This is a genomic window from Bartonella sp. AU55XJBT, from assembly GCF_028618525.1.
In genome coordinates this window covers 115,343-168,881 of sequence record NZ_JAQITC010000003.1, presented here as the reverse complement: position 1 = coordinate 168,881, position 53,539 = coordinate 115,343, and the positions used below count along the sequence as shown (strand labels likewise).

General features: G+C 37.6%; 24 protein-coding genes, 3 tRNA genes and 1 pseudogene (1 of these 28 only partly in view). 12 read left to right on the top strand and 16 right to left on the bottom strand.

What is annotated here, in order from left to right:
* The 5 genes and pseudogenes from PVV70_RS02770 to PVV70_RS02750 all read right to left on the bottom strand — a co-directional run.
* Positions 1-2,261, bottom strand: a pseudogene (locus PVV70_RS02770) (hypothetical protein); the annotation flags it as partial.
* 802 nt (positions 2,262-3,063) lie between these two features.
* Complete coding sequence (locus PVV70_RS02765) at positions 3,064-9,183, bottom strand: Vomp family autotransporter (protein ID WP_273757779.1); 6,120 nt, start codon at positions 9,181-9,183, stop codon at positions 3,064-3,066.
* A 617-nt stretch (positions 9,184-9,800) separates the two neighbouring features.
* Positions 9,801-13,511 carry a Vomp family autotransporter gene (locus PVV70_RS02760; protein ID WP_273757778.1) on the bottom strand — a complete coding sequence of 1,237 codons (3,711 nt, stop codon included), beginning with the start codon at positions 13,509-13,511 and terminating at the stop codon, positions 9,801-9,803.
* A gap of 1,225 nt (positions 13,512-14,736) precedes the next feature.
* On the bottom strand, positions 14,737-21,033 hold the full coding sequence (locus PVV70_RS02755) for a Vomp family autotransporter (RefSeq protein WP_273757382.1): 6,297 nt from the start codon (positions 21,031-21,033) through the stop codon (positions 14,737-14,739).
* A gap of 681 nt (positions 21,034-21,714) precedes the next feature.
* Entirely contained in the window at positions 21,715-22,239 is a 525-nt protein-coding gene (locus PVV70_RS02750; RefSeq protein ID WP_273757383.1) for a helix-turn-helix domain-containing protein, read from the bottom strand.
* Positions 22,240-23,200: 961 nt separating this feature from the next.
* Here PVV70_RS02750 and PVV70_RS02745 point away from each other — a divergent pair.
* Positions 23,201-23,470: a hypothetical protein gene (locus PVV70_RS02745; protein ID WP_273757384.1), complete on the top strand. Its 270-nt coding sequence runs from the start codon at positions 23,201-23,203 to the stop codon at positions 23,468-23,470.
* A gap of 317 nt (positions 23,471-23,787) precedes the next feature.
* Here the strand turns inward: PVV70_RS02745 and PVV70_RS02740 are convergent, their stop codons facing one another.
* Positions 23,788-24,999: an MFS transporter gene (locus PVV70_RS02740; protein WP_273757385.1), complete on the bottom strand. Its 1,212-nt coding sequence runs from the start codon at positions 24,997-24,999 to the stop codon at positions 23,788-23,790.
* A 624-nt stretch (positions 25,000-25,623) separates the two neighbouring features.
* Here PVV70_RS02740 and PVV70_RS02735 point away from each other — a divergent pair.
* From PVV70_RS02735 to PVV70_RS02725, 3 genes are all read left to right on the top strand, one after another.
* Positions 25,624-26,400 carry a trans-aconitate 2-methyltransferase gene (locus PVV70_RS02735; protein WP_273757595.1) on the top strand — a complete coding sequence of 259 codons (777 nt, stop codon included), beginning with the start codon at positions 25,624-25,626 and terminating at the stop codon, positions 26,398-26,400.
* A gap of 530 nt (positions 26,401-26,930) precedes the next feature.
* The gene (locus PVV70_RS02730) at positions 26,931-28,145 is read left to right on the top strand and encodes an MFS transporter (RefSeq protein WP_273757386.1); all 1,215 of its coding nucleotides are present in this window, start codon (positions 26,931-26,933) and stop codon (positions 28,143-28,145) included.
* Complete coding sequence (locus tag PVV70_RS02725; RefSeq protein ID WP_273757387.1) at positions 28,142-29,347, top strand: ATP-grasp domain-containing protein; 1,206 nt, start codon at positions 28,142-28,144, stop codon at positions 29,345-29,347. Before PVV70_RS02730 ends, PVV70_RS02725 begins: the two co-directional genes overlap by 4 nt.
* Before the next feature lie 153 nt (positions 29,348-29,500).
* Here the strand turns inward: PVV70_RS02725 and PVV70_RS02720 are convergent.
* From PVV70_RS02720 to rplU, 4 genes are all read right to left on the bottom strand, one after another.
* A tRNA-Ser gene (locus tag PVV70_RS02720) sits at positions 29,501-29,590 on the bottom strand.
* 549 nt (positions 29,591-30,139) lie between these two features.
* Entirely contained in the window at positions 30,140-32,674 is a 2,535-nt protein-coding gene (gene ptsP / locus PVV70_RS02715; RefSeq protein ID WP_273757388.1) for a phosphoenolpyruvate--protein phosphotransferase, read from the bottom strand.
* Between the two features lie 984 nt (positions 32,675-33,658).
* The gene (gene rpmA / locus PVV70_RS02710) at positions 33,659-33,928 is read right to left on the bottom strand and encodes a 50S ribosomal protein L27 (protein ID WP_273757389.1); all 270 of its coding nucleotides are present in this window, start codon (positions 33,926-33,928) and stop codon (positions 33,659-33,661) included.
* Between the two features lie 12 nt (positions 33,929-33,940).
* The gene (rplU, locus tag PVV70_RS02705) at positions 33,941-34,417 is read right to left on the bottom strand and encodes a 50S ribosomal protein L21 (RefSeq protein WP_273757390.1); all 477 of its coding nucleotides are present in this window, start codon (positions 34,415-34,417) and stop codon (positions 33,941-33,943) included.
* A 294-nt stretch (positions 34,418-34,711) separates the two neighbouring features.
* On the opposite strand from rplU, the gene PVV70_RS02700 reads away from it, so the two are divergent.
* Positions 34,712-34,801, top strand: a tRNA-Ser gene (locus tag PVV70_RS02700).
* Positions 34,802-35,261: 460 nt separating this feature from the next.
* Here PVV70_RS02700 and PVV70_RS02695 read toward each other — a convergent pair.
* The 4 genes from PVV70_RS02695 to PVV70_RS02680 all read right to left on the bottom strand — a co-directional run bounded on the left by PVV70_RS02695 (position 35,262) and on the right by PVV70_RS02680 (position 43,462).
* Positions 35,262-36,494 carry an MFS transporter gene (locus PVV70_RS02695; protein WP_273757391.1) on the bottom strand — a complete coding sequence of 411 codons (1,233 nt, stop codon included), beginning with the start codon at positions 36,492-36,494 and terminating at the stop codon, positions 35,262-35,264.
* A gap of 838 nt (positions 36,495-37,332) precedes the next feature.
* The gene (gene pgi, locus PVV70_RS02690; protein WP_273757392.1) at positions 37,333-38,997 is read right to left on the bottom strand and encodes a glucose-6-phosphate isomerase; all 1,665 of its coding nucleotides are present in this window, start codon (positions 38,995-38,997) and stop codon (positions 37,333-37,335) included.
* A 188-nt stretch (positions 38,998-39,185) separates the two neighbouring features.
* The gene (locus tag PVV70_RS02685; RefSeq protein WP_273757393.1) at positions 39,186-42,323 is read right to left on the bottom strand and encodes an efflux RND transporter permease subunit; all 3,138 of its coding nucleotides are present in this window, start codon (positions 42,321-42,323) and stop codon (positions 39,186-39,188) included.
* Positions 42,320-43,462 (bottom strand): efflux RND transporter periplasmic adaptor subunit, encoded by a 1,143-nt coding sequence (locus tag PVV70_RS02680; protein ID WP_273757394.1) that lies wholly within the window; start codon positions 43,460-43,462, stop codon positions 42,320-42,322. The genes PVV70_RS02685 and PVV70_RS02680 overlap by 4 nt, the downstream gene beginning before the upstream one ends.
* Positions 43,463-43,827: 365 nt before the next feature.
* On the opposite strand from PVV70_RS02680, the gene PVV70_RS02675 reads away from it, so the two are divergent.
* From PVV70_RS02675 to PVV70_RS02660, 4 genes are all read left to right on the top strand, one after another.
* Positions 43,828-43,904, top strand: a tRNA-Arg gene (locus tag PVV70_RS02675).
* A 716-nt stretch (positions 43,905-44,620) separates the two neighbouring features.
* Positions 44,621-46,294, top strand: a complete 1,674-nt coding sequence (locus PVV70_RS02670) for a formate--tetrahydrofolate ligase (RefSeq protein WP_273757395.1) — start codon at positions 44,621-44,623, stop codon at positions 46,292-46,294.
* 186 nt (positions 46,295-46,480) lie between these two features.
* The gene (rpsU, locus tag PVV70_RS02665) at positions 46,481-46,714 is read left to right on the top strand and encodes a 30S ribosomal protein S21 (protein WP_273757396.1); all 234 of its coding nucleotides are present in this window, start codon (positions 46,481-46,483) and stop codon (positions 46,712-46,714) included.
* Between the two features lie 1,457 nt (positions 46,715-48,171).
* Entirely contained in the window at positions 48,172-48,732 is a 561-nt protein-coding gene (locus tag PVV70_RS02660; protein ID WP_273757397.1) for an SH3 domain-containing protein, read from the top strand.
* Positions 48,733-48,778: 46 nt separating this feature from the next.
* On the opposite strand, the gene irrA is transcribed toward PVV70_RS02660, so the two are convergent.
* Positions 48,779-49,291 (bottom strand): iron response transcriptional regulator IrrA, encoded by a 513-nt coding sequence (gene irrA / locus PVV70_RS02655; RefSeq protein ID WP_273757596.1) that lies wholly within the window; start codon positions 49,289-49,291, stop codon positions 48,779-48,781.
* 232 nt (positions 49,292-49,523) lie between these two features.
* Between irrA and fabA the strand changes: the two genes are divergently transcribed.
* From fabA to fabI, 3 genes are read left to right on the top strand one after another with little or no spacing between them, the layout of a single operon-like run.
* On the top strand, positions 49,524-50,033 hold the full coding sequence (gene fabA, locus PVV70_RS02650) for a 3-hydroxyacyl-[acyl-carrier-protein] dehydratase FabA (protein WP_005774470.1): 510 nt from the start codon (positions 49,524-49,526) through the stop codon (positions 50,031-50,033).
* A 56-nt stretch (positions 50,034-50,089) separates the two neighbouring features.
* Positions 50,090-51,310 (top strand): beta-ketoacyl-ACP synthase I, encoded by a 1,221-nt coding sequence (fabB, locus tag PVV70_RS02645; protein WP_273757398.1) that lies wholly within the window; start codon positions 50,090-50,092, stop codon positions 51,308-51,310.
* Positions 51,311-51,358: 48 nt separating this feature from the next.
* Complete coding sequence (fabI, locus tag PVV70_RS02640; protein WP_273757400.1) at positions 51,359-52,177, top strand: enoyl-ACP reductase FabI; 819 nt, start codon at positions 51,359-51,361, stop codon at positions 52,175-52,177.
* A 494-nt stretch (positions 52,178-52,671) separates the two neighbouring features.
* Here the strand turns inward: fabI and gpsA are convergent, their stop codons facing one another.
* On the bottom strand, positions 52,672-53,539 hold the 3' portion of the coding sequence (gpsA, locus tag PVV70_RS02635; protein WP_273757401.1) for an NAD(P)H-dependent glycerol-3-phosphate dehydrogenase. Its footprint extends 137 nt past the window's final position; the window shows 868 of its 1,005 coding nt (coding positions 138-1,005); its start codon lies beyond the right edge, outside the window; its stop codon occupies positions 52,672-52,674.

The following is a 53,539-nucleotide window of genomic DNA, read 5'->3' as shown; positions in this document are numbered from 1 at the left end:
CCTTTGGTAATTTGGAAGTTCTTACTTCCAGTGGAAAAATCTACATCGCTGTCCATAAGAACAGTCTTGCCATTTTCACCCCCAACTGACAGTTTCCAGCCGTTTTCTTTGACGAATGTTTTTAAATCTTTTAACTGCCCTACATTTACTGCATCAGTACCTTTGCTACCAGCAGCCACACCTGTGATTTGTCGTGTTATATTCTTATCAAGATTACCAACACTCACAGCGCCTGATGTACTTTGCCACTGAGGTGTAGCATTTGTTGCAACCTCATCCCTTACCGAAGGAGCATAACCAAACTCATTAGCAGCTCTATTGGACACAGAGTTGTTTCCGATAGCAACACCATTATCAACCAACGCTTTAGATTGGTAACCTAAAGCAATACTACGCAGACCTGCTACTTCTACGCCATAACCCAAACCAATACCCTGCCAACCTGATACCTTTCCTTTACTACCTATAATAATAGCATAAGGAGATAATGCCTCTGCTTCAGAACCTATAGCAATAGTGTTATCTTCCTTTGCATCTGTCTGAAAGCCTAGAGCAAGAGAGGCTACTCCTGATGCATTTGCGTGATCACCAAGGGCAATTGAATTTTCAGCTATTGCCGTAGGATCTTTAAAATCCTTAGCAGAAGTATTGATTTTTAAACCTTTTAGAGCCGATATTCCTTGTACTGCTTTTAGCTGTGAAAAATTCACCGCATCTGTCTCTTCAGTACCCTTTGCTATTCCTGTTATCTTTTTGCCGCCAGCATCAATACCACCTGTTGTCATTTTCGGGCCGCCAGAAATTACTAACCCTGTTGCATCTAAGGTATTTGTACCTGCTTTTAAGCTTGTTAACGTAACATCTTTAGCTAAATCAAATTTTACCTTATTGTCCTTATCACCTTTGGTAATTTGGAAGTTCTTACTTCCAGTGGAAAAATCTACATCGCTGTCCATAAGAACAGTCTTGCCATTTTCACCCCCAACTGACAGTTTCCAGCCGTTTTCTTTGACGAATGTTTTTAAATCTTTTAACTGCCCTACATTTACTGCATCAGTACCTTTGCTACCAGCAGCCACACCTGTGATTTGTCGTGTTATACCCCCACCAGGATTACCAACACTGACGGCGCCTGATGTACTTTGCCACTGAGGTGTAGAATTTGTTGCAACCTCACTCTTTAATGAAGGAGCATAACCAAACTCACCAGCTGCAACAGCAGCCATAGAATCGCCCCCTAAAGCAACAGCTCCTTCCACCCCTGCAGCGGCTCCCATACCTATTGCAACACTCTTTTGCGGCATGGCAGCCGCCAGCCTACCAACTGCAATAGAACCCTTCTCACCCGCCATTGCTTGACCACCAATAGAAATCCCATAGTCCCTTAGAGCTTGAGATATATAACCCAAAGCTATCGATTGCTCCCCCGACGCTAAAGTAGAATGAACAGCGCCTTTGGAAAATTCTCCACTGCCTATTGCAAGACCAGCTGTTCTTTCAGCACTAGAGAATTTACCTACAGCAACAGCCCCATCAGCTTGCACCGCAGCCCACGGACCTATAGCAACAACATTACTGCCTTTTTTCTGCACTTGATAACCCACAGTATAAGAGTGGTCTCCATCGTAGTTTGCTCTCGTAGCAACTGGAAATACATTTGCTACAGCTATTGGTCCCATCTCCTTGGTATTTTTTTCTAAACTACGAACGCTAAACCGCCCTCCACCAGTTTCCTCACTATCATCAATAGAAAGCTTCCAATCTTTCTTTACAAATGGTTTCAACTCTTTTTTCTCAGAACGATTATTTATACTGTTTTCAGTAATCTTAGCAGCTACTTTTGTAAGCTGCTGTCCTTTAACTATATTTAGCACATTATTCCATGCAAAATCGCCGTCTTCTTTCATAACACTTATAGAGCTCTCATCACTTGGGCTCAGAAGGGTTCTGGTTAAAAAATTTGCATAATCACTAGAAGCTTTAACCTTTTCTTCTCCTGCATTATTAAGCACTGTTAAATAATTGTCTTTTGAGACGGAAGAAGCACTCAAACCAGCAACAGAGATAAGGCTTTGTGGATAAGATACACCAGCACTGTTAACACCTTCAAGAAATGCGTTTCTAAAATCAGAATTTGCTGAGAAAGCAAGTGTGATATTCGACAAAAGTGCAGCGATTGAAGTCAATGATAAAACTTTAATAAAAGGAAAACGAGAACCTTTTAATTCATTCGCTGCTCCCAGTGCATGTGATTTTTTCATAACAAACTCTCCAATGAAAAAACTTAAAAGCACCTCTAAAACATAAAAAAGACACATTTTAGCATTATCAGACTATCTTAAGGTTTTGGATAAAGGACACTGCTTAGAATGTGAACGTTTTGAGTCTTTAATTTTGTTTTGTTTGTGCCTTCTGTATTGAAATCTAAATGTATGTCTTTTGGTTTATGTTTTTTTGATATAAATATGACACATTTAGAGTCTAATGGTTTTAATGTGTTGCTTTTTCCTAACTGAAAGGAATTCTAATATTACTCTTTTAGTTGGTAATGGTATAAAATGCTTTGTAAAAGGTTTTAGTGTGTATTTTCATAGTTATAGGTCTTAGTTTTATTTAAAAGCACTTTTTTCTTAATAACAAGTAAAGTGAAAAGGTGTTTTGATATTGGGAATTTTATATTTCCTTGAATAATTCTTGCTAGATAGATTATTTTTTTCAAGATATCACGTAATGATGTGGGTGTACTCTTTTGATTGTTTCTTTATTCTTACGTGTCATTTACCCTCCCCCTTTAATATTGTTATCAAAATGAGTCTTACTAATATACTTTACGAGTCATATCTACTCTATAATAAAATAGCAACAAAAAATAACAATTTTTATCAATTTGGGTATTTTTCACAAAACAGTGTGATATTTTTTCAACAATTTAAGTAAAAATTTTTAGAATTTATAAATAAATTTATTGCTACAGAAAGCTTTTTGCAGACATAAGATATTCTTAATTCTTCATAAAAGAAAAATATAAATGCAAAATGCAGCGACAAACTTTAATAATCTCTATCAATTCAGTTTTACTCTTAAACCTGCTCCTACGCCCCAATGATTACCAGAACTCGTCGCGGATATATTAGAACGAATTCTGCCATTTTCAGAAACATAACCTGCTCCAACGGCAAAGGCTGATTGATTACGCCACATCCCCATACCTATTGATAAACTTACAGAACCTGGCGTTTCTTCATAACTCAAATTCGATACCGCTAAACCTATTGCCGCCGCCTGTCGCGATTCTTTGCGAATTTCCTTAATTTCATACCTTAACGCTTCAAACTTTATATCTGTGTACGATTTTATATCATGAACAATATTATTGACCGTATTAGTGACAACATCATTAAACCGCTCATCCGTATATTTCTTCGCATCAGAAAGTACAATACGCATCTGCTGATCCGTATAATCATGCAATTGACCACCTGTAACAGCTTCTTTTGAGCCACTTTCAATGCGGCCATCCGCTACATTGTCTATTAATACTGGATCACTCTCACTTACACCAACTAATGTTACTTTATTCTTTTTCTTGCCATCATTCCCTTTATCATACTTAACAGCAATATCCGCCACACTAGCAATATCTTTTACTTGCTTATCAATCATATTGACATGGTTTTCAACCTCTTCAACTTTCTTATTCGTTTGCCAAAGTTGACTACCATTAACAGCCTCTTTTGAGCCTTCTGATATTTCACCATCCGCTACATGCTTAATCTTACTGTCTTGACCTTTATGGTGCGCATCAAAAGCTTTTTCTGTCTCACTCCAATTTAAACCACCCGAGAAAACACTCTGTTCAAAATCATGAATACGATTGTTGATATTTGTCATGCTTTCGTTAACACCTTCAAATGCAGATGCAACATTGGTATAGTCCTCCTTTTTACTGACCACACCATCAGCAGTAAATTGTGCAACCTTAAAGTTTGGCGCAAGCCATTGTCCATCCTTGTATCCCGCATCTCCACTAAAATATCTAGAAAGCGCATTGATTACCGAATAAAGTTGGAAACCATTGACCGCTTCCGTGGATTCTGCTGTAAGAAGCCCTGCTTTTACACCAGAAAGGCTACGCACACCGCTCGCACTGTTTGCAATACTGATTTCACGACCATCTTTCTCTCCACCAATCGTGATAAGTTTTGTCTTTTCATCCTGCTTAACAAGATTCTCACTTTCTATTTTGCTAATCTCATGGGTCATTTTATTCTGGATATTCGTGAAAGAATTTCCAACCTCACTCAATGCATCAGAAATATTGCTATAGCTCTTTTCTTCAGAGACTCCATCTTCACCAAACTGCTTGATTTTAAAATTTGGAGCTTGCCAATTTCCTTGCTTATCATAACCAGCGCCACCACCAAAATAAGTCGCTAATTGCTCGTTTAAAGAATAAAGTTGAGAACCATTTACTGCATCACTTGAGTTTGCTGTAATATCACCATCCTTGAGATAGGTAATCTTACTGTTTTCCCTTGTTTCTCCCTCCCCATGAAGAGCAACATAAGCTTCCTTATTCTTATCCCATAATAAAGAATCATTGCTAATGCCTTCTGAGACTTCCTTAATACGCTGGTTTACATTCTTTATATTTGTATCAAGACCTTCAAAAGCTGAAACAATATTATCATGCTCTTTTTGTCCTACCGCCCCATTTTCAGAAATACTGAGTAATTTATAAATTGGTCCCGTAAAAACACCCTCTTTAAAGGCTGCACTGCCACCAAAATATTTCACTATCTGCTGGAATATTTTTGTAATTTGACCACCATTAATTGCATCGTGTGATTCTTGCGTAAGGGCACCATCAGCAACATTATGCAAAGCAACAGGTTCTTTATTTTTACCACCAAAGGTTACACTCTTATAAGTAACAGTACCATCCGACTGTTTATCATAAAAAACTACAAAAGAATTCGTAGACTCAATTTTCTTATCCAACTTATCAAGCTGTGCTTTGTTAACCGCCTCATTATCTTGTGTTGCCGCCTTTACACCAGAAAGTGTTCTATCCTCTTTATTCTTGTTGGCAATATTGATTATAGTACCCTCTTTCTCTCCACCAACCGTGATAAGCTTTGTTTTGTCATCTTGCTTAATAAGACTCTCACCTTTTACATGAGCAATTTCATTGTTCATCTCATTATGAATATTCGTGAGAGAATTGCTTAAACCTGACAAGGCATCCGAAACAGTTTTATAATCTTCTTGCGTTGCATTGCCTTTAATATCAAATTTGTACACTGTAAAAGTTGGAGTAGTCCAGCTTCCCCCTTCATAGCTCGCTCCACCACCTAAAGAAGCAGAAATCCCGCTCCCCACTGAATAAAGCTGACTACCTGTGATTGCATCTGTAGAATCAGAAGAAATGGCGCCATCTAAAAGGTGGGTGATCTTGCTCTTTGTTTTTGCACTCCCCTCTCCATGATCAGCAATAAACGCTTTTTCCTCCTTGTCCCACAGCAAAGCGTCACCTTTAACTTGTTGCGTAATATTCGTTATGTTTTTAGTAAAGTCGTTAAACTTATTCGTTAATTCGTTATTTGCATCTTTGATACTTGTATCAAGCTGACCTTTGTTAACCGCTTCATTATCTTTTGTTGCTGCTTTCACGCCAGAAAGCGTCCGATCTTCATCATCCTTGTTGGCGATATTGATTTCAATACCGTCTGTTGCTTTACCAATGGTGATCAGATCTGTTGCTTTTTCTTGCTTTACAAGACTATCTCTTACTACTTGGCTAATCTGATTAGTGATTTTATCATGCATATTCATGACAGAATTATTTACACCTTCAAAAGCAGACGCAACATCATGATATGTCTTTTCCTCAGGCTTGCCATTCTCACCAAATTGTTGAATTTTGAAATCTGGAGCCTTCCATTCTTTATCTTTATCATATTCAGAACCACCACCTAAATACGTCGCTAACGTCTGATGCAGTTCATAAAGCTGTTTGCCAATGACCGCATCCGTTGAAACAGCAGTAATATCTCCAGCTAAAATATGCGTAATCTTGCTCTCTTTTCTCGTATCTCCTACCCCATGAGAAGCTACAAAAGCACCATCCTGTTTACTCCACAACAAAGAATCCTGTGCAATTCCCTGTGATACTTCTTTAATCAAATCATTCACATTCTTGATATTGCTATCAAGACCTGTAAAAGCTTTACCAACATCACTAAAGGACTTATCTGTAACTTGACCTTCTTTAGAAATTTCAGATAATGTATAGATTGGTTCTGTAAAAGCTCCATTGTTGAAGGCTGTATCTCCACCCAAGAATTTAGCTATATCTCCACCAATTTTATAAATCTGTCCGCCAGTAATTGCATCATGCGACTTATCAGAAATAATACCATCAGCAACATTGTGGAGAGCTGTAGGAATGTTATTTTTACCCAAGGTGATATTCGTATAGTCTGCCTCATTCCCATTATCGTTGGATTTTTTATCGTAGTGAACAGCAAAAGAATTCTCAAACTGAAGATCTTCTGTTAGCCCTTTCATACCTTTATCAAATTGTCCTTTGTTAATAGCCTCATCAACCTCCATTGCCTCCTTTACACCAGAAAGTGTACGAACTTCACCATTCTTGTTGGCGATATTGATGACGCCGCCTTCCGTTTCTTTGCCAATGTTGATATTATTTGTTGCTTTATCTCTCTTAATAAGACTTTCACCTTGTATAGTGGTAATTGCACTATTAATCTGGTTGGTAATTTCCTTGGTCATTTCATTCTGAATGTTCGTAAAAGAAGTACCAACTCCACTCAAAGCTTCCGCTACATTGGTATAGTTGTTATCTTCTTCCTTGCCTTCACCGTTAACAGTTTTGACCTTAAAGCTGGGTGCTTGCCAGTTTCCTTCCGCATCATAACCGGCATCTTTATCCAAATAGGTTGCAAACGTATTGCTCGTAGAATAAAGCTGCTTACCAGTAATAGCATCTGTTGAATCTTTAGAAACAATACCATCTAAAAGAAATGTAATTTTGCTGTTTTCTTGCGCTCTCGTTGCTTTGTCTTGTTCTTCTGCTTTCTTTTTATGACGAGCAACAAATGCCTGCACTTCATCGTTCCATAATAAAGCATCACCTGTAACTTGTTGCGTAATATTTGTTATGTTTTGATTAAGTTCGCTGAACTTATTCGTTATATCATTGGTAACTTTATTCTGAACATTCGTGATAGACGCACCAACCCCTGCAAAAGCTTCCGCTACATTGGTATAGCTCGTCTCTTCAGAGTTACCATCAGCTTTAACTAACTTTACTGTAAATTTTGGATCAGTCCATTTGTCATCTTCATATTTGGCATTTCCTCCAAAATATTTAGCTATATTTGTGGCAGCCGTTTGGAGATTAGTGGAGATAGTATCCACTTTCTGATTTGTCTCAAAAAGCTGTGAGCCGGTAACTGCTTCTTTAGACTCCGCTGAGAGTGCGCCGTCCTTTATACCCGTAAGAGTCCGCTTTTCATTATTCTTGTTAGCAATATCGATTTTATCACCCTCTGTATCCTTACCAATGGTGATATGTTTCGTTTCAGCTTCTTGTTTCACAAAGCTGCTGGCAACTACTTGCTGTTCAACCTCTTTTTCAATTTTCTGCAATTGTCCAAAATTCACAGCATCGGTATCTTTAATGCCCGCTTCTATTCCTGTTATTTTTTTATTGCCAGCATCAATGCCAGTCGTCATTATTTTTGGACCATCCTTGATGATTAAGCCTGTGGCATCAAAGGTATTTGCACCTACTTTTACACTCTCCAGCGTCAATGCCTTCGCCATATCAAATTTTACCTTATTGTCGCCCTCGCCTTTGGTAATTTCAAGATTTTTACTTTCAGTAGAAAAATCTACCGTGCCATCTATACCAATAACTTTACCGTTCGCACCACCAACAGACAGTTTCCATCCCTTATCTACATAGGCTTGTAATGATTTTAGCTGTGCAACGTTAACGGCATCAGTCTCTACACTACCTGCTGCTACTTTTGTAATCTGTCTTGTCTTGTCTACAGAACCAACACTCACCGCACCGTGTCCACTTTTCCATGCTGCATTCGCATTAGTTGTAGCCTTCTTAAAGAGAGGATCAAAACCAAAAATACCAGAAGATACATCCGCTACGGAAGAATCGCCTAAAGAAACACTTCCCAAAGCTGTCGCTTTTGTATAAGCACCCAAAGCACTGCTTAACTCAGCACTTGCAGCTGCTTTATATCCAACAGCAACAGAATCTTTTTTCTCTGCATTTGCATATACCCCCAAAACAGTACTTTCTTCTGCATTTGCTTTCGAATAAAATCCTATAGAAACAGCATCTTTTTGCATTGCATATGCACGATGACCAATGGCCGTTGAACCATACCCCAAAGCTTTAGAAATAGCACCCAAAGCTGTTGAATAATCACCCTTGGCAGTGGTATAATCATCCTGCCCCTTTTCATGATATTCAGAACCGATTGCAGTACTGCTTTTCCCCAAAGCATGCGCCATATAGCCTATAGCAATGCTATCTTCTTTTGTCGCCTGTGCCTCTGCTCCTACAGTGATAGCAAAACTTCCTGTTGATTGTGTCTTGAAACCAATAGCAACACTTTTTTGTCCTGCTGCATTTGCCTGTGAACCTGCAGCAGTAGAATTTGACTCAGCTCTTGCGCTTGTAGATGTCCTTTCATTCACTTGTATTGGATATTTTTCCTCTGATGAACTAAGCGTATTTAAGAGAACTGGACTACTTCCATGATTATCACCAATAGAAGACTCTAATTTTTTTTGTGTAGAACTGCTATCTTTGTCCAAAACATTCACAGCAGTCTTACCTTTTTCAGAAAGCATAGTAATTAAAAAATCCGCGTAACCACTAGAAGCATTCACTCTTGACATTATTGCTGTAGTGATCATTGTTAAATAACTTGATTTTGATAAACCGGTATTGTCAAAGAAACCCGTATGAGGGCTATAACGATTATAATCAGAAAAAACGTTTCTATTGTTTCCTTGAGAATAAATCGCTGTTGCCTTCTCTAGAACTTGAAGAAGCTGTTCTATTATATCAAAATTTTTTGCATAAATGGGAGAAGTATTTGATAAAAACGCAACGATTATGGTTCCCAACAAAAGCTTTTTAAAAAAATGTCGAGAGAAATATCCGTAATCCCAATCATTCCTCTTTGATATGATAGATAATTCTTTCATCACAAGTACCCCAATGAAAAAAAATCAAATCAACCATATTTATGACATAAAAAAGACATATTTCAATTTACAATATTTTCTCTTCACTAAATTAGCTATGAAAAACTGCTGGGGGGTGTTGTTTTCGCATGAAGCCGTTTTAAAAAACAGTTTGAAGGTTTTTGGCAGTTTTATTTTTGCGGTGATATATTATTTAGATAAATTTGTATAAGTGTGTTCTCTTGTTAGGTTAATGAGTTTTTACCTATATGTAGTTAACATATTGATTTTATGCTCTTTTGAACTGCTTTTTTGTGAAAAGCAGAAACGTTTAGTATGTGGTAACCTGCATTCGTATTAAATTATAAATTAAGATTAAAACAGTGCTTTAGCATTAATGGTACATTTTATTTCATTGCTCATCTGCTTCGCATGTTTTGCTTTAAAAATCTAATTGGTTGGCTTTATTGATTTCTTCTTAAAATAAACTTTCGCCCTTGTCCTCATTTAAGTAAGACAAGGGCGAAAGTATTTTACTCAATGTATTATGTTGATTATTAGTTCAATGTCATATTGAATCCCGCACCTATACCCCAGTGTCCACCAGAATTGGTGACAGATACATTAGACAGAACAGAGCCGCTCTCAGATGTATAACCAGCACCAAAGGCAAATGCAGATTGCCTACGCCATAAGCCAGTACCAAATCCAACACTTAATTTCCCAGGTGTTTCATTATAGCGTAAGTTCGCCACTGCTATACCAATAGCCGCTGCTTGTCTTGCTTCTTTTCGCACACCCTCAATGCTGTAATTTAAAGCATCAAACTTCATATCCGTATAAGATTTTGCTTCATTAATAACATCACCCATCTGGTTATTTAAAATGCTATTGAAGCGCTCATCCGTATAAGATTTTGCTTCATCAAGGACTATCTTCATCTGCTTATCCGTATGATCATGCAATTGGCCCCCATTAACAGCTTCTTTCGAGCTACTTTCAATGCGACCATCCGCTACATTGTTTAACACTACTGGATCACTTTCACTCACACCAGCTAATGTGACTTTATTTATCTTATCACCCTTTTCATTTTTATCATATTTAACCGCATCATTCGTAACCGTATTTTCAATATTTTTTACCTGTTGATCAATATTGTCTACTTTCTCTTCAACCTTGCTAACCCTATTATTTGTCTCCCAAAGTTGGCTACCATTAACGGCTTCTTTCGAATCTTCAGACAATTTACCATTCGCTACATGCGTAATCTTACTGTCCTGCCCCTGATGATGTGCGTCATATGCTTTTTCATCCTCATTCCAATTTAAACCATTCGATGTGACATTCTTGGTAACCTCAGTAATACGATTATTGATATTTTGCATACTTCCACTAATGCCATCAAAAGCTGCCGCAACATTGTCGTAGGGCTCCTGCTCATCAACGGTACCATCACTCTTGAATTGTGCAACATGGAATTTGGGAGTCATCCATTCTCCATCTTTATATCCAGCACCACCACCAAAATATGCGGAAAGCTTATTACTCATCAAATAAAGCTGCGAACCATTAATTGCATCGGTGGAGTTTTCAGTTATGTCACCATTCGCAAGAAAAGTAATCTTGCTATTGGTTTTTCCTTCACCTTCACCATGTTGAGCGATAAATGCTCCTTTATCATTGTTCCACAATAAAGCATCACCTTTTGTTTCATTAAGCTGGTTGGTGATATCATTGGTAATTTTATTCTGAATATTCTTGAAAGATGTGCCAACTCCAGCAAATGCTTCTGCTACACTCGGATAGCTTTGCTCCTCTTCTGTTCCATCTTCCTTAACTGTCTTAAGCGTAAAGGTAGGCTCTTTCCATTCTCCATCTTTATATCCAGCATTACCATCCAAATATGCGGAAAGCTTATTACTCATCAAATAAAGCTGCGAACCATTGATTGCATCGGTTGAATCTGCTGTCACTTTACCTAGACCAACATTATGTAATCCGACAGTACCAGCTTTGGGATCACCAAAAGTTACATTACTCTTATTAACTTTACGCGCTGATCTCATAAATATATTGTCACCTTGTGGTTCTTCATCATCATAAAAAACTGCCACAGAGCGTACATCCTCAATTTTTCCAGAAAGATTATTCACATCTTGATCAAGTTGCGCTTTGTTAATGGCATCAGTATCATCAGTACCCGTTGCCACTCCTGTTATCTTCTGACCACCAGCACTAATACCTGTAGTCGTTATTTTTGGACCACCCGTAATTACTAAACCCGTTGCGTCTAAGGTATTCGTGCCTGTTTGTACGCTATCCAGCGTAATCTTCTTTGCTAAATCAAATTGTACCTTACTGTCTTTATCGCTTGCTGTAATTTTGAAATTCTCACTTCCCACTGCTAAATCTACCGAATTATCTATAGAAACAGCTTTAGCATTTTTACCATCAACAGAAAGCTTCCAGCCTTTGTTTACATAGGTTTGCAACGACTTTAACTGCGCAATATTGACGGCATCAGTATCTTCAGTACCGGCTGCTACCCCTGTAATTTGCCGAGAAATCTTATTAGTATTATCACCAACACTAACAGCACCTAACGTACTTTTCCATTCATAACTTATTTCACCTGATCCATTACCTGTCAAAGGGTTATAACCCGCAATACCACTATTAACATCCGCTACAGAATACGCTCCTATAGCAATCCCTCCGTTCACCATTGCTTGTGATCTCATCCCCAAAGCTACAGCATTAATACCAAGTGCAGATGCCTCAGAACCTATAGCAATTGAAGATTCCCCATCTGCTATAGCATCTTTAAAATTATTGCCAGTCGTGTTAATTTTTAAACCTTTTACAGCCACAGTTTCTTGCATCGCTTGTAGCTGCGCAAAATTCACAGCATCGGTATCATTCGTACCGGCTTGTACGCCTGTGATCTTTTTACTACCAGCATTAATACCATCTTTCGTTATTTGAGGACCATCTATAATGTTCATGCTCTCCAGTGTAATGTTTTTCGCGAGATCAAATTTTATGTTATTGTCTTGGTCGCCTTTTATGATTTCAAAGTTACTTCCAGCTGCAAAATCTACTGTACCGTCTATCCCCACAGCTTTAGCATTGTTACCATCAACAGACAGTTTCCAGCCCTTGTCTACGTAGGTTTGTAATGACTTTAACTGCGCAATATTCACGGCATCAGTATCTTTAGTACCTGCCGCTATGCCTCCAATTTGCCGTGTTTTCCCTTGCTTAATATCACCAACACTCACAGCACCGTAAGTACTTTTCCATGCAAAAGTCTCCTCTGTCGCCACCCCTTGCAAAAGAGGATTATAACCTAGAACACCAGAAGTAACATTCGCTATAGAATCAGCACCTAAAGCAATAGCATGATCTACGTTTGCTCTCGAATAAAATCCTATAGAAACAGCTTCTTTATCCGTTGCGTATGCACGATGCCCCACAGCAGTCGAACCATACCCCAAAGCTTTAGAAACCGCGCCTAAAGCTGTCGAATAATCACCCTGAGCAATTGTATAATCATTCTCCCCGTGTTCACTCTTATCATTATATTCACCACCCAGCGCAGTACTGCTTGTTCCCATAGCGTGAGCCATATAGCCTATAGCAACACTCGATTTTTTTTGCACTTGCGATCCCTCACCCAAAGTAACATTTGTGTCTGCACGTTGTAATCCGGCATCACGGTTTGTTATTGCAGTTGAAACATTACGTGAGGCGTCAGATACACCAATGATCACTGGACTCTCATCATGCTGTGCAAACTTTTGAGAAGACATACTATTAAGAATAGAAAATTGTGGGCTGATGATAGCTTGTTTCTTTTCTTCCTCTGTACTGACCGCTCTTTTCAATCGGTTACTGCCCCCTGCTTTAAGAGTATTTGCAAGAGAGTTATCATCTCCCACATCAGAAAGGTGGCTTGTTAAAAAATTTGCATTATCATTCAAAACATGAGCGTTTGGTGCCAACGTCGTATTCGATACTGTTATATAATTATCTTTTGATACATCAAGAGAATCATCATAAACAGAGATAACACTTTGGGGAGAAACCACAGAAACAGCCTTTATATCTGTAGATCCCCCTTCTCTTGGAGAGAGATTTTTTGAAAAAACTGGAAAAACGCTTGACAAAAGTGCAGCAATTGAAGTCACTGTCACAACTTTAATAAAAGGAAAACGAGAAAATTTTAATTCACTCCCCGCTAATTTAGTATATAATTTGTTCATAACAAATTCCCCAATGAAAAAATTTTAACGACAAACACAAAAAGACATATTTAAACGCTAGAATTTTATCTAGATTTAATTTTTTAACATCGAAATTTATGTGATGAAAAGATAGAAAAATTATGTATTTAAATGTTAGAGTGAATATACCCGCTTTTTGTGTTCTCTAAGAAAATAAGACCTATTTTTTTATATATTAGTTAATATTTGTTTAATTTTTAGGCTTTTTGGTTATTTTTTGCAAGAATAATATTATTTTTTTTGTTTTTCGTTTTTTCTTTTAATTTGAAATGAGCAAATCTAGAGTAATGAAGGGGAGTTTTTTCAAGTAAAATGAAGTCAATATGAGCGGGCGGGTGGTTTTTCTTGAAAAATTTTAAGGGGAGATGTTGTTACTCTTTCTTACACTGATGCTTTTCTTTTGAACTTTAAAAATTAGAGTACGTGTTGTCATTTTACAGTTTTCAATACCAAAAGCAAATACATGTTGGGGTACGCTGTATGCCGCTATTAAGTGCTGCTTAACTTTTTTGCTAAATAAAGCATTTATAATTTCATTCCTCTCCTTTAAGCGTGAAAGCGCTAAAAAGTGGTATTTCGTCATCAACACTATAATTTTTCATGCCTTCAGAATCTATAGACACCGTCAATTAAATATTGCTCAACTGTTATTGAATGTTGGCTTTTGCTTGTTTGCAGAGGGTAAAAGTATTTATGCTCTCTCCTTCTACAGTCATACCAAGACTTGTAAAACAATATTCGACAAAACTATAAGAACAGCTACATTTATGAAATAATACCGTATAAAAGGCAAACAATAACAAGAACGAAAGTTTAAATTATTGTTGGCTCATTTTGCATATCATTTTTATCACTGCTCTTAGTAAAACTAAAATATCTTTAAAGAACTATTTTTCCCATTAGAAAATTGGTAGTAAATTTACAGTTTTTTAGAGAGCAAAGGAGATCCCATTTTTCTACCTATAAAGTGCTGCAAAAACTTTTAGCTGTAAAATTTAAAAGTAGAAAATAATGAATGTGTAATTTATGGAAAAATTGCATTTTTTTAAAATTTACTCGCTTAAGTGAGAATATAAGTTTTTTCTGTTTTTTAAACATGTATTTATTAATTTATATATGCGCCTTTTTTAAAGATGTAAAAAACAATTCACCCCTGCCTCACGAGACAAGGGTAAAAAGAATTTTTTATGTGTTTTTTTGATTATTAGTTCAGGGTCATATTGAATCCCGCACCTACACCCCAATGTCCGCCAGAAGTCGTTGCGGATACATTAGACCGAAACTTTCCATTTTCTGAGGTATAACCAGCACCAAAGGCAAATGCAGATTGACTACGCCATAAACCAGTACCAAATCCAACGCTTAATTTTCCAGGGGTATCATTGTAGCGTAAATTAGACACTGCTAGACCAATAGCCGCTGCTTGTCTTGCCTCTTTTTTTACACTCTCAATGCTGTAGTTTAAAACGTCAAACTTCATATCGGTATACTGTTTAGACCGATCAACCGCATCGTCAATCGCATCAATCACAATATTATTAACCCGTTGATCCGTATAATGCTTGGATTCATCAAGAATAATCTTCATCTGTTCTTGAGTATAGTCATGGAGTTGACCACCATTTACAGCTTCTTTTGATCCTTTCTCAATTTTACCATCAGCGACATTATCAATCAGAACTGGTTCACTGGCATCACCCCCTGCTAATGTGATTTTGTTGGTTTTTTTACCGTTTTCATCTCTGTCATAGCGAACAGCATCCTCAGCAATATCGTTAACTTTATTATCAATATTATCAACTTTAGCATCAATATTGATAACTGTGTCACCAATATCAGCAATGGTATTGGAAATGTTATCGACTCTGTTGTTAAGATGCTTAACATCTTTTTCAACACCCGCTACACGTTCATTGGTTTCCCAAAGTTGTCCACCATTAACCGCGTCTTTTGAACCTTTTTCAATTTTGCCATCAGCTACATTGATAATTTTATTCGGCTTACCATCGCGACCAGCATCATAGGCTTTTTCTTTATCATTCCACTTTAAAGCATCTGAATCGACCTTGTTGATGACGTCATCAATACGGTTATTAATATTTGACATCCCATCATTAATATCACCAAAAGCATCAGCAACATTATGGTGCTCTGTCTCAACAGTCTTGCCGTCCTTATCGACTTTAGAAATCTTGAAAGTAGGATCTGTCCATTTGCCATTCTCATATTTAGCACCACCACCGAAATAATTCGCAAGCTGGTTACTCATGAAATAAAGCTGGTTACCCGTAATAGCATCCGTTGAACCATCCGCAATCTCACCATCCAAAAGATATTTCAATTTGCTGTTTGTCTTCTTGCCATCTTTTTCATGACGTGCAACGAATGCTTCTTCTTCATCATCCCAAAGTAAAGCATCTTTTGAGATACCTTCAATTTTCTGATTAAACTCATTGGATACATTCGTTAAACGCTTATTCACATCTTGAACATTATTATCAAGACCGTCTAAAGCTGAACCAACGTCATAAAAATTAGCCTTCCCTACCTTACCATCTACGATAGCAGATAAAGTATATTTCAGTCCTTTAAAGGCACCATCAACAAACTTTGCGCCACCACCAAAAAACTTGGCAACATCTTCTGATATTTTATTAATCTGGCTGCCATTAATTGCATCGTGGGAATCTTGGGAAATGCTACCATCTTTGACGTTATGAAGAGCAACTGGTCCGTTGTTTTTATCACCGCCCAAAGTTACGCTACCATAATTAACACTACCATCGTCATTCTTATCGTAAAGAACGGCAGCAGCAGTTACTGTCTCAATATCTTTCGTAATATCCTTTATGCTTTTATCAAGTTGGTCTTTGTTAACAGCCTCATCACCCTTCTCTGCTGCTTTAACACCAGAAATGGAACGTGCTACCTTACCATATCCTGCAATATTGATTTCAGTCCCAGCTGTATCCTTACCAATCGTGATAGGATCTGAAATTCCGTCTTGTTTAACAAGACTATTTTTTACCACATCGGAAATCTTATTATCAATATTTGTAATAGAAGTATTCACACCCGTAAATGCATCTGTAACATTATTATAGGGCTTACCCTGAATAAGGAAGGAAGGTTCGATACCGTTCAATACATCTGTACTGCCACCAAAATATTTTGATGTATTTTGAGCAACTTTTGATAAGTTATCAGTAACAGTTTTGACATTTTCATTCGTCTTAAAGAGCTGTGAACCATTTATGGCTTCCGTTGATGTTTGAGAGATCATTCCATCTTTTACACCGGACAGTGTACGCTCCATACCACTTTTGTTTGCAATATTAATTTCAGTACCACCTGTTGCCTTACCGATCGTGATAAGCCCTGACCCGTTTTCTTGCTTCACAAGACTGTTTTCTGTCACATTGTTAATCTGACTATAGATATCCGTGATAGAATTATCGACACCGTTAAAAGCCTCAGCAACATTATTATATTTTTTCTCAACAATATCACCGTTTTCATTACGTCGAGAAACTATGAAAGTAGGATCTATCCACTCTCCATCCTGATAGCTAGCGCCCCCCCCGAAATAATTCGCAATCTGATCACCCATCTTATAAAGTTGAGAACCATTGATCGCGTCTGTTGACTCTTCTGAAATATTGCCATCCGCGAGGAAGGTAATCTTACTATTTGTTTTCTGTCCATCTTCTCCATGACGTGCAACGAATGCTTGTTTATCATCATTCCATAATAAGGCATCTTGAGAGAGTTTATCAAATTTATTATCTACATATGTTAGACGACTATTAACATTTTTGACATTCGCATCAATCCCTGTCAAAGCATCACCAACATTTTCAAAGGTTTTTTGCTTTACATTACCATCTGTAGAAACTATCGATAAGTTATATTGTGGACCTGAAAAAACTCCGTTATTAAATTCTGTACCACCACCAAAGAATTTTGCAATATCTCCAGATATCTTATTAATCTGACTACCGTTTATGGCTTCTGCTGAACTGTCAGAAATTTTACCATCTTTGACACCTGCAATGGTTCGCTTTCCATCAGTACCTGTAATATCAATTTTTGTACCGCCTTTTTCTTTACCAATAGTGATAAATTTCTCATTCTCATCCCATTTAACAAGGCTATTTTCTGTTACATTGTTAATCTGATTGTAAATATCCGTAATAGAGGTATCGATCGCCTCAAATGCAGACCCAACATTTTGATGTGTTTCCTTCTGAACAGTATATGTGGGTGCTTGACCTTTAATTACGTCTGCACCACCACCAAAATAATCATTCAACCTATCAATTCGCTCAAGCGTTGTAAAGAGTTGTGAACCATTAACCGCCTCAGTAGAAACCTCAGAAATAATCCCATCAGCAACACCAGTAATATTTCGATTTTCATCTCCATTATTGGCAATATTGATTGTCTTGCCACCTTTTTCTGCTCCAATGGTAATGAGTAGTTTTTCATCATCCCATTTAACAAGACTATTATCTTCTACTTCTTTTATTTTCTCTTCTACCGTCTTCAACTGTGAAACATTAACAGCATCATTATCATGGCTACCATTTGCAATTCCTTTAATTTGTGTATTTGCAGCATTAATACCTCCAGTAGTCATTTTAGGACCATCAGTAATTACAAAACCATTATCGCTTATACTCGACTTTCCTGCTATAACACGGTCCACTCTGATAATATCGTTTAAAGCAAATTGTACTTCATTGTTTGCGCCTTTTGTAATTTTTATATTATTGGTGTTTTTGTTATTAGCCTCACTTGAAATACCTACAAACTTTACTGTACTTCCTGCTTCAACATCTGTAGCTTCCTCATCTTCAACAGCAAGTTTCCAACCCGTTTTTATTCCTGCTCTAAAGTCTTTCAACTGTTTATAATTTACAGCATCCGTATCTTCAGTCCCAGTTTCCACTTTCGTAATTTTCTTATTGCCAGCATCAATCCCATTCATCGTTATCTTTGGACCACCGTCAACAAACCCAAAGCCATTATTATCCATAATGCTGTTGCCTGTCGTGACACTTGTGAGATTAAGAGTATCATTCAAAGAAAAAGTAACTTTATTGCTGTTATCTTTTGCAATTTTGATATTTTTGCTTCCGTCCCCACTCTCCGCCGCGACAAGATCTACTGTACCCCCAGCTGTAACATCTGTAGCATTGTTTCCATCAACAGAAAGCTTCCAGCCTTTTTCTGCAAGCTGTCTTACATCTTTCAGCTGTTTATAATTTACTGCATCAGTCTCATCAGACCCATCTGCTACTTTTGTAATCTTTTTACTACCCGCATCAATACCCTTCAAAGTTATGCTTGGTCCATTATCATCAATAAACTTAAAGCCTTCACTATTTATAAGACTGTTACCTGCAGTGACGCTTGTTAACTGAAGATTACTCTTCAAAGTAAATGTAACTTTATTTCCATTACTTTTGACAATTTTAATGTTTTTAATATCGTTGTCATCAGCACCTGGAACAAGGTCTACTGTACTCCCTGCTTCAACATTTGTAGCATTGTTACCATCAACGGAAAGTTTCCAGCCTTGTTCTGCAAGTGTTTTTACCTCTTGCAACTGCTTATAATTCACTGCATCGGTATCTTCTTCCCCTGCCGTTACTCCTTTAATCGCTTTATCTCCAGCATGAATGCCATTAACAGTTATGCTCGGCCCATCAGCACTGTCAAACCGAAAGCCCGAAGCATCCATAATGCTTTCTCCTGCTGTGACAGACGTTACATTAATATCATCAGCTAAATCAAAAGAGACGTTTTTCCCATTTGTATTTGCAATTTTTATATTTTTGTGACCAGTATCTACAGCCTCAACAGCAAAAAAATGAACTTCGTTGCCTGGATTAATATCTACAGCCTCTGCATTTTCAACAGCAAGCTTCCAGCCGCCCCCGTTCTTTTTTACATATTCTTTCAACTGCCCAAAATTCACTGCCTCATGATCTTCAGTCGCCTCTAACAGATTTCTAATGTTTGTACGGCCAGCATCAATACCATTCTCAGTCATACTTGGGCCATTATCATTAACATAAAAGCCATCAACAGTCATGCGTGAACTGTTGTTACTACCATTAACAAAAAAGCCATCATCACTCATAGTGCTTTGACCTGTGGTGACTTTCGTCAATTCAAGCTGATCATTTAAAATAAATTCAATTTTATGCTTAGTGTCTTCAGTATTTTTTTCAATCTTTAAATTGTCTTTTCCTATTTTACCATTTTTCACTGAAAAATCTATTATGCTGCCTGGATTCACGTCTGTAGGATTTTTATCGTTAGCAGACAGCTTCCAAGCTCCTGATGCCACATCTCTCAAGGCTTTTAATTGCGCTACATTCACAGCATCAGTATCGTTGGTCCCTGCTGCAACATTTGTAATCTGTCGCGTTAATTTCTGCTCAGTATTACCAACACTAAAATCACCTCCAGTGCTTTTCCATGCAAGACTAGTCTTTTTCGTTGCAGCATTTGTTACAGGATCATAACCTGCAACCTTTGCTTCAATACGAGAGACAGATCCCCCCCCCACAGCAACACCATCTATAACACGTACTTGTGCGTTTATACCAATTGCAACTGAATGAGCCATCTCAGCATAAGTATGGGAACCTATGGCAATCGAATTTTTACCTTTCGCTATTACCTTTCTTTCCTGCCCGTTGTCTGCAGGCTCTCCACCACCTATTGCAATAGAACCAAGAGCTTGCGCCTCAGCCTTCGAACCTATAGCAACCGTATAATCTTTCATTGCCTTGGTTTTGAGCCCTAACGCAACACTATTATAACCAGAAGCAGTCGCAAGCCCTCCAATAGCAACCGTAGACTCCCCTGACGCCTCTGATCCCACGCCCATGGCAACACTTGCTTTACCACTTGCAAGCGCAGAAACACCAAAAGCTTGTGCTCCACCAGCCTTTGCTGTCGCGCCTGCACCAAATACCGTGGAATAATTTCCTGTTGCCGCAGAACCACAGCCCGTTGCAAAAGAATAAACACCATAAGCCTCAGGCATAGCATTTAGAAACCCTCCAGAGCCAACTGGTCCCATATAAGTAGCATTGTTGGTCAGAGTCCCATCACCCTGCCAAGTAACCTTTTCAGTGGTCGTGCCATAAGCATTACGACCGTTTCCCCCAGTGTAACCATTGATAAATCTGTCATATTGTTGTTGTACTGTTATTCGTTGATTATCAGCAATTCCTTGTTGTTGCTTACCGCCACGACCAACAACGTTGTCTGCACCGCAATAGTCATCATCACCAGACAAAACAACACTGCCATGACTACCATATGCATATGAAACGCCGGTGCCACTTGTGCTCAAATTAGCTGCTCCTGTTATCGCGAGATTGGCAGCAAAAACGGGAGAAACACTTGATAAGAGTGTGGCCATTGCCGCGCTGAGCGAGACAGCTTTAATTAAATTTGGTGTGGAATATTTTTTTTTCATAAGAATCTCCTCCAACAGAGTTCAACATCATCACAACGCGCAAAAACACTCATGGCAAAACCCTTGTTTGCGCACCTCAAAAAAACAATAAATCAATATAAAATTCCCCCTCTGACGCCGGCATTCCTTACGGCATCATCCTAAAATCTTTGCAACAACATCGAATCTAGAAAAGTCCCCAACCCTTTTAGCTAGAGGGATTCAAGCTAAAAAATAAATAAAAATACAAGACTTTGAAAATATACCGTAATCTCCATTAAAAAATACTGCGATTTATCTCTTAACAAAAACAGTTTCACTAAAAAGCAATTCTACCTTTCAAATAAAGCGCATCAGCAAAATGGCAAGAGTATAAAAAATAATTTTTTATCAATTTGTAAAAATACTTCTTATGAAATACAAAAAGTGTTGTTTTATAACAGTTGTGCTTATCTGTATGAAAATTATAACTTTTTAGACTTATTTTATAATCTAGTAGATTATGACCCTTATGAAACCTCGTTCTTTGTTATGGGATAAGCTATTCTAGAGGTTCCCTATTTTTATAAGAAATATAGAATATTGAAAAAATTAAAAAAATATTGCATAACTTATTGTTTTTATAGATATTTTTATCACTCAATGCGTTTTTCTTCAAACTGATTTTATAGCAGAAGGAATTTTATTTTAGAAGGCTGTAACTCATATACCTTGGGGCGTTTTATGTACCTTTTCAGCTTCAATTTTGCGCTTTAAATGCAATTTCAAAAGTGGCAAAGTGGCTTCGACTTCTTCCATGTCGTTGAGATTTTCAATAAGCCCTTGCAATTTTCCGTAAAGCTCTGCTGCTAATTCCGCAACATCTTCAGGAGAAAGTGTTATGTTCGCATCATGATATGTTGTATAAGCTAAATATCCAAGCTTTTTCATCAAACCAGCAGGGATTGCTTGTGCTTTTAAACCAGCCGCTTTCGCCTTTGCCATATCTGAAAACATCTCGCCATTACCCGTTACAAGCCAATCTAATGAAACACCGCAAATTTCTTGATATTTGGAGAGCGCAGAGGCTGTAGGTTCACTGATACCCGTTTCATAAGTTCCTATAGAGCCAGCAGTGATTCCAAGATGTTCAGCAAACTGCTTACGCTCTGTGAAACCAAGAGCGTGACGCACTTCACGAAAACGTTTTGCCAACTCAGTTTTAGGTTTTGCTTCCGGACGAGCCAAAAAATTACTCCAAAATCAATATAATTGTTGACTAAATAATTATATTGATTTATATCTATCGTTACTGCTCTTAGAAAAAAGCATTTATCACATACATAACCCCACAAAAACGGATGTTACAGCATCCATTTCAGCAGGAGCGAAAATTATGACAATTACACAAAAAATGCGACCGCCATAGTATTTTGCCAAGCCCTCACTCTCATCCCCATAAGCAAAACGCGTGAAAGTTTACCAAATATCGACCTTCAGTGTCAAAAACATTTGAGCATCCTCTCATGAAAAAACAATCCCTGCTCTGGCCAATTGTATGCCCGTTGAGCAAAGTTCTTATCAACTCAACGGCTCTCTCAAAAAGCGCAGTCATATGTCTCACAGCAGTAAAAAAAACATGTGGTTCTTTTCATTGCGTACCGTGCAATATACCATTGAAATCCTATTACAGAAATATGCATTTGCACTTTCCATAGTTTTTTATAGGATAAAAGGTTCATCAATGTCTAAAACTCAATATAAAAGAGGCAAAATCATTGCATTTCTACAAAAAATGAGATTATCACACATTCTTAAAAAGCTAAACGTTTACAAACCATGCTTGCTTATTGTAGATATTAATGGCACTAATTTAATTGCGATTAGCAATAGAGATTTCAAGGTATTTGGTTTATCATCAAAACACGCCTCCTCTACGAAAATTAAAAGCCTTTTTGCGATGTATTTTAAATGCTATAAGTTCTATAGTAAACACAAGTAAACACATTGCCATCTATATTTACAATTGAGCGCTTCCAAATCTTGGAGTGATAAAATTTTTAATAGGCATTGATTTAAAAGTGCATATTTTGCAGAAAATTGACAAATCCATGAGGTTCGTATATATGGCAACTCTGAGTGATGATAGTGGAGTAATCCTTAAACAGACCAAAGCTGCACAGGAAACCACAACGTGGAGGAATTCAGCATGACCTCTTTATGCGATAAGGAATTATCCGATACACTGGTTGGCCTTTATGACGACTATCAACGTGGTTTCGACATTGGAGAAGAGCTTAAACTATGTGTGGATTTAGCTTTATCTCTTGAATTAGAGCTCAGTATTCTCCGTTTAAGTGAAACAGATACGCTTTTAAAAAAAGAGATTGTACAAACCTTGCATCGTCGCAGAAATGCTCATTCAAATGAGGATGAAATTGATGCAATTTTTCGTATGGATTTTGAAAAACAAAAATAACGCACCACTCTCCCCATATGATGAGAGAGCACTTTACTTTCTGCTGTGTTTAAACCAAAAAATTTTTAAGAAACTTTAACGTGTTGCGTCTTTGCCTCCTTACAAAAGTCCGATGAATTAAAGAAACGCATTAATCCTCTTTGGTCATCATCAAAAAATAAAGAGTATTTTATAGCATAAATTAATTTATGCTTTCTTCATTAAAAGCACCAACACTTTCACATTTGCTCACCACCCCTTTAAAAGCAAAATATGAAATATACGGCGTTATAAATGTTTATAAAATAGCGTATAGTTTTACTACACTTCAATGTAATTTATCGTTTTTCATGTTGATAAAATAGCACAATAAATATTCCAACAAGCGCAACAATGCTTTGAAGAAAATATATCGATTGAGGTGATATGTTACTGCTATCGCTTGCCATAATGAGATAGACTCCGAGGATAAAGCATCCAGACAAACCATTAAAACTTGCCTGCAATCTTCCTTGATATTCGGGATCACAAGAGAGTTGCGATAAAGAAATCGAAAGAGCCCAACTTGAAAGCCCAAATCCAATCATGAAATAAACAGGAAAAACAACAAGCGTGTGTGTATTGACAGATAGAATGGCAAGACCGATAGCCATAACAGCTAATAAAAGTGCCAATGTTTTCCTTATAGATAAAACTTTACAAAAAAATGGAGAAAGAAGCGCACCAGTAAATACGCCCATGGAATAAAGCGCCTCAAATATTGCAAAAGTCCTGCTATCTGCGTTTAAAACCTCTTGTGTATAAGGCACCAAAATAACAGGAATAGTCATCAAAAGCGTCATAATAATCATCTGGCTTATATAAGGCATAAAAAGAACCGGATTCTGCTTAAAATAATGAAGGGACGCTCTATAATTTTTCCACCAGTTTTGCTTACTTTGACTTTTAGATCTATGGGCATTAGGTACTTTCATTGCAAAATTAAACAAACCAGCAATAATAAAAAATATGCCGCCTATCAGAAGTGTTCCTTTTGTTCCGGCACAGGCGAGTATAAATCCACTAAGCCCCATACCTATGATAGTGCCAAGTTCATAAACCATATCGATGGTTGCATTTGCATTGATGAGCTGTTTTTTAGGAACAATACTTTGGATTAAAGGGACAGCTGATGGCATATAAAGAGAAATAAAAATACCCAATAGAGCAGATAAGATCATTAAATCAATTTCCATGCCAAAATACCCAAGCATTACCCACCCCACAATCACCAAACCTCTGACAAGATTTGAAGTGATAATCTGCATTTTACGATTGTATTTATCCGCCAATACACCCAAAAAAGGTGCAAAAAGAATGCTAGGCGTCCAGAGAAAAAGCATCATCAACGCTACACCACGGATCGAACTTGTCTGATTGTAAGCAAGCCATGATAATGCAATATAATTTAGCCCATTTCCAAATGTAGCAAATAAGCCGCTCAAGGTAAAATAGAGGAAAGTTCTATTTTCAAATAAAGCAGCACGTTCTTTCAAATTTGCAACGAACATAAATCATTCCCTCATACATACATCATTCAGTATGCCACATAATCACATTTAAAAATATATATTGAGTTCTTATTTTAGTTCATTAAATTTAAAGGAATGAAATTCCTCGTTTTATTAGAGCGTGATACATTTTTTATGAAAAGAAAACTCTCTAAATATCATATGGGATAAGTTTAACATACTGAAGATTAATAAATATTTCTACTTTCATTGCGCGTTACATTGGCACTATAGATATAAAATAGTGACGCTGAAATGTGTTGTTTTGGCTGTACAGTTACAAAGCGAATAGGCAATCTCATTTTTACGATAGAGTGTTTGAGAATAATCGTTTCCGCAAGCAAGTTATAAATTTAATGCTCATAAAAGGCATGCAAGAGGTAATCGCACCAGAAGTAAGACAGATTTTTAGAGGAATATATGGAATTTCCAACTGATTGCTCAAAAAACAATTTACTTTCAAAATGCATCATTTGAAGCAGAAGAGAATGTAAATATCAACTCTATAGAAAGTGTCAAAGAGCAGCTCCCATTCAATTTTCTTTTAGAATTTATTACTTGACATAATGGACAAAGGAGAGCTTCTTTATGTACAGTGCAATTCGTGAAGGGGGATCACACCATATGTTAAAAACTATTCAACCGCAAAGTGAAAAATTTGATGGACTGGCTGATGATTATGATCGTTATCGTCCACGCTACCCCTTCACCTTATTTAAAACCATGCTGCTTCCTTTTAAAGACAAAAAGCATTTGTCTATCGTGGATGTAGGGGCTGGAACGGGCATTGCATTAGAGGGAATTGTCAAACTTTTAGGAAATGAACACCACTATCATGCTATTGATGTATCAGCAGATATGATTAAACAGGGACAAAGCAAATTTCCTTTTGTGCAGTGGTATCACGGCAAAGCCGAAAGCCTCTTGCCCCAAATCGGCAAGGTTGATCTTGTTGTTGCGGCACAAGCGTTTCAGTGGATGGATCGCCCTCTGTTGCTTCGCAATGTCTCAAGTCAACTTCGCGCCGGTGGTGTCATGGCTGTCATTCAAAACAATCGTGATTTTCAAAATAGTCAATTTCTAGCCACTTATGAGACATTATTAGAGAAGATGAGCCCTAATTATTCCCGTTATTATCGCAATTTTGATTTTTTACAAGAAATGCGTGACGGTCTTGGAGTAAACCCAGAAAAGGTTGCTTTACGTACACACAATTGGACAATGACAATCCCATCCGAAGCTTTTATCGGCATGAGCCGCTCTTCAACGCAAGCGCAACGCGCCATTGCCAGCCATGGAGAAGAATATTTGCAGCAATTGGTTACACTCATAAAACAATACGAAGTGCAAGGAAATTTGGAACTTTTGTATCGAAGTGAACTCTACATCTATATGAAATAATCTTACATCTATGGTTATCCCCGTTACCTTTCAACGCATTATAATCTCCCCCCAACAAATGAAGTCGTCCGCCCCAAATTGATTGTATAAAGAGCCACCTAAAGCTGTACTAGCACACCTCAATCTGAAGCCATAAATAATTTCTGCCCGATAATTAAGGTTTGTTGTCCCTTCAAAATCCAAGCTTATCCAGTCAATAATCAATAACAACCCAGCAACCTTGAATTAAACAGAGACACCCCTTAAAATACCAAATATGGCTCTTAGGCGTAGCTGCGCTCATCATCGAATAAGTACCCCTTTATCGGCAAGGTGTCCCACAAAAAACGTAGCAAAAATACCAGTTGTCCTCGCTACTTAAATTTCTGAAAATGGGATATTATTACAGTAAATATCAGCGTTCAAATTTATATCATGCCCCTATCGAAAACACTTGACTTATCCCGTAATAGATGTACTAACTGTTTATGAGCGTGTGTACCAATTATAATACTGCATATTTTTAAAGATGCAGACATGGGGGGAATGATGTGCGCAAACAGCTAATGTTTCGGTTTTATGGGCTTGTTGTTCTGCTCTATCTTTCTGATATGGTGCTTTTCTTAAGTAACCTTTGGAATGCTTATCGCATAACATCCTCATCGGTTTTTCTAGGCATAACCATGGCTTTAGGGACCCTTACACCCTATCTTTTGAAAAAGAGTGGTTTTGTGCACATTAAAGCATCGTTGCGATTGATCGATTTATACACAAGACGGATCATCATCTATAGCCTCCTTTTATTGATTGCTCTTTTTCATTATGTCGACTCCCGTTTTGGTTTTATTGTGGTCTCTATCTCTATTGGTTATCTCTCTTTGATCACCTTAAGTACGCTGGAGACTTATAATACTAAACTCGCGCTTAGTGGCTATATTAGTGCTCAAAAGGCTTCTCGCATTATGCAAACAGTGGTGCAGATTGGCGCCTTTTTGGGGGCAGCATTGAGTGGTTATCTCTTAGAAGCAACCAGCCCACGAGGGGTAGCAGCTGAAGTCGGCTATAATGGTTTGATTGCAGCGATTTGTGTGTTTGACATTATCGTAAGCCTTGTGGCCGGATATGTCATCTTTCGCGATGAATATCATGCCGACAGCACTACAAACAGCTTGCCGCCTATCACCGATAAAGAGCCAATGCTTATACCGCAAGCAGATGGGCTTTCCCTAGAGCTTAAACTTTTATGCATCTGCATAGGCCTTATTGGCTTTCACATTTGCGCTTATAATACACTGGCAACTATCCTTTTTCAGAGTGTGAAAAATTTTGGCTCTGAATATTATGGGTTGTGCAGTGCTGTTGCAGGTGTGGGCGCTTTTCTGGCTGCTTTTATCAAGATCCCGCGCTTTGAATTCATCCTTCCAGCTCTTATGTTGGGTTTAGCTGATCTTATTTTTAGCACCACGCAATCGCCTTATTTGGCTGTGATTTTTTGCTTTTTTATTGGCTTTTCAATGAATACCATGCGGATTAACGCCCGCAAACATATGATTGAAGCAACCCGAACAGAAACTCAAGCAGAGCTGGTGGGAAGCTATAGCGGCATGCTTTATACTCTCTCTCAATCGGCTGGTTATGTTATCCTTGGTCTTCTTACAAGCTCTGCCCTTATGGGACCTCAAGCAGCCATTTATCTTCTCCCCCTTATAGGATTCATAATCTTTATCTATGTTCTTTTTCTTTCATCACAGCGGGACAAAGCATGAGCAAAACCATTCTTATTGTCGATCCTTTCTCCACGGGTGCTCTCTATGCCCCTGCTTTGCAAAAATTGGGCTATACCTGTTACGGTGTTATCTCTCAACCAATTCCTTTTTCACACTTCATACTTTCTTATCAGGGTGAAGGCATGGCAGAAGCAAAACTTCATAGTATCGATGAGATAAAACAGCGCTTTCCTATCGGCGCGATAGAAGCTGTTATAGCAGGTGCCGAAGGAGGTATTTATTGTGCAGAACAATTGGCTGCTTACTATGGTTGTCCTAGAAATAACCCCTTGACCACCGATTGGCGGCGGAAAAAAGCAGCAATGCAAAAGCGCCTTTGTGAAAATGGTTTATCCTATATAAGGTCAAAGATTCTTACAAAAGATGATTGTGCTCTCAATGATTTTGAAAGCCCCAGCGGCTATGTGATAAAGCCAAACGATTCTGCTGGGAGTGATGGTGTTTTGTTTTTCTCTAGCCGTGAGGAAGTGGCAGCGTGGATTTCTGAAATTGACTGGAGGCAGAAAAATATTTTTGGTGTACCTAACGAGGCTTATTTGCTTCAAGAAAGATTGGAAGGAGAAGAATACATCGTAGATGCCGTTGTAAAGGGAGAGGCTATAAAGATATGTAGTTTATCGCGCTATAAAAAGGGTATCCATAATGGAAGTGCCTTTGTTTATGAATCGCTTGATGTGCTTGATGCTCAAGCCCCCCTTTATACCGCTCTGATCTCTTATGCAAAACAGTGCATTCACGCGGTGGGGATTGAATATGGACCTGCGCATATGGAGATCATGCAAACCGCTCACGGTCTAGTAATGATTGAAGTGGGAGCCCGCCTCCACGGAGGGATTGCACCCTCCTTGTTCGCGCATTGCTATGAAGATGATTTACTGAAAAGCTCCGTTAACCTTATTGCGGGAGTGTTTTCGCCAACACCAAGCCGTTTTAAGAAGAAAGGACGTATTATCTTTCTTATCAACAAGATCGATGGTCATATTATAAAAGATGTTAACCTGTGGAAGAAAAAGCTTCATTCTTGGGAAAATGTGGTTCATTTTATGCTCTTTTTTAAAGAAAATGAGCCTCTGCCCCTGACCATCGATTTAAATACCTGCCCAGCCATTATAGCAATTTGGGGACGGAGTGATGATGAATTATCGACTCTGGAAAGGATAATTCGTCGTAATTTTTTATAGAAAAAACATCAATTGAAAAAAGCCTAAAAACGCTGAACTTTAAGCTATGCCTTCAAACTTATAAAAATCTATTTAAGGGTACAACATAAATCAACAAAATCAAAGAAATAAAAATCCTTGAACTTTTATATAACCCTTTGATTTTACGATAAATGGCGGAGAGAGAGGGATTCGAACCCTCGATATGGTTTCCCATATACACGCGTTCCAGGCGTGCGCCTTCAACCACTCGGCCACCTCTCCAGAAGTCTCGCACTATACCCAGAAAGAAATAACGTGCAAGCCCAAATTATACATTCAAAATTCAAAAAACAAATTCATTTATTAAAATAAAAGCTTATACCTTTTGAATAACAAGCATATCCTTCCTTTTTAAGAAAAAACTTTTTCCGTGGATAGTTATGTATAATGCAAAAATGAGAATAAAAAGCTTATCCCCAACCATAAACTTTCATGCTTACTTACGCACCTTCTGCTTTATGAAAAAACACTGCTCTTAAAATTGGCATACAGTCTATGTTTTCTTCACAATGAAATAATTAAACCTCTCTCGCCTATTAACGAGGATTCTTAACCATGACAAATCTGATTTAAAATTGCTTTCTCTTAAAATGAGAGCTATCTGCTCATCACTTTTATGTTTTACTTCATAGGCAAAGTTTTAATTTATAATGATAATTTATCACTATAAATATTAATATGTTGCCTATAATCGCTTTAAAAGACTATGAGCCACCATATTAAAGATCTAAGGCCTTGCCACAATGGGCGCGTTCTTTTCTCTTCACGTTCTTACCACTGTATATCCTTGCTTAGAGAACGTACAGCTCGTGCAGTTTCACATTGTAGTGCTTTTTGTGCTAAAATTTTCATCTCTTCAAAACTATGAGTTTGCAAACACGCCTTTACTGGGGAAATATCGCAAGATATCATGGAAAGCTCATTAATTCCCAATCCAGTCAAAATCATCGCACCAAAAGGATCTCCAGCGACACCACCGCATACACTAACCCAACATTTATGTTGTGCGGCTCCCTGAATAGTCTGATAAATCATCCGCAAAACTGCTGGATCAAGACTATCCGCTTCAGACACAAGATATGGATTTTGCCGATCAACAGCCATTGTATACTGTGTTAAGTCATTGGTTCCAATTGAGAAAAAATCAACATGAGCGCCCAATACATCTGCCATAATAGCTGCTGCTGGAACCTCGATCATAATCCCAAGTTTTAATTTTGGTGCATCAATATCATTGCGGATTTCTTCTGCAATCTTTTTTATAGTAACAATCTCTGAAACAGACATTACCATCGGAAACACAATCCATAAATCTCCGCCCTCTTTTGCTGCTCGATACAAAGCACGTAATTGAGGAACCAAAAGATCACGCCGACGTAACAAAAGCCGCGTTCCTCGAACACCTAAAAAAGGATTATCTTCTTTAGATAAATGTAAATGCGTAACCTGTTTATCCCCGCCAATATCAAGCGCCCGAATAATTAATGGCTTATCTCCTACAGCTGCAACCATCGCCCGATATACATCAAATTGGATCTTTTCGTCCGGAATATGCGGATTCTCTAAAAATAAAAATTCTGTACGCATGAGTCCAATACCTTCAGCCCCCAAATCAAACGCAACTGGAACCTGATTTGCATAATTGACATTAGCCATGATACGAATTCTTTGACCATCTGTCGTTTGCACTGGTAATCGAGACGCACTTATCTCACTGACACGTTTTTGCGCAACAGTATCAATATGCCTTTGAGCATCTTCAACATCTTCATGCGTAGGATCAAGGTAAATGAACCCGTTATCGCCATCAATAATAGCCCGAATATCAGACTGAACCGCTAAAATATCATCACCTACGGCAACAATCATCGGAATACCAAGCGTACGCGCCAAAATAGCTGTATGAGAGAGTGGACCTCCCCATGCTGTTGCTAATCCTTTTACTTTTGTACAATCAAGTTGTGCGACATCAGAAGGAGAAAGATCATTTGTAACCAGAATAACACCACTTGGAATATCATTTAAAAAGAAGGATCTATAAGATGGATTTATTTCACCTAAAACACGACGACCAACATCAATTAAATTAACAGCACGTGCTGCTAACAAAGGATTATCCACCTTAGAAAACATATCTGAAAACTGCCGAACCGCTCTATCCCAAGACCAAGCGACACCATGACCTTCTGCTATAAAACGACAAGCTTGAGCTATAAGATTCTCATCTTCAAGCAAAACCATTTGTGCAGAAAAAATCGCAGCAGAATCCGCTCCCATACGTACTGTAATATCAGAAATCACAGATGCCATTTTTTGTTTTGTTTTTGTAAGAGCACTTTCAAGACACGCTGCACCAACCGCAAAATCAATTGGCTGGTCTATTATGGAAATATCATTTTGCCTTAAAACAAAAATCTTACCAAACGCTAACCCTGAACTTGCTGCAACACCAGAAATGCCTTTTTGCATGGAACGTGGATACCAACCATGAAAAGTCTTTGTTTGAGATTCTATCTCTCTTACCACGCATTTTTCACTAACACTCACCTTTTTTACAATAGAAATGGCATCATTGAGAAGTTTTGCTCCTTCTATAGCATCTGTAGAAAAAATCAGAACATCACCATTTTTTGCGCCTAATTGTAATAACCCAACCAAATTTTTCATTTCAACGGCATATTGACCATGGCGAACTCTAATAGAATTTTGAATCTTTTTTGCAAAATCAACCCAAAGAGAAGCTGGTCGCGCATGAAGACCACTTGGATAGTCTAAAGTCCATTCCTGACACACCGAAAGATCACCAATAAAAGTTTCTTCTTGCTTCATATCTTGATCAAACAGAGTTGTAACAATTTTCTGTTTGTCCGTCGTTGTCGCAAGTACTTCAAGCTGTTTTTTATCAAATAAAAGAGACGTCAATTTTTTGCAAATTTCTCTATAGCGATCTGGGCACGCTGCAATGGCAATAACCAAATGTGCTTTCTTTCCATCCTGCCATTCAACACCAGCAGGAACCTGTATAACAGCAATGGCATCCTTGATGATTAAATCACAATTTTCAACCAATCCATGAGGAATGGCTATACCATTTCCAAGCCAAGTACTCGTTATTTCTTCACGTGCAAGCATACTTGCCAGATAACACTCGTCAACTGCACCAACCTGCACAAGCAATTCAGCAGCAGCATAAATCGCATCATTTTTATGATTAAAAACAGCTGCAAGTTGTACTGATTTGATAGACAAGATTTCACTCTCGGTAAAATCTACATTCATTGCTTCTGCTTTCTCAAATCCCATCATGAATTCAAACTGCCTCACACTTAAATACAAATATCCCTGATAAATTTCATTTCAAAGCCCCATTTTCAAAAATACAATAGGTACACATCATCACGACTTTTTGTTTCACGCAATTCAATAGAGCTAAGTGAGGTGCTTAAATACCTCAATATAACCGATAAAACAATTGGATACTATAATCCCGCGGGTTGCTTAAACCATCATAAGCAAATCTGACTCTTAACTCTTACTTTACAAAGACAAAACCTCAATTTTTACAGCCCCAATCACCTGAAAAACTATGTTTTAAAAACGCTCTCTTTATCCCAAGTTATTCAACATAACTTACCATTATTCTCCCTATAAGAAAGCATCCTTCTCAATCATCTGTAACTCAGCTAACAGTTTAACTCTTCCTCCAAGCTGATTTAACTTACTGTGTCCCTCTTATCAATTTATTACACTCTTAAAAATTATTCTATGCAACTTATTATCTTTAAAATTTTACCCAACTCGCCCTACGATACTCATCCATTCATCATATAACAGTGATATATTTTAAGCGAACCCTTTGCTGCAATCAATATCGCAAACACACAATGCCCTCTGTCACACATTTGCAAAATACACAACGCCCCCAAACACCATCATCAGTCACGAGGCCCTTCTTTATGTATAGAGGAAAGTAAATTCTTCTCACTATTTATCATACACAAATTTACCAATAAATTCCATCATAACATCAATACCTTCAAAACAAACACAACACAGCACAAGTCTCTCCCCTTATTGAGAAAACTCATTTCCTCAATTTTACCTTTTTTGTTTTCCGTATATTTTCTAGATTTATCATATTACCAATAAAATAAGGGAAAGATAACATTTATCTTTCCCTTATAGCGTTTATTAATACTTAAATTTATTAATACTTAAAAACCACAACTGCAATTCAGTAAAATTACAAAATCCAATGCCCCCGTTGATTGTTAGAGAAAATACTACAGATTACTCTGCTGCCTCCAATATAGGAATGACTGAAACATAGGAACGGTTACCTGCTTTCCGTTGAAAAGAAACCTTTCCTCTTGATAAAGCAAAAAGCGTATGGTCTTTTCCCATGCCGACATTGTCACCAGCATGCCAACGTGTACCACGCTGACGGATGATAATATTTCCAGCGATAACGGTTTCACCACCAAATTTTTTAACGCCTAGACGTTTCGATTCTGAATCGCGACCATTACGCGAGGAACCACCAGCTTTTTTATGTGCCATAGACGCTCTCCTTTAATCTTTCTTACTTTTTGATGCTACAGCCGCTTTCTTCTGCGATGCAGTCTTTTTTTCAGCCGTTTTTTCAGCCTTCTTCTCAACAACAGCATCTTTTGTTTCTTTTGCTGCCGTTGCTTCCTCTTTTATGGGTTTTGCAGCTGCTTTTTTAGGCTTTGAACCACCCATTAAAATCTCTAAAACACGCAGTGTTGTAAATTCTTGACGATGACCACGCGTACGTTTAGAATTCTGACGGCGGCGTTTCTTAAACGCGATAACCTTGCGCCCACGTGTCTGTTCTAAAATCTCAGCTGTCACCAGCGCATCAGCAACAACAGGGGTTCCGATAACTGCATTACCTTCTTGCCCAACCATCAAGATATCATTGAATTCAACAACATCACCCGCATTTCCACTCACTTTTTCAACTTTTACCACTTGGTTAGCAACAATGCGGTATTGCTTACCACCGGTTTTAATGACTGCGAACATTTTTTATCCTTCCGTTCACTCCAGCTCTTATTTAATTTCTACCTTGAAATAAGGGAAAATAAGCTGCTTTTTATCAGTCGTAACCAATCTTCAAGAAGGATAAAACCTTCCTCAACACAAAAATACGCAGATTTCTCCACGCTCATATCCTGCATATATGAAGGAATTTCTATTCTCTGTCAATAAAGTCCCATAAAAAAGAAAAAAAGGTTGTACCAAAAACAATTGAAGGTTATCTACCCATCATATACTATACTTAACTTAAATAGTGTCCATTTTTGTTGTACTTCATATGGAGAGGTGGCTGAGTGGTTGAAAGCACCGCACTCGAAATGCGGCATAGGGGTGACTCTATCGAGGGTTCAAATCCCTCTCTCTCCGCCATTGACTTAAAACAAACTTGTCTATGCTCAGTATAGTATAGCTTAAAGCGCAGCTTTTGCAGGATTTTTGTGGTTTGCAATTGGCCAGTTTGCTCCCATCTATGCCTGTCACTATGCATCCCTAGAAATTGGTATTAGATTTCCACGAGTTTTATAATTTCTAGGCTCCTCCTCTTCCGATCCTTAGATTTCCTAATCTGGTATAAAATATCTCTTCAAATATTATGAAAGACTTTTGCCAATCACAACCTTTAATAGAGTTTTAGAAACCATGGTGACCATAGGGCTCCGTTTATTAACGGGCTCAAGGCGTTTTATCTGCATCAGAGGTTTTTATATTAATAAGCCCCTCAAACTTTTTTCATACAATGTGCGCATTTAGAATGAATATTATGAGTATTTATTCTAAATTTTTCTCTCTTCTTATAATCACAAAAAGGCGTGTAATAATTGAATATCTTTCATACAGTGCTTTCTTTTATTTCTAAGCTTTTTAAGTAAATAGATAGTCCTTGTAAAATAAATAAAGGTGCGCAAAACCCTATGAATATACAGAGACCGTATAATGTAGAAAATGGAAAAAAGTTTGCTGCATATAAAAGTACAATAGAAAATAAAGCTGTTATAATCCGCACGCTGGCATCACCGATCAAAATCACCTCCGCCAAATTGTCACTAGGTGTAACAGCTTGACCAATTGTTATCCCAGATACCCTAAAATAAAATTGCCCAATGCCTAATAAAAAGCCCATGATATAGAGAGAATATTGGGTGAAATTTAAATATAAAACAAAAGAAATTGCGATTATTGCAAAAGCCGGTGCCCCCCACACAAAGACACGAATTAAAGATGGAAATTTCCGTAAATAATAGGATGAGACAAAGCCATTGATTACAAAACCCAACGCTAACAAAGCGAAAATAAAATTTTGAATGGCTGTAAATTGTATATTATCTGATGTTATCGATGAAAGAATAAGTGGTAATAAAACGAGTGCTCCAGTATAGAGAAAATTATTCAAAATACGATTAATCGTCAAAAAACGCAAAGCAGAAATTCGCCAAAGGTACTTAAAACCAGCTCCATAAGCTCTTTGGGTTGCTTCTTTCGATGGCTCTTTTATCTTATTTATTTGTTGTATAGACTTTATATGAAACCATAGACCAGCATTTAAAAGATAAACAAAGACAACAAAGGCTATAGCTATTTTATGCCCAAAATGTGCAATTATAAAATATATAAGCAATGGAGACACAATAATAAAAAACTGACAGCAACTCGTATAAAATGCAAAAATACTGGCTTTTTGTTTAGGGTCTGGAATCAATTTATTCAAGGCAGTGTTATTATTTGGGTTATCAGCCCCCATCAATAGTGCGAGTAAAAAAAACACAAATAAAATAAGTACTGAGTTGTTTATGAATAATAAGAAAGACAACAAGCCCGCACAAATAATTTGACTATAAAATCCAATGATAAAACCTTGATAGCGGACTAACACATTCCCCAAACAAAAGCCTGCGATTCCGATTGCGATTAAATTAATAACATTTAAAGCAGCAGACGCTTGTCCCGTTTTATCTTGTAATTGTAATAAAGAAAGGCCTATAGATAGTACACCGCTTGCACAAAAACTTGTCAAACATCCAATCAAAATCATAAGAAAAACAGAATTACGCAATCGTTTTCTCACCTCTAGGCAAAATGTTAAGCCGTTTTATGCTTTTCTTCATCGTCGAATATAGCTCGGTACTAAATTCTGATTTTTCATAAAATTTGAATATAAATGCGTTGTAGGTATTTATTTTGCGCAAGTCATCTATCAGTATCAATTCTATATGAGACAACGTTGTGCTCATAAATTGAAATAAAGAATAGAAAACGGCTCTCCAATACATATGGAGAGACTCCCTTACCAAATAATTTTCTAAGACATATTTCAAATGACAACCATCTAAAGTATGTTGCGCAATGGTACTACGAATGATAAATACAAATAGCATCCCCTTTATACACAGGACAAGAAGAAATATTTTTATCTCTTATGATAATTATAAAAACTTTCAGCAAGTAGATCTTTTAAATTTAGACTAACCACAAAAAGATTGGATTCTCATTTTCGAGCAACACGAGACAAAGCCAACTTCACTGCTAAAGTTCCCATAACCGCTCAATCAGATTCTCTGGATAAGCTTTTTTAAATTTCCCGTCCAATCCTCTCTGATGATCCCTCATAATCCCTCTATGCTCCAAAGTGATAACTTAACCCACGATTTCGGAGAACACCTCTCTAGAGGCAAAAGATCTTCTCATAAAATATCTATCTCTTTCTGACCGCAAAGCATTTAAAGCCTTTTTTCACATGGATAGTTATTTCACAAACACTGTATGGAACCTGTAAAATCTGTTTTTTGTTCTTTTTTTGATTTATTGCAAAAATCCAATTCAAAAATAAGGGAGCACCGAATAAAATAGAGCATTGTCTCATATTTCTCTCTCACTCTACCGTCAAAACTACGATCAGATTATATTTATTTTGCGCGTCTTGCTTGAATATGGGCGAGCAATCCTAGTGTTGAACTATCGCGATTATCCGCTTTACTTTCTCCACGAAGAATGGGGAGTAACTCATTTGCTAATTCTTTACCAAGTTCAACACCCCATTGATCAAATGAATTAATATTCATTAAAGTCCCTTCAACAAAAATACGATGTTCATAAAGCGCAATGAGACGACCGAGTGCAAACGGCGTTAATGAATCTTGAACCAGCGTCATGCTGGGACGATTTCCTTTAAAACTTCTATGAAGTGCTAAATAATCTGCTTCACGTTCATCAACACCATTTTTTATTAAGATATGCCGAGCATCTTCAACACTACGTCCTTTCATCAAGGCTTTTGATTGCGCTAAACCGTTTGCTAGCAACATCTCATACATAGAATGTAAATTTTTCTCATGCCCTTTTATAAATAAAATAAATTCTACAGGAACAACATCGGTTCCTTGATGCAGAAGCTGAAAAAAAGCATGTTGGCTATTTGTTCCTGAATCACCCCAAACGATCGGACCACTTGAAAAATTTAGTAGTTTTCCATCCAGCGAGACTTGCTTCCCATTTGATTCCATATCAAGCTGTTGTAAATAAGCTGGAAAATGTATTAAGCGCTGTGCATAGGGAATGATAGAGCGTGATGAATAACCACAAATAACACGATGCCAGAACCCTAAAAGAGCAAATCGAATAGGAATATTTTTATGCAAAGGCATGGTTTTAAAATGTTGGTCCATTTGTAAAGCACCACTGAGAAATTGGCGAAAGTTTCGCCCCCCTACTGCAAACATAACAACAAGCCCAATGGCGGACCAAATTGAATAACGTCCTCCAACCCAATCCCAAAATTTAAAAACTCTTGTGGAATCTATGCCAAATTCCGCCACTTTATCAAGCGCACTCGAAACAGCAACAAAATGCGTGTGAATAGCTTTTTCCCCTAAATGTGAACAAATCCACTGACGTGCAACTTGAGCGTTTATAATTGTTTCAGCCGTTGTAAAAGTTTTAGAAGCAATGACAAAAAGTGTTGTTGCTGGATTCAAAAGAGAGAGTGTATCGGAAATATGGGCACTGTCAGCGTTAGAAACAAAATGGCAACGTGGACCATCATGATAAGGTTTTAAAGCATATGTGACCATTGCAGGACCAAGATCAGAACCCCCAATACCAATATTGACAATATCCCTTATTCTCTTTCCACTACTTCCCTTATAGCTGCCATCACGTACCTTTTCAGAAAATCTCTCCATATCTTTAAGGACGTCTTGAATATCGCCAATAAGATTATGACCATTCAGCATGAAAATTTCGTCAGCAGGTAAACGTAATGCAATATGAAGAACGGAGCGTTTTTCAGTTGTATTAATGGCTTGGCCCGAAAACATTGCATCACGCCGCCCCAACACATCTGCTGCGACAGCTAAATCATCTAGAAGTTGCAATGTTTTGAATGTTACACCACATTTTGAAAAATCGAAAAGAAGATCATCAAGTCTGAGAGAAAAATGGGAAAAACGCTGATCATCCTCCACAAAATGCTGACGAATATCATAGACTCCATCCTTTACAGCATGGTTTTTTAAAGCTCTTAATGCGGCTTCAAAAGCCTTTTCATTTCGAATCGAAAAGCTATTTGCCATAAGCTTATCCTATATGATTATTGATCATGAAATCTCTGTCCAAACAATAACAAAGTAGAAAACGTCTCCTTGATTGCTTGCTCTTTTCACTGCTCACACAAAAAATGAAGGAATATAAAAGTAAAAAATAAGATCTGAAAATGATATTTTTACAAGAATAAACTTTCAAATCTTTTCTACTGAATACATCATTTAACTTGATTGAGTTCTTTGGTTAAGCGCAAATCCTCTTCTGCTTTTGATCTTATAAAACGCCCTAAAAAAAGATAAACAACCGGTGTAACATAAAGCGTAAAAATCGTTGCTAGACCTAAACCACCAACAATAACCCAACCTAAAGCTATACGAGCTTCTGCACCAGCACCTTTGGCTAAAACCAAAGGAATCCCTCCTAAAATGGCACAAATCATTGTCATACAAACTGGACGAAGGCGAATATTTGCTGCTTCTTCTACAGCTTCACGCACGCTTCTTCCCTGATCCCGTAATTGATCTGCAAATTCAACAATCAGAATACCATTCTTTGCCATAACGCCAATTAACAAAATTAATCCAATTTGACTGTAAATATTAAGACTCACATCACTTAAGAGCATAGCAATCACAGCACAACCAATCCCTAATGGAACAGTGGCCATGATAATGAATCCTGAAATAAAGCTTTCAAACTGAGCCGCTAAAACCAATAAAATAATCAAAAAGGCAATGCCAAAAACAATCATAAAATTGGAAGATGTTTCATGAAGTGTTTCGGCTTCTCCTAAGGGGACCACATAGGTTCCTTTCGATAATAAAGGAGAAGCAATTTTCTGCACAGTTTGGTAAGCATCCCCTAAGGTGATATCTGGAGCAAGATTTGCGCTTAAAATGACAGCGCTCATACGCTTTTCCCGTTTTAATTGGGGGGCGATAGCTTTTTCATGTAAATGCGCAATAACAGATAAAGGAACATATCGATTATCTTTGGTCTTTAAAAAAATATTTTCTAAATCACTAGGACTCTTCATGGGATTTTTACGCGATATCAATTTAACATCGTAAGAATGATCATCCACGTTAATGGAACCAATCTTTTTACCATCCAACATTGCTTGTAATGTATCGCCCAAATTGGTGATATCAATTCCTAAATCGGAGGCTTTTTTTCGATTTATTTCAATAAAAAATTGCGGTTGTGTGGCATCAACAGTAAGACGTGGGCGAATAAAACGCCGATCAGCTTGTAAAGCGCGCACTAACGTATCAGCAATGGGTTGTAATGTCGCATAATCATTGCCAAGAATTGCAAATTGTAACCCTTGCCCCGTTCCTCTCACACCTAGAGAATTTCCCTGTGCAGCAAACACAAAAACTGCTGGAAATTGCCTAACCTTTGCATTAACATCTTTCACAATTTCTTGCTGATTGCGTAAACGTTTATCCCAAGACGAAAGCAATAAAACCAAAAAAGCAGTATTGGGCGAACCGCCAATACCCGCGATAGAGTAACTATTAGCTATCTCACCTGCATCACGTAATGGCTGTAAACTTTCTTCAATTTGCTCTACTTGCTCATTCAAATATTGTGTTGAAATACCTTGTGGTCCATTAATGACCAAAAAGATAAGAGCTCTATCTTCTGCTGGTGTTAATTCTTGTTGCAACTTCGTATAGCCTCCAACACAAAGCGCTGCAAAAACAAGTGAACCAAAAACAACAGCCCAAGGCTTTCCTAAACACTTATGCAAACTGTACGTATAAGCCTTATGAAACAAAGCACCCCATTTATATAAAAAAGTAAAGTGATGATGGGCTTTTCCCTCTTTCTCCTCAATATGTTCTTTGAGAAAACGTGAAGCCAGCATGGGACAAAGCGTTAAGGCAACGATTGAAGAAAGCAAAATAGAAATTGCCAAAACAAAACCAAATTCTCTAAAAAGTCCTCCAACTTGTCCAGGAAGAAAGGAAATAGGGACAAACACAGCCACTAAAGTCAATGTTGTTGCGACAACAGCAAAAAAGACTTCACGGGTTCCTAACACCGCTGCGGCCCTAGGACCTATCCCCATATTGCGCCATCGAACAATATTTTCCAGAACAACAATAGCATCATCCACAACAAGCCCTGTTGCCAAAACAAGTCCTAAAAATGTGAGAATATTCAATGAAAACCCTACAAGATAAATAGCCGCAATAGTCCCAATCAAAGCGACGGGAAGAGATACGGCAGGTATAAGCGTTACACGAATGTCTCTGAGAAAAAGAAAAATAACCAAGATAACGCTCAAAATAGCAATGACCAACGCAACCTCAACCTCATGAAGAGCGCTTTTAATAAAAATTGCATCGTCACTAATAACGTCTATATGTACAGAAGAAGGAACAACACTTTTGAGATTATCAACAACAGCTCTCACGCCTGCAGAAATATTAAGAGTGTTGGATTGTGCTTTACGCACAATACCTAATCCAATCCCTGTCTTTCCGTTGATACGAAGAATAACATTTTCTATATCGGGTGATAAAGTCACATGCGCCACATCACCAAGATATACATGAGGCTTTAAAACAACTTGTTCAAAAGATTCTGGTGTTGTTAAACGTGCAGTGGCGCGGACAACTAAAGTTTGTTTAGAATTGCGCAATGATCCTACGGGCACATCCGTTGTCATATCAGCAAGAACACGTGAAATATCTGCGACAGTTAATCCATAACTTGCAAGTTTTGCTTGATCTATATCAATCTGAAAAATCTTTGTACGAGCACTATCAATCTGAACATCACCAACGCCATCAACCGCAGAAATGGCATCAACGATCTGATCATCTACAACTGTTGTTAAATCATCAATACTCATTGTTGGTGATGTCACAACCAAATACATCATGGCTGCAGCATTCGAATCTGCTTTAATAATCAAAGGTGAATCGGCATTTTTGGGTAAAGAATAAGCAATGCGAGACAGAGCATCACGGATATCAGATGCCGCTACATTTAAATCAACACCGACATTAAAATTAATCTGTACACGGGAACGTCCAAAAGAAGATGTTGAAGAAATCGTCTTAACACCTGAAACACGAGAAACGACATCTTCTATAACTTTTGTCACTTCACGATCAATTGTTTCCGCCGACGCTCCAGAAAATATCGTCACAATCGTTGTTACTGGCGTATCAACATCTGGTAATTCTCGCACATCAACATTCAACCATGCTGCAAATCCTGCAATGATGATCATGGCATTTATAACAAAAGTAAAAACCGGTCTTCGAATAAATAAGGCAATGAGACCACCTAGCTCCGCCTGTGACATTGGCTGTTTTGTGCTCAATTCTTGGCTCATTGTATACCCATTCCATAAACTGCTGATAATTGCTGTTGATGGGACTTTGGATCATCAATAATTATTACTTTACTCCCTGGATAAAGCATTTGCACCCCTTGAATAACAACTTGATCACCATTTTCCAGAGGGGCTTTCACAAAAACTTGATCTGCTTTATGCTGAATAATCGATACAGGGATAGACTCTACTTTGCCTTCTCTCACACGCCAAACGAATGACCCTTTACTATTCCATTGAATCGCGAGAGGATTAACGACAGGGAAAGATCCACCATGGAATCGTAAGGCAACAGAAAAGGACATACCAGACATGAGTGTATCTTTTTCATTATTGATTTCAACCTGAGCGTGAAGTGTACGGCTTTCTGGGTCAACGACATTATCAATCGCGTAAATGTGACCAACAAAAGATTTATCTGGCTGCGCTGTTAATGTTGCTGTTACCTCATCTCCCTTATGGATTCGTGAAACATATCGTTCAGGGGCCCATATATCGACCAAAATACGTTCTCTATTCTCAATACGGCCTATTACAGTATTAAGGGTCACGTTATTCCCCGCATCAACGGGTAGAATACCAATAACTCCAGGAATCGGTGCACGAATTGTTCGCCGCTCCAGGTCTACCTCAGCATTACGCAAAACAAAATTTGCGTTATCCAACTCTAAGCGCGCTGTAATTTCTTGAACTTCCGTTGCTGTATTGCCAGCACGTAATTTAAGAATACGTGAAAGTGTTAAAGCATTATTATCACGTTGTACTTTTGCTTTTGCAGTTGCTATTTCCTCCTTTTTAGAATCAAGCTTTGCAATTACGTCTCCCACTTGTACTTTTGTACCAGCAGACACAAAAAGCTTATCAATAACACCTGGTAATAAAGGGGTTAAATATACCTCAGCAAGTGCTTGTCCACTCCCTAGAACGTTAAGTTGTTCATAAAAATCTTGGACTTTTACAAGATCAACGACAACATTCGTCGGGGGTCTTCCCATTTTTCCCTTTGAATCTTTATACGATATACTTGTTTTATCCACTATAGAAATGGGTTGTTCTGTGCTCTGTTTTCCAGCCCAATAAGTAGCCGTTAAAACAACAATTAAAAACACCAATGGAAAGATCTTTTTTAATAACGCCATACACCTACCCTTACTGTATCATGTTTATCTGAAATAGTGTTCAACAGTCATATCGGCGTTTTACACAAAAACCCAACAGCAGGTATATATCTTACCCCCCACCGCAAAAACATATATCATCTCTGGCTGACTATCGTTCATAGACGAAAACGTCAAGTTAACTATCGTTCATATTGCGTGGTAAGGTCACAACAGGAAAATGACCCTATCAAAAATCCAATTGCAACCATAATATATTATAATTTTTTTTAATATCTCACAAAAAAAAGAGATTTTTTTTATGACGCCCCAAGTTTCACTTGCATTTCTTTAATGAAACGATTAGGAACCCATTGTCTTAGACAATGTAGAAAATCGCAATGTGTGCACCCGTAGCTCAGCTGGATAGAGCACCAGACTACGAATCTGGGGGTCAGGAGTTCGAATCTCTTCGGGTGCGCCATCTATCAATAAATTCAATATCTTGCTCATGAATTCAAGCCTTTTGAATTTTTTTATGTGATTTATTTTTTGCTTACCTTTGGTCTTCTTATGGCTTTTTATTTCATTCTATTTTGAGTCGTTTCTTAGCTATTTTGATAGAATGGGATGTTGTGCGGCCTTCAATCCAGCCCAAAGGTGTTTTTTATTAGCAATAATCGTGGAGATTACATAAGTTGGTGTGTGCTGTTGCTTTCTTTTTTCAAGCTATGCGCTTGTTTTTGATTTCTTCTAGATTATACTTTTTCATCAACGGGTATTTCTGAGCATTTCATTTCTGTCCGCCCCATCTTAAGAGGGACTCCACAAATTGCGGTTTAGCGACCTCTAAAACTTTTTCAGTGTACTATTCGGAATAACAGATATAAGATATCAAAATCGCTGCGTAAAAAGTTCTTAAATTAATTATCCAAAGACTTTTTTCTGATATTCATCATGAGCTGATATTAAGCGTAATATTGCAGACTAGCTAAGAACTTATCGAAACTAAAAACATAGAGATTCTTTTTTCCCAAAAACAATAAAACTCCTCTTGCCGTTCTTTAGTATTATCGCTTGCGCGACACATCATTGACCTCTATGATATCTTATACTTTCTATTCTCTATGGTTTTTTTTCATTAATCCATAGAATACAGATCCCAAATGTTAATAAAAGCTTAGTTTAAAGAATTTTTCCATGCCTAAAACAGATATTGAAATTGCTCGCACTGCTAAAAAGCAGCATATTACTGAAATTGCACAAAAAATTGGTATCGCACATGAAAATCTCATTCCCTATGGCCATGATAAAGCTAAAATTTCTTCTGCATACATAAAATCGCTCAATAAAAATCCAGATGGTAAACTTATCCTCGTCACGGCTATCAATCCCACACCTGCTGGAGAAGGAAAAACTACAACAACGGTTGGACTAAATGATGCTCTTAATCTCATTGGCAAAAAAACAATAGCCACTTTGAGAGAACCGTCTTTAGGCCCCTGTTTTGGTGTAAAGGGTGGTGCTGCTGGTGGTGGTTATGCGCAAGTCATCCCAATGGATGATCTTAATTTACATTTTACCGGTGATTTTCATGCTATTACAGCAGCGCATAATCTTCTTGCCGCGATGATCGATAATCACATCTATTGGGGAAATACTCTCAACATTGATCCACGTCGTATTGTTTGGAAGCGCGTTCTTGATATGAATGACCGTGCATTGCGCGATATTGTTATTTCATTGGGGGGCATAACAAATGGTTTTCCACGCCAAACAGGTTTTGACATTACTGTTGCATCAGAAATTATGGCACTTCTTTGTCTCTCTGAAAATTTAGAAAACCTTACACAAAGACTCAAAAAAGTGATTGTTGCCTATCGTTATGATAAAACGCCCATAACAGTGGCTGATCTCAATGCAGAAGGCGCAATGGCAGTTCTTCTCAAAGATGCCATACAACCCAATCTTGTACAAACAATTGAAAATAATCCTGTTCTCGTTCATGGAGGGCCTTTTGCCAATATTGCTCATGGTTGTAACTCAGTTATAGCAACAAAAACCGCTTTAAAATTGGCTGATTATGTTGTCACGGAAGCAGGATTTGGAGCCGATCTTGGAGCAGAAAAATTCTTCAACATAAAATGTCGGCAAGCAGGCATTGTACCAAATGCAACAGTGATTGTTGCAACGATTCGTGCATTAAAAATGAATGGTGGGTTGGATAAAAATAATCTGACAGAAGAAAATATCACCGCTTTAGAAAAGGGAGCCACTAATCTTTTAAGACATATCAAAAATATGGAGCTCTACGATATCCCTTGTGTTGTAGCAATTAATCATTTTGACAGTGATAGCGATGCTGAAATAAAAACATTACAAAAAATAGTTGCAGCAACTGGACACAAAGCTATTGTCTGTAAGCATTGGGAACAAGGTGGAAAAGGTGCTATAGAACTTGCACAAGAACTTATTGCCTTAATTGAAAAACAAGATTCCGATTTTAAAGTGCTCTATCAAGATGATATTCCCCTCGTTCAAAAAATTAATTGTATTATAACAAAGTTATACGGTGGGCGTGGCGCTATCATCTCAGCGCCTATTCTTAAACAACTTGAATCTTGGGAAAAAGAAGGTTTTGGCACCTACCCTATTTGTATGGCAAAAACACCTTATTCTTTTTCTGCTGATCCCAAGCAATATGGTGCTCCTGTTGATTTTGAAATTCCTATACGAGAAGTTCGTCTCTGTGCGGGAGCCGGCTTTATTGTTGTCATTTGTGGAGATGTTATGACCATGCCCGGCTTACCGCATTATCCTGCCGCTGAAAAAATCCATCTTGATGAAAATGATAATATACAAGGGCTTTCATAAGTTTATAACCATAAACTCTATCCTTTATTATAAAAAGTATTTTATTACAAAAAGAATAGAATTTTAAAAAGTTATATAGACAAATGTCTTATTTATATGATATAAGCCTTTGTCCTTTTAGATATGTCTTTAAAAGGACGTAGGTTTTTCCTATCATTTATGACACTGAAAAAAGCAGGATAAATAGTGCAAGTACTCGTTCGTGATAATAATGTTGACCAAGCGCTTCGCGCGTTGAAAAAAAAGATGCAGCGTGAAGGTATCTTCCGTGAAATGAAAATGCGTAGTTATTATGAAAAGCCATCTGAAAAACGTGCTCGTGAAAAAGCTGAGGCTATTCGTCGTACACGTAAGCTTGCTCGTAAGCGTGCGCAAAGAGAGGGTTTTGTTAGTAACGGACGGAGTGTTGCGGTGAAGTGATACACTTTTGATGCATCATAGAATTGCATAAGCAATAGAGAATAAGTTACCGGAAAAATTTATCTTCATAAGCAAGTGTAATAAGGTGTTTGTTTGTGCAGTATTGTGTTGTGTTTTAGTTACATAAATGAATATATTAATTATCTGAAAGAGCTAAATTTTTTTGTCATAGAGATGCAGTTTTCTTCACTCTTGTGGTTTTCAAAAACAGATAACATAACGATACTTTAGATATTTAAGGGACTTGTTCCTGTATAAAATGTGGAGTGAGTGTAAGATATTTATTACCACTTTTTGCTATAATTCTCCTCCTTCTTTTTATCTCTCACATAACTATTTCTTATATGCACGTCTGATGATGATTTTCTTTTTTTCTTCTTAAATATTCTGCATCTTTCGAAGATTTTAGAGCAGATTGCAAAACCAAATGACTATCGCAATATGCAGTTGTGTGTGGAAGGGTATGAAAATATATAGTCCTCTGTCTCTTTGCTTATGTAATTAATCTCATAAGCGTATCGAATAATCCCTCTTCTTTCATCAAACTTTTTATACTGAGCTGAAATAAAAGAAAATTGAAAATAAACAAAGAAAACACTCTTATTTTAATATGGGTGCAAGTGTCTTATATACCTATTTTTGATGAAAATGGTTTTACAATTTAAATAACGAGTTTAAATTGATCCCTTACAGCATATTCTCTCAACATCCTCTCATATTGAATCAATCAAGTTTTCTTGCTTGTACATCGACAAGCGGAATTTATTATGCAAATAAAATAACAATGCTTCTTATAAACGCTCCAAATAATAGGAATAATATTACATTGAGATCTGTGAAATAGAATGACGGCACTACCTTATTAACATACGGATAAGCACTATCATTGCGTAAGATCACTACAGAGCAAATTTCATATATTAAATTATCACAAAAACTATCCTGTTAAAATTAGCTCTTTATATATCAACTTATTCTATAATGTTGCTCATATTTTTACGCTTAAATGCTTCATACATCGTATTCTTTTGTCCATTCAAAACTGTCTTCTCAAACCAAACCATAATCCTTTTACTGAACAGTTTTCGTATTCATAACATGCATAACTGTACTTTTATTTCGAGAAACACTCTTGGAAAAAAGAGACAAAATTTTAGCTCTGATTTCCTATACAAAACTGCTCCGGCCACAATATACTTGATACTTGGCTATTTTAATATTTTTCTCACGCATACAAATCGCTAAAAACCCAATATTTATCTACAACTATCCCCTCATAAACACCCTAAAGTACTCAAAAATTCAAACTTTTGTTTCTTTATTTTGCTCTTCTTCCAACAATTTTTTCATTGTTTAGATCTCATTAACGAGCGATATGGCATAATTTTTTTATCAGTCTCCAATCTTATCTTCCAGATTTTAAATGACTAATATATGACGAAATAAAGGAGTTCAGTGTGCAAAATTCTTGTTGGTTTCGCGTTTTAATGCTTGCATCATGTATCTTAATAGCAAAAGTCATTGTATTGGGTCCACCACGTTTGTTGCACGCACAAACCTTTAATCAAAATTTAGGTCCCAGTGGTTTACCCCTTCCGCGATTTGCTTCGATTAAACCCACTCGTGTTAATGTACGCGTTGGGCCAGGAAGCAACTATTCTATTATTTTTACCTACAAAAAGAAGGGGTTACCTATTGAAATCATACAAGAATATGATCAATGGCGCAAAATTCGTGATGCAGAAGGCGATGAAGGGTGGGTATATCAATCGCTTTTATCAGGAAAGCGAACGGCTATAACTATTCCATGGCAAAAAGATAAAACAAAAAGGCTGATGCTACGAAACAAACCCACTGACGACGCACAACTAGTGGCAGAAGTAGAGCCTAATGTCATTGGCAATATCCACCAATGCGATGGACAATGGTGCGAAATCACTCTTAATAACGTTCATGGATGGCTCCATCAACCTCAATTATGGGGAATCTATCCTGATGAAAAAATAAAAGGTTGGTGAATGCTCAAATGCATCAAGTTTAATTTTCATTCCTCATTGAATATGCTTATTCCCTATCACAAGATTGATTTTTTTGTTTCAAGCGAACGATCAAATCAACATGTGAAATTTCCATACCTTCTGGTGGTGTAGGCAAATTTCCAATAATGGGAAATTCTTCTAAATTGCAAGGAATATCAAGGATATGATTTTCACCTTCTATATAAAAATGGTAGTGATCAGAGGTATTTGTATCAAACCAAGTCTTCGAACCCTCTACGGCAATAATCCGTAATAATCCCGCTTCAGTAAATTGATGAAGCGTATTGTAAACCGTTGCTAAGGATACAGGAACACCTGCCCTCACCGCTTCCTCATAGAGCTCTTCAGCCGTAATATGACGATTTCCTTCAGAAAAAATCATATGTGCAAGCTCTAATCGCTGACGTGTTGGACGCAAACCATTTTCACGCAAACGTTTTTGTAACATAGAAGTGGAATAATATTGCACACCTTCTCCACATTCTCTTGTGGACTGTTGCTTTTCATTCATATCTAAATTGTCTGCATTCCCTGACATATTACGAACCAAAATATCTCCCTGCTTCAATAAGATAAAAATATAAAAAATGGGAACAGTATGGTGCAATCTTGTATTCCATTTTTAAATAATTATCTATGTAGAATACATAAAAAAGGGCTTTTGTCACTAAAAATGATATAAAATCATTTCCCTCTCTTTAAAATTTGCTCTAAAAGTAGGTCGGGGAAAAGCGCAGAAATAAAGATATATGCAAATAAATGGAGTAACCATGGCTGAACAAAAGTCTCGCTACACTTATGAAGAGCTTCTAAGCTGCGCTCGCGGCGAAATGTTTGGTAAGGGTAATGCGCAATTGCCGGCACCGCCAATGTTGATGATTGATCGAATCACTCAAATCAGTGAAACTGGTGGTAAATACGATAAAGGAATGGTTCGTGCCGAATTTGACATTACACCAGACCACTGGTTCTTTAATTGTCACTTTATAGGTGATCCCGTTATGCCAGGATGTCTTGGATTGGATGGTATGTGGCAATTAACAGGTTTTTTTCTTGGTTGGTTGGGAGAACCAGGGAAAGGAAGAGCGATATCAACAGGTGAAGTGAAATTATCAGGTATGGTAACACCACAAACCAAACTTCTTGAATATGGAATAGATTTTAAGCGTATTCGACGGGGAAATTTAGTCTTGGGAATAGCTGATGGATGGCTCAAAGCAGATGGAGAAACTATTTATAAAGCGAATGATTTGCGCGTTGCTTTATTCAAGGAAGATTGAATTTATTTTCATCAGGAAGAATTTTTTACTATTCTGTATGGAATAAGGAGGTATGAATGCGTCGTGTTGTTGTAACCGGAATGGGAATTGTTTCCGCGATTGGAAATGACCCCCAAGCCGTTTTAACCAGTTTACGTGAAGCAAAATCCGGAATTTCTTACGCACCTCAATATGCTGAGTTAGGCTTTCGTAGCAGAGTTTACGGTAAGCCTGATATTAATATAGAAGAACGCGTTGACCGACGCGCTTTACGTTTTCATGGACGTGGAACAGCATGGAATCATATTGCAATGGATCAAGCAATTGCTGATGCTGGTTTAGAGCCTCATGAAGTATCAAACGAACACACAGGGATTATTATGGGTTCCGGAGGTGCTTCAACGCAGTCAATCGTAGAAGCAGCCGATATTACACGCCAAAAGGGTCCAAAGCGTGTTGGGCCTTTTGTTGTGCCTAAAGCGATGAGTTCTACAGCTTCAGCAACACTGGCAACTTTTTTTAAGATAAAAGGGGTCAACTATTCAATCTCTTCAGCTTGTGCTACCTCCAATCATTGTATTGGAAACGCTTATGAAATGATCCAATATGGTAAACAGGACCGCGTCTTTGCCGGTGGCTGCGAGGATTTGGATTGGACACTCTCTGTTTTATTTGATGCTATGGGCGCTATGTCTAGTAGATATAATGACATCCCTCATAAAGCTTCACGGGCCTACGATGTCAATCGTGATGGATTTGTTATTGCTGGAGGTGCTGGCGTTTTAGTCCTTGAAGAACTAGAATGTGCTAAAGCCCGTGGGGCAAAAATCTATGGAGAAATCGTTGGATATGGTGCGACATCCGATGGACATGATATGGTTGCTCCATCAGGAGAGGGAGCAGAACGGTGCATGCGCATGGCCCTTGCAAAAGTCCACGATAAAATTGATTATATCAATCCCCATGCAACAGCAACACCTGTTGGAGATCCTCCTGAAATAGAAGCTATCCGCCGTATTTTTGGAGCAGGTGATCAATGCCCCCCCATTTCTGCTACCAAATCTCTAACAGGGCATTCCTTAGGAGCCGCAGGTGTTCACGAAGCAATCTATACATTGTTAATGATGAATCATAATTTTATCTGTGAAAGTGCCCATATCGAAGAACTGGATCCAGCTTTTGCTGATATGCCAATTGTTCGTGAACGACGCGATCATCAACAACTGAATACCGTATTGTCAAATACTTTTGGCTTTGGCGGTACCAATGCAACGCTTATTTTTCAACGCTATGTATAAATGAAAGTTCTTAGTAATTGAAAAAAATACGGTCTTACGGAGAATAATATGAAAGGTTTGATGGAGGGCAAACGTGGCCTTATTATGGGAATTGCGAATGACCATTCAATTGCTTGGGGCATTGCCTGTCAACTCGCACAAGCAGGAGCTGAATTAGCCTTAACTTATCAAGGAGATGCTTTCGGAAAACGTGTTCAGCCTCTAGCAGATAAGCTTGGCTGCAAATTAGTTCTAGAGTGTGATGTTGAAAAAATTGAAAATGTTGATGAGGTCTTTGAAAAACTTGAAAAAGAATGGAAAACAATTGATTTTATTGTCCATGCTATTGGTTTTTCAGATAAAAATCAGCTAAAAGGGCGTTACGTTGATGTTACAACGCGTGAAAACTTTCAACGTACAATGGTTATTTCAGCTTATTCCTTTACTGAAATTGCTCAGCGTGCAGAAAAGCTTATGCCTCATGGAGGAGCACTTTTAACCCTTACCTATGGCGCTTCACAGCAAGTTGTCCCTAATTATAATATCATGGGGGTTGCTAAAGCTGCTTTAGAAGCTATGGTCCGTTATTTAGCGGCAGACTTTGGCCCGCAAAATATCCGCGTCAATGCGATTTCAGCTGGTCCTGTTAGAACCTTAGCGGGTAATGGTATTGCAGCTGCACGTGCAATATTTTCACACCAACGACGTAATGCCCCATTACGTCGTACCGTGGATATTCATGAAATTGGAAAATCCGCGCTTTATCTCCTCTCTGACTTGTCATCAGGCGTTACAGGTGAAATTCACTATGTTGATTCAGGCTATAATATCATGTCTATGCCAATACTTGAAGAACTGAAAAAAACTGAAGACTCCCAAGAAGGATAAAAAACATCCGACTTCAAAAATAAAATCGCTCATCTGTAGAGTCCTTTGTTTGCATAGTGATGAGTGCTTTCTCTACTAGATTAAATCTCATGGGGAAAGCCTTCAAATCCAATCTATTGCATAAAAGCTATTAAACGCACAAATAATATTGGAAATCGGATAATAGAAAATTTCTAGCTTAACTTTATATAAATAAGGTGCTACTCCCCTATAAATTTTCTACTATTCTTCAAATATTATTAGCGTTTAAGAGAAAATTAAAATATCTCTTTCATTACATTAGACAAACATATGTAAGTAGAAATAATAAATTATTTTCAAAGAGATACTTAACAAGAGCCAAAACTTTTATATTTCAACTCTACTTCATAAAAAAATCGAATGATATGAATCTGTAATTTTCTGAGATATAACAGACTTATACAATCATCAACACAATCTATTTTATATTTCTATTTGTTACGATTGAAATTATTTAAGAATACAGGATACTACTATATTTCATCCTTGAGAGTGCGACTCAATAATGTATTAGCCGCTTCAGTTATGTCTTTACCACAATAGAGAATTTGATAAATTTGTTCTACAATAGGCACTTCCACCCCAATACGTTGCGCTAACATATGTACTTCCTTGGTATTTAAGTACCCTTCCACAACCTGACCAATTTTTTTTTCCGCTTCTTTTATACCTATTCCTTTACCAAGAAGTATTCCAAAACGGCGATTACGTGATTGATTATCAGTACATGTCAAAACCAGATCACCTAAGCCTGTCATTCCCATAAATGTGGAAAGCTCAGCCCCCATAGCGCCCCCTAAACGACTGATTTCAGCTAATCCTCGTGTGATGAGAGCTGTTCGTGCATTTGCCCCAAATCCCATGCCATCTGATATTCCTGCACCAATAGCAATAACATTTTTGACGGCTCCCCCTAATTGAACACCAATCATATCTGAGCTTTTATAAACTCTAAAACTTTTGTCACAATGAAAAAGTTGCTGCAATTCTTTAGCAAACTCAACATCAGAAGCAGCTATCGTCATTGCAGTAGGCCAACCAATAGCGAGTTCTTTAGCAAAAGTTGGTCCAGAAAAAACAGCTAAAGGGATTTTTTCACCTAAAATCTCACGAGCAACTTCTTGTAAAAAACGTCCTGTACCCTGTTCTAAGCCTTTCGTTGCCCAAATAACACGTGAATGTTTATCCAAATAAGGCTGAATATTATACAACACTTGATGAAATACATGGCTTGGAACAGCGATTAGTATATTGTCACTTGCTGTTATTGCAGTTGCAAGCGAATCTTCAAGTAACAAATTTTCAGGAAATTGAATATCGGGCAAATATACTTGATTACAA

Bases quoted from the DNA above. Each gene is read 5' to 3' on its own strand.
- fabB (WP_273757398.1), top strand. From the start codon at position 50,090: ATGCGTCGTGTTGTTGTAACCGGAATGGGAATTGTTTCCGCGATTGGA.
- rplU (WP_273757390.1), bottom strand. From the start codon at position 34,417: ATGTTCGCAGTCATTAAAACCGGTGGTAAGCAATACCGCATTGTTGCT.
- PVV70_RS02755 (WP_273757382.1), bottom strand. From the start codon at position 21,033: ATGAAAAAAAAATATTCCACACCAAATTTAATTAAAGCTGTCTCGCTC.
- PVV70_RS02685 (WP_273757393.1), bottom strand. From the start codon at position 42,323: ATGAGCCAAGAATTGAGCACAAAACAGCCAATGTCACAGGCGGAGCTA.
- fabA (WP_005774470.1), top strand. From the start codon at position 49,524: ATGGCTGAACAAAAGTCTCGCTACACTTATGAAGAGCTTCTAAGCTGC.
- PVV70_RS02670 (WP_273757395.1), top strand. From the start codon at position 44,621: ATGCCTAAAACAGATATTGAAATTGCTCGCACTGCTAAAAAGCAGCAT.
- rpmA (WP_273757389.1), bottom strand. From the start codon at position 33,928: ATGGCACATAAAAAAGCTGGTGGTTCCTCGCGTAATGGTCGCGATTCA.
- PVV70_RS02760 (WP_273757778.1), bottom strand. From the start codon at position 13,511: ATGAACAAATTATATACTAAATTAGCGGGGAGTGAATTAAAATTTTCT.
- PVV70_RS02745 (WP_273757384.1), top strand. From the start codon at position 23,201: ATGACCTCTTTATGCGATAAGGAATTATCCGATACACTGGTTGGCCTT.
- ptsP (WP_273757388.1), bottom strand. From the start codon at position 32,674: ATGATGGGATTTGAGAAAGCAGAAGCAATGAATGTAGATTTTACCGAG.
- PVV70_RS02725 (WP_273757387.1), top strand. From the start codon at position 28,142: ATGAGCAAAACCATTCTTATTGTCGATCCTTTCTCCACGGGTGCTCTC.
- fabI (WP_273757400.1), top strand. From the start codon at position 51,359: ATGAAAGGTTTGATGGAGGGCAAACGTGGCCTTATTATGGGAATTGCG.
- PVV70_RS02680 (WP_273757394.1), bottom strand. From the start codon at position 43,462: ATGGCGTTATTAAAAAAGATCTTTCCATTGGTGTTTTTAATTGTTGTT.
- PVV70_RS02740 (WP_273757385.1), bottom strand. From the start codon at position 24,999: ATGTTCGTTGCAAATTTGAAAGAACGTGCTGCTTTATTTGAAAATAGA.
- pgi (WP_273757392.1), bottom strand. From the start codon at position 38,997: ATGGCAAATAGCTTTTCGATTCGAAATGAAAAGGCTTTTGAAGCCGCA.
- PVV70_RS02735 (WP_273757595.1), top strand. From the start codon at position 25,624: ATGTTAAAAACTATTCAACCGCAAAGTGAAAAATTTGATGGACTGGCT.
- irrA (WP_273757596.1), bottom strand. From the start codon at position 49,291: ATGTCAGGGAATGCAGACAATTTAGATATGAATGAAAAGCAACAGTCC.